Source organism: Methanobrevibacter sp. (genome assembly GCF_015062935.1).
Taxonomy (GTDB): domain Archaea; phylum Methanobacteriota; class Methanobacteria; order Methanobacteriales; family Methanobacteriaceae; genus Methanocatella.
In genome coordinates this window covers 1-55,516 of sequence record NZ_SUTM01000006.1, presented here as the reverse complement: position 1 = coordinate 55,516, position 55,516 = coordinate 1, and the positions used below count along the sequence as shown (strand labels likewise).

Genomic DNA, 55,516 nt, shown 5'->3' with positions numbered 1-55,516 from the left:
GATTTTTCAATGAATACCATTCCAACATATCATTCAGAACACCGCAAGATGAAAGGGATTCAGTACTTGAAGCCATCTGGAATATTTTCATACCCCTTTCAACAGGAGGGATAACCATTGATGAATCACATCTTGAAACACTTCCTGAAGATAGAATCAATGTCCTTTCAATCCACCAGTCAAAGGGATTGGAATTTCCGTTGGTAATTGTGGATGTCGGCTCAAGATTCAAAACAAACGACATAAAGACCCAAAGGCTGAGATTTCCAAAATCAATCAAGGATGAAACCACAATCGAAGATACTATAAGACAGTACAGTTCATTGGGTGAAAGTGAACGCAGTGAAAAGGACCGTTCATTTGACGATTTGACACGTCTTTATTTTGTAGCATTTTCAAGGGCTGAAAGTGTCCTGTTACTGGTTGGCCTCAATTCAGCCATTGAAGGATACACCAAGAAAAATCAGCACTTCAACATACCTAATATAGCTCTTGGATGGAGTAGAGACGAGGAATTTGTAGGTTTTAAGGAGATATACCTAATTTAGGGGAGTGATAAGATGAAATTGCCTTCAAGATCAAAATCATACATGATACCTGAATACAGCTTAACAGGGGATTTGTTGTCCTACATCACATGCGGCCTTCAATACAGATACCAGAACAAAGGCGCTCTTCCACCTTCAAAACCTGTTCAAAGGTGGTTTGGTGAATTCATACACGGAGTCATGGAGGAATCCTATAACGAATGGAAATACAACAAAAAAGACTTTCCATGGGACTGGAAAGAGGACATCAGACCCATTGAAGATTTAATCGATTTAAGATTGCAAGTAAGAGGACTGTATCCCCATGACGAAGAGTTATTCTTCAGCATCAATCAGCCCGGAAAAGACCTGACCATAGATGATTTGAATGAACATGACCATAAAAAACTGGCCAGCGCAAGGGCTGAAGAAGCGATAAACATATGGGGGAAAGATCTGTTCCCTTTAATTAAGGAATCCGAACATTTAATCAAGGGAGTTCGTCCAATGCCCAACTACGAGAAAAACATCAGCAGGTCCAATTATTACGGAATAAACGGTGTTGTTGATGTGCTTACATCAACTAAAATCAATTCAATAAACGAACAGAGCAACTTATATAACTTTAACAACAAGATAGTGAATTTTATTAAAAAGCATCTGGTAAGAGAAAATGACAATGAGGATTATGAAGTCATCATTGACTATAAAGGAATGAAAAGACCTCCTGTGAAAGTCCTCAATCCTTTAAGTGAAGACAAATGGGAAAATCATAAACAGCAGATTCTGACCTATTCCTGGCTTCGAGCCAAACAGGAAGATGCTGCAAACATTTCAGCAGGAATCATTCTTTACCTTAACGAACTTGTTCCATCAAAAGAGGACTTGGCATTAATCAAGGAAGAAATTAGAAACAACTTGACAGACATTCCCGAAGGAATAGAATTTGATGATGATGTTCAGCTGATTGAAGAATGGGAAGAAGATGAAAAAGCTCCTACTCTGTCTGAGGAATTTAAAATGGCAAGGTCCATAAGATACATAGACATCAATGAAAAAGAATGTGAAAAGGCACTTAAAAAGTTTGACAGTGTTGTTGAAGATATTGAAAATTCACTTGTTAATGAAATGAAAGGGTGCAGAATACAGGATGCCTGGAAAGCAGAAGCCGATGAGAGGACATGTCTTGCATGCGACTTTAAAACTTTTTGTAAAAATAACAGTGACATAACAAAAGACTTTAAAATTCCCTAAACATATATTATAATTAGGCGATTCTATGACAAATTCTAATTTGGAAAAAAACAAAAAATATTGTGAAATAATTGAAAGCAAAATCAAACTTGATGCAAAACCGGTAGCAATGAAACTCATCAAAACCGAAGATGACCTCATCGAAGGATATGACCTAATCGATGAAAAAATCAGACACTGCGAAATGGTTAGAAAAGCATCATTAGGTGATAAATTCTACTCCACAATAGACCAGCAACAATGTTTAGGGGGAGCAGGAGCTATTGGACTTAGAGACATGCCTGAAAAATTGGCCAACGGTGAAAAATACTTCTCTTTAGGCAGATTCCAAGACTTGGAAACTGCTAAAAAACTTACAGAAAAACTTTCAATCGTTAAAGATTTAAACTGGGCAATGATTTATGCACCTTTAGACGAAGCTGATTTTGAAGCTGACGTGGTTCAGATTATTACAGAACCTGTCGGAGGAATGAAACTCGCACAAAGTATCGTTTACAAAACCGGTGAAAAAATCGCACCATCATTTGCAGGTATCCAGTCATTATGCGGTGATGCATTTGCAAACCCATATCTTTCAGAAGGAGTAAACTTTACATTAGGTTGTGACGGTTCCAGAAAAGCGGCTGACATTAAAGACAATGAAATGACTGTAGGAATTAGTAAAGCTAAACTTGATGAAGTTATTTCAGGACTTGAATCAATCTAAAAGGTTTAAATAATCATCATAATGATTAATATTCAATAACTCTTTTTTATTTTTTTCTTTTATTCCATAAAACGTATATCCGTCAGCGAAGATTTTTCTCAAAATCGGATTTAAATTATCATCCTCATTTTCAAGATATTTCATCAGATTTAATCTAGGTGCTACAAACGGCATTCCCAAACCTTCTGCAGTATCCAATAAACCTGTTTTTCGTCTTCTTAAAATAGAAATTGTATTGAACGGATCTTCACTGTTCTGACTTACTTCAATCAGTTTATTGAAAGTTTCACTGGAAACCGTAGGCTGGTCTGCAGTTATGCACAAGGCAAAATCAGAATCAGTATTTGACAAACCATTAAAAAGTGATGTTGATAAACCTACATCAACAGGATTATTCTCAATGAATTTAACTTCATCTTTATAATTTTCAAAGATAACTTCTTTTATTTCACTAGAATAGTGGCCGAGTACCACAATACATTCATCTATATTCAAGGATAATGCATTGTCAATTGTGGTCTCAATAACTGTTTTATTTTTAAACGGTAAAATCAGCTTATTTGTTAAATCTAAATTTCTAGCCATCTGGTCTTTTCTCATACGAGAATTCTTTCCGGCCGCCGTAATAATAGTTGAGATTGTCATAAAAAAAGAAAAGAAATATATTCCTTTATTTTGGAATATATCTGGTTATTTGTGCATAAATACCCATACCAGTACCTGAACCTTCAGTCCACATGGTGATTTTAACAGGGTAATCATGATTATTTGTTACAGTAATATCACTTGCAGGGTTGTAACCGAAGAGAACTGCATTTTCAGTATTGTCCATACCAACAGGTAATGAAAATCCTTCTGCAAGAACAGCTGCCCTTAAAGCTCTTGCTGATGGACATACTCCATGAGCTGCACTTCCACCAGGAGCTTCTGAGTCACTAGCTGATTCAAAGTAGACATAGTCTTTACCTGAACTGGTTGAATTAGGTGGAATAATGGTACCGTTCCATGCCTCTACAAATTGTCTTGCATTAACTTCCCTGATAGAATCACCATATTCCGGGTGAGAACCTAAGGAAGTTCCGTAGACTTCACCATTATCTTCAGTATAATTACCAGAATACAATAAAATTGGAGACCCAGTAGGATATTCTGCAGCATAGTCAACTACATCCTGACCAAAGACATATGGAACCTCAGATGAACTAATGTCAGATCTGCCATCTGAAAATCCAACCATACCTTTTTCCAAGGTAAAAGTTGAACCTACATCCGCATCATAGTTATACCAGCTAACTATTGTATTGTTATCATAATAATCATTACTATAATTTAAATTCTTAATCTGGTCTGTAGGAACAGATTGAACAACTTTATCTCCTTCAATAACATCTACACCAGATTCGGTTTTACATAACAGTTTATATGGAGCACTGTAACCCCATACATAATTATCTGGTCCTTTCACAGCTAACTTATCCCCCTCATAAGTTATATAACCCGGACCGTCAATACCTTTAGCATTTCCATATGAATCAATACCCTCGCCGGAAACTAATGAAAAATCAAATGGAACCTTACCTGTAGAAAGTGCCATGAATATTCCCTGCAAATCAAAAGCCATTAACTGATGAGCTAAAAATCCAGCATTGCTTATTAATGGAACTTCAATAGTTTTATTATGTCCTAAAATTGATTGTCCATCAAATATTGACTGACCAACAGTCACATTATATGTTTCTGCAACGCTTTGACCGGTATATGGACTACTGTTTACTGCTGAAAATGCGAACAACAATATGCATGCAAATATTAACACTAAAAATATTACCAGTGATGTTCGTCTCCATTGTCTCATTTATTACACCTAAATATTAATAACATAATATAATATATTTACACTATTATAAAAACATTGGTATTAATTGGACAATTTTTCAGAAATCAGTTTAATTCTTTCTTGAATATCAATTATGGTATCTTGACCATTTCCACCAATCAGTATTGCATCCTCATGAGAATATTCGGCCACAAGTTCTATAATCTCATCCAAAGAGTTAACAGTAATGATATTTCCCATGTAACCTAATGAGTTGAGCCTGTAAATTGCCATGTCAAGAGTGTCATCCAATCCCGGGAACAATACAATGACCTCAGGATTGTATTCAACAGCCACATCCAAAATATCAAGCCTGTGAATCTCATTGTGCCTAGGAGTACCTATAAACACTGCATAAAAATTCTTTTCCTTCAATACTGAAGCCAAAGCATCGGAATTGTCAGTCTTTCCAACATAGACGTAAGCATCATTTATTTTATAGACATCCAATCTGCCTTCAACGGCTTTGAAATTAGCCAAAGTATCCCTAATAATATCTTTAGGAACTTTCAATTCACGTGCAATGGCAGTTGCAAGACCTGCATTGAGCAGATTAAATTTTCCAAACAATTGCAGTTCATCCTGATATTCAAAATATGGAATAGTTTTACTGGCAGATTCCTTAAAATCAGAATTGAAATCCTGATTAAAAGCTGTAAAAATCAAAGTATCTGAAAAGAACCTGACAAGAGAATTCTTATAGTTTGCTATTGTTTTGTGAACATCCATATGGTCATTACCGATGTTGGTTAATCCGATCATGTCAAAATCAAAACAATACTTGCAAAAGTCCAAAGTCATGTCACAGACTTCAACAAGCAGAATATCATAATCTCCCTCACTAGCTTCGAGAATTAAATCATAATAACCTGAAAATCCTCCACCGCCGTTTCCACCGACTAAAACTTTCTTGCTGGCATTTTCCAAAATACTTTTAATCATGTGAACAGTAGTTGTCTTACCGTTTGTTCCGGTAATTCCAATTGTGAAGATTTTCTTATGATTGTCTATAACATCACTTAACAACTCTCCATTTTGCAGTAATTTAGTTGCAAAAGGCCCTCCGTACATGCTGGGACTTATTGCAATTGCATCACACTGTTCAATAGCATAAGGATTGGTGAAACCCAAATCAAGAGTAATATTTTCTCCTACAATGGAAACTGTTTGCTCATCATCCAATAAATTCATAGACAACATTGGCAAATCCAAACCATTCAAATCAACATCAATATTTAAATCTGTTGCATAAACTTCCCAACCATGCTTTAAAAGGGAATTAACTGCTTTTTTTCCTTCTACTCCCAAACCTATAACTGCCGCTTTCATAAAAAACTAATCCTAAAAAATATTTATCATAATTACATAGTATTTTAAAAGTATTAAATATTTTGCAAAATTATTTTAAGTCGTTAGAATAATATTAAAAGCAAAGGTGATTTAATGTTTGAAGATGAAAAAGATGACAAGATTTACAATTTAATAATTTCCAACGGTTTTGACCAAAAAAACGAATATGGCCAATTTACACAAAAACTATTTGAAAAAGTGGATTTTTTATGGAAAGAATCAATTTCAGGTTCATATGAACACGCCAGTGCAGAGTTCTATTCAAAAGTAGACAGAATAATTTTACTTGCAGGACTTTACAATGAAAATAAAGATTTATTCAACAGTTTACTGAATGCAAGTGAAAAATATGATATACCAATTGTTTTGGTAAGGCCACTCGGACTTGAGGAAGTGCCTGAAATATTAGAACAAAAAGCTGCAACAATAGTAGGATGGAACGCAAACTGCATTATTGATTCCATTAAAGATGCAGATGTATTGATATAAAAAAAATAATTAAAAATGATATTTAAAATACCACTTTTGAAATACCATTTTCTTTTTCAACTTTAATTAAATTATCAGCTGCATTTTCCAGCTGACTTTCATGAGTTACAATAATCATTTGAGGCAGGACAGATATGTCTTTCAAAAGATTAATAAGCTCATGTTTTCTAGAACTATCCAAGTGAATAGTTGGTTCATCCAATAGGATGGTATCCAATTCACCTTTGGACATTGCTTGAGTGATACCGAGTCTTAGAGCAAGTGCAATAGCTATTTTTTCACCACCACTAACCATACTCATAGATGATTCCCCTTCAGGACCATAAACGGTAACATCATATTCATCATCCAATGTAAGATCAGAATAATTAAAGTTGAATTCATTGAAGAATTCTTTAGTATATTTTTGGATTAAAGGTTTTGAAATACTTCTTAAATCTTTTTGTATACCGTTCTTACTGTACAGGTTTCTGATATGACTTAACAGATTAATATAATCTGAAACATCATTGTATTCCTGTTGGAACTTATCAGCAGTTTCAATTCTTTCTCTTAAATCTTTTAGATAAGAAATTGATTCACGAGCTCTTCCTTTGAGTTCTGAAAGTTGATTGTTGAAAGAGTTTTGCTGTCTTTCATACATTTCAAAACGATAGACAATATGCTCATATTTTTCCTTATCATAGACAGAAGCCGCAATTTTGTTTTTGGTAATGTCTATTTGATTGATGCTGACGCCAATATCTTCCTTGACTGAATCAATTTGTGTCATTAAAGATTGTTTATTTTTGACAAAACCTTTAAGTTGATTATATTCCTCATTTTTCTGTTTTAAATCAGCAATACGGTCTTTAAGCTCAGCGGCACTGATGTCTCCACTTAAATGAGGATCTTGTTCTATTGCCAATTTGATATTTTTAACATGATTGTCAATTTCATTTTTGACCTGTTTTAATTTATATTGAGCTTCAGTTTCATCACCTAAAACTTCTAATGCACCATTAGCTTTATTGTATGCATCATAAGAAGCCTTATAAACTTCTCTTTCAGATTTGACATTAGCTATAACAAGAATCAATTCACCAAGTTTATTGCTGATAAATTCTTTGGATTCCAAGTCTTCATCAATTTTATTTAATTTAGAAACTTCTTTTTGAAGATGATTGAATTTTTGTTTGTATTCAATGATTTCTTTAGATAAATCAGTGATTTTAACAAGCTTTTCTTCAAGACTTTTCTTATTTCTTTCAAGTAATTTTACATCCTCTTCATTTTGTGCAATTAATTTCCTGTTGTCTGCAATACTGGTTTCATATTGTTGGATTAACTGCAGTTTCTTTTTGGAATCAATATCAGATTGACAGACAGGACATTTGTTGTCAACACCTTCCAAATCTTCTAGCGGTTTTTGTGAAGACTTGATGTTCTGTTTGAAAATAACGATATCCTCATTTTTGGAAATTATGTCATTTGACAAACCGTCAATTTTTTGTTTAATCTCATCAATGAAATTGTTTGTAGCTTTTTCAAGATGATTGAAATCATCAATTTCAGCCAGATCATCCTGAGACATTCCGCAATTATCCAATTTATCTTTAGACCTTGAGAAAAAGTCTCCTATATTGTTTCTTTCTTTTTCAATTGACCTTAATAATTCTTTTTTGTCTTTTTCAAGTTTTGCCATTGCGGCCAGTTCTTTTTCATACTTGACTTTCTTATTATCCAACTTAGTGATTTCTTCTTCAGAGGATATGAATTTATTATACTCTGCTTTTTTATCTGCAACAATTGCTTTTTGTTGAGATATTGAATTCAACTTATCGGATATTTGATTTTCTTCAGCTTTTAAGTTCTGAATGTTTACAACTGATTTTTCAAAGTCAAGATAAACGTCAAGTTTGGAAACATACTTCTCAAGTCTTGAAATGTTCTCTTCAGCATCTCTAATTTTATCAAGATTGTCTTGAAGGGAACGTTTGCTTTCCTCTAATTTTGACAGATTTGCCTGTTCAACTTCCAGGTTGTGAATTTGAGTATCGTGGATTTCCTTTTCTCTTTCCATGTCCCTTTTACTTTCGGATATTTCCTTTAATGATGCAGCTACATCCTCAAGTTGGCTTTCAAGTTCATGGCCTTTATCTCTTAGGGAATCCAATTCGGCTTTTTTAATATCATACTCATCTTTTAAATCTTTTGAGTTGTACAGTTTACCTTTAAGTTCTGAAAGCTGATTTTCATAGTCGTTAATGAACGGCAATAAATTCTTCCATGACTTTTCAAGTGAATCTATACCTAAGAGTTTTGCAATCAGCTGCTTTTTCTCAGCAGGTGTTTTGTCAACAAGCTCGGCAATTTCACCTTGCCTTATATAAATTGCATTTAGGAACAAGTCAGAGTCAATGTCTAAAATCTGGCGAATTTCTTCACTGACTTCCTTATCACCAGTACAGATATGGACAAATCCACCTTCATTTGATGTTTTGGTATAGATTGAAGATTTCAAATTAGATTTCTTTTCACGAACAATTTTATAATCTTTACCGTTGGATGTGAATTCGAGTTCAACAGACATGAAATTTGCATTATTCCTAACAAGGTCATCAATTCTTTTTGCAGTGTGCTGTTTGAATAATGCGAAACTGATTGCTTCTAAAATGGTTGATTTACCTGCACCATTTTCACCAACAATGACAGTGATTCCTTTATCAAACCCAATTATTGTGTTTTGATGTGATTTGAAATTTGTTAATTTTAATTTTTTGAAAATCATTGTTGAACCTCCTTGCTAAAGGTTACCTGAACATCTTTTGGTTCTTCCTCAGAGGGTTTTTCTTCAACTTCCTCAATTGGGGATTCTTCTTTTTCAATTTTCTCAGTGACAAATTCTACATCGTCATCAACTGAATTATAATTGTCCTGGAAAAACTGGTCAATCAATTCCTGAGCATCTTCAAGATTATCTTTTGATAAGTAGTCATATAAATCAAGAGCTAACTTATCCACATCACTATTTCCATAGCCTTCCAATTGCTTAACAATCAATTCCTTCGGACCTACACGTTCGCTGTTGGTGATAATGACATCAATAGGTTCTTCACCAGCCATGTTGAATGTAGGTCTTATCATCAGTGACAGGTCTCCGAGTTCCTCGTTAATCATCTCATAAACAATACCTGTATCTGATTCAACATTATTTATTGTTAAATTCAAGATAGGCTGCTTATCAAAATCTTTAATAGTTTCTTTTATTCCAGCAATTCCGCTTTCCAAATTATTGTAATCAAGGGACCTTTCAATGAATGTACGTGAAATGTCAACTTTAACTCTTTTGACAGTTGGTTTTTGACCGTCTAAATCGACAACGACAAAACCTTTTCCATTTTCTTGATAATCTCTGAGTTCATCGGTTTTCCAGACTTCACTAGATCCCGGATAAACTAATTTTCCATTACCAAAGTCATCACATACATATTTATGAATATGTCCCATTGCATAATAATTGAAATTATCTGGAATGTCACCAAGCTCTAGTTCATATTGATAACCAAAGTATTTATCAATTCCTTGGTGCAAGACTAAAATAGATTTTTCATGACTGGCTGCCTTTTTAGACAATTCCACTAATTTGGATTTTAAAACCTTGGACTGTGATGATGGATAATAAGGCAATCCTGCAATAAAAACATCATCATGCAAGTAATTGGTATTAATAGGGCTGATTACTTTTAATCCTAATTTTTTGAAAATTACTTGAGGTGGAATTGAACCTCTGCGAACCACGGAATCATGATTTCCGGCAATTGCATACATTGGAATTCCTGCGCCTTTTAATTTAAGCAGTCCTTTCTGGAATTCTAAAAGTGCCATTGGAGATGGTTTTGCGGTTTCAAATAAGTCTCCGCTATGTATTACCAAGTCTACATCTTCTTCTATTATTTTGTCTATAACCTTTCCAAATACTTCATAAAAGTCTTTTTCACGCTCAATTAAACCAAATTGGCGATAACCTAAATGAGTATCTGCTAAATGTGCAAATTTCATTATATTACCTTTTTTAATTTTTTGTATATAACCAATTTAAACACTATCACAGCATTTAAGTAAATAATTCTATATTTTATGTAATATTTAATATTTTGCTAAGAGAGCATTTGATAAGAAATCAAAAGTGATTCCAAATGTTAACCGGATACAATTTAAAAAGAAAAAACATTTGAAATAATATCCGGTAAAGAATCAAATTCAGAATCAATTCTAAAAAATATTATTCTTGAAATAATATCCATACTCCCCATAATAATTCAAACATTAGAAAATTCATTTCACTTTGTAAAATTGTATTTAAAGTGAAAAAAATCTTCCAAATCAGATTTAATTAATATTATGAAGAATATGGTATATAAAATTGTTTAAAAATCCTACAACAATATTTTAAAGTCATTGCAATATTGATTTGGATTAATAATCATAGCCCATGTCCAAAGTTTCCTGAACAGCCTCATCCAGCTCTTTTGCCTGCCTTTCTTTAATGTCTTTAAAATGAGAGACAATGTCCATATCATCACCATGGCGACGTCCTTTAAACTCATCAATTTTCACCAAAGTAGGCACTTTGCTCATCAAGCCTAAAACGATAGCTTCACCGACATTTAAAGAAGGAAGCTGATTGACAAGATCCTGTGACAGGCTTTCACTTGCAGATTGAACATGCCTTTGGTCTTCAGGTTCCACCAACCTTAAAATAATCATGTTATTCATTTGTGACAATGCATCATGGTCAACTGTTTTCGGAGATTGGCTGACAAGACATAATCCTAAACCGAATTTACGTCCTTCACGGGCAACTCTCTGAATCCATCTTTTGGAGTCGGATTCCCTTTTGTTCGGAGCTAAAATATGAGCTTCCTCTAAAATGAAAAATACTGAGTTATCAAGTAATGCCTTTTTATCATCACTATGTGCGGCATTTTTGGACCTTTGAAGTGAATTTCTCAATATATGACTTACAAGAACGCTTGCTACAAATTCGTCAACCTGACTCAAATCAAGGACATTAACATAACCTGCCTTGATATTTGAGAGGATATTGCTTGCATTCTTGTCAAAAAGTTTGGAATATCTGTCCATTGAATCGTCAATCTTGTTCATAACATCAACAATCTGCTTGTCTGAACCTTCCTCCAAGGACTTTTCATACAGAATATCATACATTATCTGCAGGAAGTTATTTGAAGAGGCTCTTCCATCACTGAGCATTGTTTTAGCTTCCTTAAAAGCTCTTCTAAAATGTCTTTCCTGGATATAACCATTTGAAGGAATGTTGACCAGACGTTTAATTTCATGAAATTCCATATAGTGAGGGTTGATTTTGGGATTGATTACATTAACATTGCCGTTTGGAAATGTTGCATTCTTATACTCGCCGTGCATATCAAATACAAATACAGGCACACTATATGAGAGCAACTGATCTATCAAAACGGATACTGTATTGGACTTTCCAGCACCAGTCATTGCAAGAATCGCCAAATGCCTTGATAAAATAGGATTTGCATCAACATTAACCTCCACATCACTCTGATTTACAAGAGTACCTAACTTAAGAGGATTTCTAACTTTGAATATTTCCTTTAAAATGTCCTTGTCCGCCAGTCTTATTTCAGTTCCCGGAAGCACAGGAGTTCTAGGGAGCTTTAAGTTATCATTGACATCACCGAGAATTTTAACTTTCCCTCTGATGTAGTTTTCATCAACACCAATTTTTGAAATTTTTTGAATAGCCTTGAAATCATTAATGTCCACGTTTAAAGCATCATTTCCTCTGATTAAGTTTTCAATCATGCCCAAAACTTGTTTTCCATCATATTCTATTGTAACATATTCTCCCACTTTAGGCATTTTGTCTGAAATAAAAGTTACTTCTGTTAGTGAAGTTTCCCCAACGCAAATTCCAACTACCATGACATCACTTCCCTATTTGTTGTCTCATAAATTTTAGCTATTTTCAGCAATTCTCTAATATTCATATCTGTAATTACAACATCATTGTGTGCCTTATTCAATAAATACGGATAACCCTGAACTGATAAGACATTGATTTTTTCTATAATCCTAAATACTTCCTGATTGGATGCCCTGTATGGCAATTCCACTTTTAATACATTTTTATTGTCCTGCAGCCTCACATAAAATATGGTAAATGTCAATGACTTGAAAAAATCATTGAAATAAGGAAAAGCCGCTTTTTCATATACTTTAAAATCATTTTTAATTAATGAAATTCCCTGCTTTTGAGTGTTCTTATCCAAAAATGCAATATCCGGAATATTCCAATGGAACAATGAATTATCGGATGATGTTTTTGAAATAGAAATTATCTTTTTTCTATACTGCAGAATCTCTTTTAAAAGAATGATTTTTTCAATTGATGCAAGATGAAGGTTATATTCCTCGATTTTATTTGAATTTTCACTTCTTGGCAATTCCATCAGTTTAAGCGAATCTCTAATTTCTGGAAATGACAAACCGTAACGGTTTATTTGAAGTCTTCTTTCAAACTCATTTTTTAGAGATTCATCAAGATTGTTTCTAAGCTTGTTTGGCAATTTTGCACCTCTTGGAAATGCATTCTGAAGGTCTCCGAGGATGGACCCGTCGAACATATAATAATCAACATTATATTCCTTAAGGGCTCTTAAAGCACATTTCAGCTCATATATTGCCATGTAATTTCCCAAAAGTTCATCTAAAAATGAAACATGACCTATATCAAAAATGTCTGAGTCATCTATCTTTTTTATTTCGCCATCATAAATTATGGATTCAGCACCGACAGCACAGAAATTGGTTGTTAGAAATTTCTTTTTGTTGAAACTTCCGTCTCCTGCTGCAATAATAAAATCATCAGAACTTTCTTTGATATCCCTATCAAACCACCTTCCCTGCAATAAATCTTCAGGATTGGTTTCTGATTCAATATCATGGATAAATCCTCTTTTAGCGATGGCCTTTTCATACAGTGAATTTAACATAATATCTACCTAACTCTAATTATGTTAAAGGGGTTATAAAAAAATTTAGAGAGAGCAGTTGATAACTACTCCATTGAAGCCTTTTTAATAGCTCCGGTCAATTCTTGAATTTTAGCTAAAACATCATCGGTATCTTCCACAACAGTACCGGTTACTATGATGTCACCACCTGCTTTTGCGGCTGTGTAAGCTGCTTTTGCATCACGGATTCCACCACCAACAACAATTATCATGTTTTCAGTAGCTTTTTTAGTGTATGCAATCATTTCTGGAGGTATAGGCTTATCTGCACCGGAACCTGCTTCAAGATAGAAGAATTTAAATCCGAACATTTCATGTGCCATAGCATATACTGCAGGGATTTTCGGTTTATTGCGAGGTACGAGTTTTGCATCTCCAACCCACCCGACGGTTCCGCCAGGTTCTGCAACCATGTATGCCATGGATAAAATCTCACTGCCTGATGCTTTAACAGTAGGTGCAGCAATGGACTGTGCACCATTAATCCAGTATTGATTAGTGGAGTTAATGTAACTCATGAAGAAAATAGCATCTGCATATTTACTTACACTGCTTGTATTTCCAGGGAAAATAATAATTGGAACTGCAATGTTTTCTGACAATATTTTACAGGTATTATCAACATCGTCACCGTTGACAGTAGAACCTCCAATCATAATTCCATCAGTTCCACCTTCAATAGCCTGAGTAGCGATTTCTAAGGCTTCCTCTGGTGTCTGTTCATCAGGATCAATTAATGTAAAATGAATTTTTCTTGTTTTTAATATATCGCGAATATACTTCTCAACGTCTTTCATAAAATAAAATTTGTTAAAAATGATATATTAAATTAATTGTTAAAAAAAAGAGTAAATTAAAATTAAATTCAAATTTTTAAAAGAGTTTATAAATAAACTCTAAAAAAAATTCGCTTTTGAAAATTATAAAAAAGAATGAATCTATGCTCTAGGTTCTTTAGCTTTGTATCTTAAACCTTTGTAACCGCATTTTCTGCAAGTAGTTGCACCAGCAGGGTTACGAGCATTACATTTTAAGCAGATTTTTACATTGAACATTCTGTTTTCTGCTACTTCAAATCTTGCCATTAATAACTCCTCCTATAATCATGAAAATTTAGTAATAATAAAATTGTTATGAATTAAAATCGATTTTTCGCTCTTCATAACTATTAATTAATTATTTTAATTTAATAGTATTTAAATGTTTAGTAAAAATAGGTAAAATTAACAGAATATGGCCTGATTAAAATAATAAAAAATTAATTCAATGATTTTAAAAATTAAAATTTTAAAAATTTAATCAGTGCTCTTCTAAAAATTCATTTTGAACTTTTACAACTTCAGCACTAGTATCAACTTCACTGTAAGCTTCAAGCAGATCATGATTCAGCTCTAAAAAGGTGTGACCCCATTTAAAACCGTTCATCAAATCACGTGCTTCATCCTTGAAGCGGGTAATGTATAGTGTTGCTGAAATAGCCTCGACGGTTGACAATATGCAAGGTTTTCCATAATTTACAGGGTTTGTGGCTATTAAAAAAGGAAGTGATCTGTGATATTTTGAAAGTGAAAAGAATTTTTTAGAACTTGACACCTCATTCCAGGAGCAGTCAAGTCCCACAATTCCTCTTCTATGAACATATCTATAGTCTTCATAGGATACAGCTTTTTCTGCATATGGATTTAAAACTATGGCTCCTGAAGGTATTCGGTTTATATCATAAACTAACCTGCATTTGCCCATCTTTTCCATTTTGATAGAAGTGCATTTTTTTCTATCGCATTCATTTGCATGAAAAACTGTAATTTTCATATTTTAACCCTGCAAAGCTGAAGTATTTCCTGCTTTAACCTGATGAACTAACTCCATTTGCTGAGCAAATTCATCTTCTGAAAGACCGAATTCATCATAGATTTTTGGAACATTCTTACTTTCTTTTAGGGATATGCTCTTTAGCAACGGCTCAATATAATCTTTATATGCTGGGGAAAACATCTGATTAGACGCATCCACATCGGATTTTCCATCAAATATTGCATAAATCAGATATCCTTGTTTTTCACCTTGGTGTTGGCAAATAATAATATTCATTGTATTATTAGTGTTGTTTCCCTGAATTGCTTGGTTAAAGTAAATATTCCAATCGACTCCGTTGAATGATCTTTTTTCAGGGTTTGCAACTCCTTGAAGATAGTAAATGTCCATCAATGCAGTTGAATTGTCTACAGTTGAAATATTGTATGTGATTTTGTGCTGTTTATCCTCATAAGAATGCATGAATTTTTCAGTTCCATTTTCTAAGCTTACATTTCCAACAAAACTTCCTTCCATAAAGTCAGTTTTAAATGGAGTGGTTTGCATATTTCCGTTATTGTCTCCGTTCAACATTCCAGTGGCAAAAGCATATCCTACAACTGCAATAATTGCAACAATTACCACTAAAATGATTATTGTATATTTATCATCCATTACGAAAACTCCATAATTTTTTCATTTAATAATTTATCAAAAGTCTTTAATAAACTTTTATTTTGATTAAAAAAGTATTTTAATTAATAAAAACAAAAGTTTTGTATATTATAAAATTAATAAGGTTCAAACTTATGAATAAAAAAAGACAATATGAAATAGTGTTATTAATCTTGGTCATAATTGTTTTAGTTAATTTGGCGTTCATATTCATAGCAACTGAAAATCAACGAAATAGCGTTTATAATATTACTGAAATTGGAAATAATACTGATGGTGCTGTTTACAAGATTGTAGCCGGAAATTCACAGTCAAAAGATACCGTAGGAATCATATTGGGCGTCCATCCAAGAGAACATGAAATTCATGAGGCAGTCAATAAAACCATTTACAACATTACTTCACAAAACGGTGACAAAAACCTCACCAAGAAGTATGTTATCTATTACATCAAGGCAAATGACAATTTGACTTCCCGTGATGATACAAGGTCTGCCGGAGAATCCCTGGCCCACAAGTATGTTGTTCCAAATATTGAAAAGGACAATCCGTTTATTGTTGTTGATGTTCATGAAATCGATCCGATATACGAATATTCCAACTTCCTGTTTAGCCTTTCCAACAGGTCAGATGCAATAAACAGATATATCGATAAGATTTCTGCAGACATTGGCATTGTTGACTTTAACTTTACCGAAGGAACAAGTCCTGAAAAGGTAACCCAGCCCATAGCCAACAAGGGAATCAATACAATTTTGGTTGAAACATCAATTACAAACAGCCTAAGTGAAAAACAGAATACTGCAGATAAATTAATTAAATGTTTAGATGAATTAAATCCTTAATGTGTGATTAAAATGCAAAAAGTTCGAGGAATACTAATTGGTAGAATGCAGCCAGTTCATAATGGACACATGCAAGTGATCAATAAGATTTTAGATGAAGTCGATGAAATCATTATTGGAATTGGAAGTGCACAGTTAAGTCATGAGCAGAAAGACCCGTTTACTGCTGGTGAAAGAATTGTCATGATGAGCCAGGCATTGGCCGAAGCCGGAGTGGATCCCAGCAGATATTATATCATCCCGATGCAGGACATTAATTTTAATGCAATCTGGCCGTCCCATGTCAAAATGATGACTCCTCCATTTTCAATCGTTTATTCAGGCAATCCTCTGGTCAAACAGTTATTTGAAGAGGAAGGGTTTGAAGTCAGACAACCTCCGCTTTATGACAGATTACATCTGTCCGGTACAGAAGTCAGGAAAAGAATTCTTGAAGATGGAGATTGGCAGGAACTTGTTCCTAAAGCTACATGTGATGTTATTGAAGAAATAAACGGTATTCGAAGAATCAAAAATTTATCAGTTAAGGAAGTTAGTGAAATATAACAATAGTTATTTATATTAATATATCCTATAATTATATTGGAGATGAAACTATGGTTGTAAGAGTTATAGAAGCAAAAGAAGATAAAGTTACAACAGCTGATTTAATCGCTGAGTTGAAAAAATCAAACAAAGTCGATTATTCCGGAGCTATCTTTACCTTTGAAGGAATAGTTCGTGGAAAAGAAGAAAATATGAACTTGAAAAAGTTAATATTAACAACACCTGACAAAGAAAAAACCAAAAACGAAATAGAAAAGATTGTAGAAAACGCAAAAATAAAATATAACGTTCATGAAATATCCGTTGTTCACTACATAGGTGAATTTTACACAGGAGACATGCTGTTTTTAGTTGCAGTACTTGGAGCTCACCGTGGAGAAACCCTTGACGCATTAAAAGAAGTCATTGAAACTGTGAAATATGATGTTGAATTTAAAAAAGAAGAAATTTCCGAAGAAGGCACAAAAACAATTCTTGCCGGAGGATAAACTTTAATCTTAAGTTAAATATTAAGAATCATTAATTTTACTAGGAATTTAGGAATTAAATCCTAATCCTAACTTATTTTTGAATTTTTCCAAAAAAAAAATAACTAATTTTAAAAAATAATGAAATACTGAAAAAGGATTGAGATAATCCTTATTCAAAAAATATGTTTAAAGAAAAAAAAGGAAAGTAATTATTTACCTATAATTACTTCAGTAGATTTAATAACAGCAGTTACGTCATCGCCTTCAGCTAAACCTAATTTTTCAGCAGACTCTTTAGTAATAACTGCAGTAATAGTATTAGGTTCAGTTACTTCAATTTTAATGTTAGCCATAACAGTTCCTTTTTCAATACCAGTGATTTTACCTTGTAATTGATTTCTAGCACTAAGTTGCATCCAAGATCCCTCCATCTATTTACCAATAATAACTTCAGTAGATTTAATAACAGCGGTTACATCATCGCCTTCAGCTAAACCTAATTTTTCAGCAGACTCTTTAGTAATAATAGCTGTAATAGTATTAGGTTCAGTTACTTCAATTTTAATGTTAGCCATAACAGTTCCTTTTTCGACATTTGTAATTTTTCCTTGTAATTGATTTCTTGCACTGAGTTGCATTTTATTATCTCCTATAAAATTTATTTCGAATTACATATTGAAGTATGATTTTCACATCAGTATGTATTTCACAATGTAATGTTGTATCGAATTACTTATAAATGTTTCGATTTTTCATCTAAAAATAAATTTTAAATCGATTACTGAAAATACTTCATATCGACAATAATTTTAAAAAATATTTTAAATAAAATCAATATAATTAATTTATTTAATAAATAAAAATATTGAAACTAATTTTTTAAAATAATATAGATTTATAATTCTAAAATATAATATTTAATAAATTTAAAGTATCTATTTAAAATTCTATCGAAATTCAATAAGAGTTCCTATAGAAAATATCTTCCGTCAAAAAAAAAATCATTTACTTTTAAAAAACCTGCAAAAAATAAGAACAATATTAATATTATAAAAACGAAAATGATTATTATGAATATCGAATTAGAATCAATTGGTACAATCCATACTGAATTCAAAGAAATTGAAGGAATGCCAATTCAGCCAACAGGAGCAAAAGGAATTAAAGGAACAATCGAAATTAAAGATAAATTTGTTGACGGTCTTAAGGACCTCGACGGTTTTTCCCATATCCACCTAATTTATTTACTCCACAAAGTTGATGGATATATGCTTGAAGTAAAACCATTCATGGACAATAACACTCACGGTGTTTTTGCAACAAGATCCCCGAAAAGACCAAACAGAATTGGAATGAGTGTTGTAAAAGTCACAGACGTTAAAGATAATATTGTATACATTGAAAATGTGGACATTTTAGACGGAACACCACTTTTAGACATCAAACCGTATGTTCCTCAATTGTATGAAGACACCATTGACAAGCTAAAAATCGGTTGGTTTGAAACAAAACACCAGAAAGCCAAATCACAAAAATCAGACGACAGGTTTAAATAGCCTGTTAAAAAATTATTTTTAAAAAAAAAATTAAAAAAAGTAGCTATAATTTGTTTATAGCTGCTGTAATTAATTGAATGGTTGATTCAATATCATCCATACTACATACACTTACAGGAGTATGTATATAACGAGTAGGAACAGATAAAACACCAGTTGGGATTCCTTCACGGGTTAAGTGAATTGCAGTTCCGTCGGTTGTTCCACCGTCACTTACTTCCAGTTGGTATGGAATATCGTTTTCATCACCGGCTTCAATAAGCATGTCCTTAACTGATTGCTGTGTTAGAATTCCTCTACCGCTAGCATCTGCCAAGATAATAGCCGGACCTTTACCCATCACAACAGGCGCTTCATCAGGTTTGATTCCAGGATGGTCACCGGACAATGTCACATCAAGTGCAATTGCAAGGTCAGGGTTTAATTTGAATGCGGAAGTTTTTGCACCTTTAAGACCCACTTCTTCCTGAACAGTACCTACACCATAAACAGTTGCTCTGGTTTCAACTCTTTTTAGAACTTCCATCATTACATAACAGCCAACACGATTGTCTAAAGCCTTACCCATGATTCTGTTGTTAGGATATTCTTCGAATAAAGCATTGAAGGTCATTTTGTCTCCGACTCTGACCATTTTTTCTGCTTCTTCCTTGTCTTTTGCTCCAATATCAATGAACATGTCTTTAGCTTTAACAACCTTGTTTCTTTCTTCAGGGGTTGTTACATGAGGTGGTTTTGAACCTATAACACCAACAACATCTTCCCCAACAGAAGAATGAATTGTTACTGTCTGATTCATTAACATCTGATCATTAATTCCACCGATTGTTGAAAAGTTAATAAATCCATTATCATCAATGTATCTGACCATGAGACCTATTTCGTCCATGTGGGAAGCAAGCATTACTGTAGGTGCTTTCTTTTCACCTTTTTTGGTAGCAATTAAGTTTCCCATGCTGTCAGTTTCGATTTTATCAGCTACATCTTCTAATTCACGTGTAATAATTTTAGCTATTTCTTCTTCTGAACCAGAAACTCCTGGTGCTAAAGATAGCTCTCTCATTAATTCCATCGTATCACCAAATAATTTTTTGTTTTAATTTAATATTAAATTATCCCCATTAATAAAAATTTATGTTATTAGGTAAAAATTTAAATGCTTTGAAAACAATTATTAAATCAAGGTGAGAGTATGTCAAATGTAGAAAAAATATATTTTAGTCCATCTTCCACTACAAAAAAAGTAGTTGAAGAAATTTCAAACAATTTTAATGAAAAAAAGGAGATTTTTGACTTATTAAATTTCAACTCTGAAAAAGTGTTTGCAAGTGATGACATTGCAATTGTAGGTATGCCTGTTTTTGCCGGAAGAATTCCAAAAACAGCCAGAAAAAGACTTGAAAAAATCAAGGGAGACAATACACCTGCAATAGCTGTTGTAAACTATGGAAATGCACATGTTAGTGATGCACTTTTAGAATTAGTTGATTTGCTTAAAGAAAATAACTTCAATGTAATTGCAGCTGCCTCTACAGTCAGTCATCATTCAATTTTCAGCGGCGTGGCTCAGGGAAGGCCTGATTCATCAGATATAGAAAAAATCAATGAATTTGCCCAAAAATGTATCGAAAAAATAGAATCCGGCGAAAGCTTAACCTCTGAAATTCCTGGAAACAGACCTTATACCGATTATAAACAGCTTCCATTTGTCGTAAGCTGTGACGATATGGCCTGTGCATTCTGTTATGACTGTGTGTCAATTTGTCCTGAAAATGCCATTCCGGATGATGATCCTGTAGATACTGATTTGGATTTATGTTCCAGATGTACTGCATGTATTCACATTTGCCCTGAAGATGCAAGAATGTTTACAGGAGATGCATTTGAAGCTAAAAAACCAGAATTTGAAAAAGCAAACAGTGAAAGAAAAGATCCTGAATTCTATTTATAGTTTCATTCTCTTTTTGGCCACAGCTCTGACATATTCATTATCGTCTGAAATGGATATGTCTTTTAAAACTTTTTTACTTACTATTTTTTTACATGCCGCTTCACGAACTCTCCATGAGTCGTCATTTTGAGCTATTTTTGTCAGTTCCTTTTGGTCCTTAATTAATGAAACTGCCCTTACTGAAATATTTTCAGATATTCCCTGCCCATATATCTTAATTAAACATTTTTCTACTTTAATCTTATTTAGAGCCTTAAGTGAAAATTCTTCATCTTCATTAGCTAAAACTATTCTGATTAAGGTTTCCAAATCGTTAATGTTATCCAATGTGGATTTTCTAACAGAACTCAATTTGGCATTTTTCAGTATGTCAATGAAATTGTTTTCATCCGTAATGTGTTCCATTGCCTGGGCGGCAACTTCCTCATGAGTTGTATTAATTGCAATGAATTTGAAATCCTTTTCATCACTCAGCGCAGGATTTGACAGTGCATGATTTCTTACAAACTGGTCATCGTCATTCAATGCTATGTTGAGCAATTCCTGAGGGTTTGTAATGTTTTTAACAGCAATTTGTCTTACAAACCTGTCATCATCATTTTTAATTATCTTTAGCAGAACTTCCTCATCACTGATTTTTTTGGCAGCTTCGCTTCTTACAATTTTATCAGTGTCATTTAAAGCAATTTGAGTCAGCAATTCTTCATCATCCAATTTGTTTACAATATCCAAACGAACGTCAGATTTTTCAGAGTCCAGTGCAATATTTTTCAGTAATCCTACATTGTCAATTTTTGAAAATATAAGTGACCTTATTTTTGCATTATCCTCGTTTATTGCGATTTTTGCAAGGTTTTCCTCATTTCTGATTTTTTTAACGGCAGCTATCTTTACTCCTTCATCCTTGTCTTGCATAACTACCTTTTGAAGAATATCTTCACTTACAAATGATTCCTTGTTTATGGCATTTTTTCTAATTGATGAATCCCCTGCCTTAAAAACCAGATCGTATAATATTTCAGGACTTTCTATTTTTTCAAGTGACAGTCTTCTGTAATTTTTATCTATTGCATTAATTGCTATGTCTTCGAGAGTTTCCTCATCAACTATCTTTTCAAATATTTCATCAACGTTCTTGTTTTTCTTTGTGTTTTTAACAATTTCAGAAATGGATTTGTTGTTTTCGCCTAGCCTTTCATAGGCAAAGCTTCTTACGTCATAAAATTTAGAGTTTTCAGCAGCATCCCAAAGAAGTTTTTCATCTTTTATCTTGTTTGCTGCAATTAATCTGATGGCTCTGTCCTTAACATTTTTTGCAATATCAAGTGCAACATACTGGTCTGTGATGTTGTCTGCGGCAATGGCACGCTGATTTCTGTCTTTACTGTTTATAGCTATTTCTTTTAAAGCTAACTGTTCTTCATCTATTTCACTGTCATCCGGCATGACGGCTTTCTGTTTTTTTGGTTCTTTGCTTTTGAATCTGTCTAAAAATCCCATTTTAATTTACATCCTCATACATTTTCTCTAGAAAACTTGCTAATGATACAATATCCTGACGATTATGTTCTATAATAGGAACTATAGGGCCGATGTTTTCATGGTCAAGATAATCCCTATAATATCCAGGAATGAATTGTCCCGGAACATCACCTTCCCTTTCGATTCCAAAAAGTTCCCTTTCAATTGTTTGAAGCTGACAGTTCGGCAGCTGGTTACCCCATAAATTTTTGGCAAAATACATTAAATCCAGGTGCGGCAGTCTTAGATTAACATTTATCCTGTTTGACAGACACCTGTTTCGTATATAAGGCACATCAAAGCTTTTTCCGTTGAAAGTCACATGAACAGAGTCTTCATCCAGATGTGACATGTAAGCTTCAATGACTGCAGGTTCTTCATAGATTTGCCTTAAGAAATATTGTGATGAAATTATTTTATCTTTTTTAATTTCTGCAACGCCTATAAGAATTATTGGAACATTTGAAAGGCCTAAAGTTTCGATATCCATGAATTTGAAATTTTCCTTATCTGTCAGACTTATGGACTTGATTATATTGTCCCTGCATTTTTTGCTGTAGCGGTTATTGTCCAACAGTTCTATTATTTCCCCATATGACAAATCCTCAATCTGCTGGCAAAATTTATTTGCACGGTCTGCATAGCGGTCATGAGTTTTCAAGGATTCTATTGTGTCATATCCTTTGTCCTTAAGATTCTGTTCTGTTTTAAGGCCGATTTTTGGAAGCAGTTTTAGATTGGAATTGATCTGGTCTTTAAAATAGTTGTCTTGAAGGTTGAAGTCTATCTTTTCCTTTTGGGTGATTTTTAAGGTATCCCCATATGATGTTGATATAACCTTTGAGTTTTCAATGTCTTCAAGTTTTTTGCCGTCCCATTTTCTCAGCAGTTGCTGTTTATAATCTTCAAAATAGGAAGGTGACAATTTTCTTGCAGCTTTTTTAGCTTCCTCAGATGGGTTTGATGAGGAAATTGAGTTTGAAAAAACTTTTCTTAGATAATTTTCATGTTCATCGTATCCAGTCATTCAGTTTTATTTTTATTAATCAAATTATATATAACTTTTTTATAAAGTTAAATTGAATTTTTATAAAATACAAATAAACTTATATAGTATAAAAACATATATTAATTTGGCTACAATGTAGCTGAGAGATAGATTAAACAGCCAAATTTTAAAATTCATTTCTCTAAAAGCTTGTAAAAACAAGTTGTTAGGTAGCAAAAATAAAAGCTACCTAACTATTCAATTTACTCTTTTTGAAAAACTTCGATATTTAGAAAAATTTATAAGATTTTCAAACAAACTTATTATTAGAAAGATTAAGGTTTGAACATGAAATTAAAACTAGCAATAATTTATGGAATTTTAATATGGGCATTAACCTATATCCTATCAACATTGGTAAACCCTCTTTTTTCAGACAACTTACCTAACATGAATATTTCAGTTCCTATCATCATAATAATCGTTACAGGATTCTTTGGAATATTATACATTAGAAATATCAATTCAAATGAAGTTGTGGAAGGATTTTTGGCAGGAGTTATTTTCATTGTAGTTGATTTCATACTAGATTATGCTTTTTTTATATACCCACATAAACAAAACTTAATTTTTGTAGATTACACATTACACCTTACATCAATGTTAATATTAACATTACTAATTACAACATTTTTAGGATATTTAGCTCAAATGAATATTGATTTAAAATAGGAGATTGAAAATGATACCAAAATCACACCCTCGTTACGAATCCTTACTTCTAAGAGATAAAATAGCAAAAGCCTTTGAAAAAGGATATTTGGCAGACACCGCCATGATTGCGCATGGAAGAGGAGAGGCTTTTGATTACATAATTGGTGAACAGACAGTTTACCCTGCAAAAAGGGCAATGTATGTTGCCGTTGCAGCATTACTTTTATCAAATAATCCAGTCATATCAGTAAATGGAAATGCAACAGCTTTGGCTATCGATGAAATAATTGAATTGGCGAAAGCTATTAATGCAAAAATAGAAATAAATCTATTTTACAGAACAGATGAAAGAGTAAGACTACTTACCAAATTATACAAAGATCATGGATATCCGGAAATTTTAGGTTCACTGGATGATGACATCGAATATCTGAATGATATTCCAAATAATCGTGCATCCGCCAGCAAGACCGGAATTTACACAGCAGACACTATATTGATTCCTCTTGAAGATGGAGATCGTGCCGAAATACTCAAAAAAAGTGGAAAAAACATACTTACAATCGACTTGAATCCGCTTTCTAGAACTTCAAAAATGTCTGATGTTTCAATAATGGACAATATTGTCCGTGCAATTCCATTCATGACAAAAATAGCACAAGATTTGAAAACACAAAATAGAGATGTTTTAGTCGAAATGGTAAACGAATTTGATAATAATGAAAATCTTAAAGAGTCAATAGAACATATTAAAAGAGGATTGTAAATGCAAATAATGGGAATATCAGGCCTACCGGGCTCAGGAAAAGCTTTAGTTTCTGAAATTGCAAGTGAAAAAGGTGCGATTATAATAAGCATGGGTGACATTATCCGTGAAGAAGCTAAAAAAAGAGGAGAAAGTACAAAAGAAACCGCCGTCAATTTAAGAAAGGAATTCGGCGACGATATTGTTTCAGAGTTGACAATTAAAAAAATCAAAAAACTAATAGACGAAGATGAAAACAGTTTTATCTTAATTGAAGGAATAAGAAGCCCCCGTGAAGTTGAAATGTTTAAGGAAAACTTCGATGATTTCTTTATACTTTCAATATTTGCAAACGATAAGCTACGCTTTGAAAGATTAAAAATCAGAAACAGGGAAGATGACTCCCAGGATTATGAAGGCTTCCACAAAAGAGATAAAACCGAACTTGGCTTTGGTATTGGAGAAGTCATTTCACAGTCTGACAGAATCATCATTAACGAAAGCGATATAGAAAGCTATGCTGAAAAAATCAATGAATTTTTCGAAGAAATGGGTTTATAGCCTCATTTTTCTTCCAAAACGGCATCTTCAATAATATAAACACCACTGTCACGATGCCACTCTTTTTTATCTTTTAAAATCTTAACTTTCTTTTTAAAAATAGGTCCGTCAATAGCCAATGTTTCTGCCTCACCGCCTTCAAAGGCTATATCGACATAGTATTTTTCATTCAATTTTACAAGCTCATCAATAGCTTCATCATCAATTACTCTTCCAAGCCATGATTCGTCCAATCCCCAGGCGGCAACTCCGCTGATGATAATTTTAAAACCTAATGACACAATTTCTCTCATGTATTCCAGTTCATCAACATGCCAATATGGGGAAATGATTTCAAGTCCCACTTCACTTCCAAGCTTTTCGATTCTGGATTTCTGATATTGGGAGTAAAGTGCACCTGTGTATATACATTCCACGCCCAAACCTTTAAGGTTTTCAAATGCATGCCTTAAATCTTCAAGTTCCTCTTCCTTAATTCCATCAGTTTCAACAGACATTATTGGAATATCAAGCGCTTCTGCAAGCAAATCAGTTACATGAATATTCGGCACGTGAAACATGTATGATTCCGAATTTCGAGATTTCATGGAAAGAAGATATTTGACATCTTCTTTCTCCTTTAGGGCATAGTACAGTGCCATTGTACTATCCTTACCTCCAGAAAACAATACACAAGCTTTCATAAGATATTACCTTTTACGTTTTTCGCGCATAAACCTTCTAAATCTTCTGGAGAAAACTCCGAATGAATCATAATAGATTCCAAGCAAAGCAACTACTACACCTACTGCCCCTGTAATCAAAACAAAATGAGTGCTAGGAAGCATTGAAGTGTTAGTGTCATTAATAGTGCTTTGAACCGGCCCTTCCATTTTGCTAGGAACTACACCATAATCAAGCAGGATTTTTTGGAAATCTTCTATGGATGATGATGATACAACCAGTTCTGCATGAACTTGAGCATAAGAAATGGATCCACCATAAACTAATTTATACCAATCAGAGAATGATTTTAAAGCATCGTAAGAAGAATAGTTATCTTCAAGTTCGATTTGAAGTTTTCCGTCTTTGGTTACATTATAGTTTTTGAAATGGGAATCAATATTTTTTAAAACATAATTGAAATATTCTACTTCCTTATCATTCAGTTTCCAAAGAGGAATCGTAATGGCCGTTTCCTTAAGTGAAACAAAACCTTCAGTTTTTGACAAATTGTCGTTTAACTCGTTCATGTTTATAGAAGATGACAAATCAAGATACATTGTTTCTTCATTTCCAGGTACGTTCTTTTCAACGGTACTCATCATTTGTGGCAGTTCTTCATATATGGGCTCCAAAAAGAATGCACCGCCAATGGCACCAATTAAAAATGCAACTACAAGCACTAAAACAATTTCACGTTTAGGCATATAGTTTCTAATCATACCTATGGAAAAAACGAATATCATCATTATAATAAACAAAACGATATATATTAATGCAATTACAATATCCATAAATTCACACGCCATTTATCTACTATAATTTAAATATTGAAATTAAGTAGTTAAATAACTTTGTATATCGATTATGTCATATTGCATACAATATCATATTCTCTTCACCTACAGGCCATTCAACCACCATGGAATTTTTTCCCTCGTCAAGCTTAAGGGCAGTTGTTTTCAGTTTGGATTTAACATTAATTTTTATTACCTTATACTTGTTGTTGTTCAGCTTGATTTTTGATGAAATCTGATTATTTGAAATATCAATCTTTACAGGCTTTTTTACGTCAATCGTTATTGTCTGCCTTGATCCTTCGCCTTCGCCATAAACTTTCTTGATAGATTGGGCTATAGCTGATATATCGGATTTTGTATTTAAAGAATCGCTTACATCGAATGTGTTTGACATCACCTCATTTAAAAGGGGCATCGTAAAGGCAACCAGAATTATTAATGACACCGCCAATATCAGCATGTATTCAAGTGAAACCTGGGCTCTATCCTCCTTAATCATCAAATCACCAAAACAAAATTCTTTGTAATCAACATCATCAAATCCCCGTAACTTAATGCAATAAGCAGACCAAATAAAATTGCCGGAGTGAAAGGAAATGAAATTTTTATGCACACTGAATCTGAAATAAATTTTTGAAGGCACATTACCTTTAGGAGGCTTACATCATCTGAAGTCAGTCCCCCTGCACTTTTAGATTTAAAGTAATATCTGAAATCATCATTTTTACTTTTATAAACCTTTAAATTCCCGTCCGATTCATCAATGAGTTCTCTTATATGATTATCATTGAAACCGTATTTGTTTACAATCATTCCTTCCTCGAGGTCTTTTATTTTGACTGTTTTGTTGAGTGTTGATTTTATCAAAGTCCTTAAGGATTGATAGTTGAAGACATTTACCAGCAGGTCAACGTTTCTCCTGACCAGATTATTCTTAAAGATTAAATGGGTTGTGAATATGACCAGAAACGGAAATGACACCAGAATGCTGTTGACTATGACTGTGAATGCAAAGGGATAAATTGACAGTAACGGAAAAATATTGAAAATCTCCCCATTTAACCCTAATGGTATAACTGTAGCAATTGAAGTAAATAATTTTACATCACCACCACCCCACATATGCAATTGCCATAACATATAAGCTATTACATAAGTCATAACCATCGAAATAAATGAAGCTAAAATGAATTTAACATTACCTGTCAGAAATGTCAATGCCAAATTCGATGCAAGACCGAAAAATATCAGCAGATGGTTTAACCTGTCCGGAACAAAACCCTTACGAACATCATAAATTGACGCCAGAATAGAAAATAAAATCGTTACGATAATTTGAATAAAAAATACTGCACTATAATTCATAGTTATAGATTAAACTAACTAGAATATTAATTAGATAGAAATTAATCTCGTTAAATTGCTTTAAAAATATAAAATTGTGTAAAAATAGAAAAAAATTAATTTTTAGAAAACTCATAAATAGCTTCTAAAAATGATTTGAATAATGGATGAGGCCTATTTGGTCTGGATTTAAATTCCGGATGGAACTGACAACCAATAGCCCATGGATGATTTGGGAATTCAACAATTTCAACTAAAAAGTCATCAGGACTTGTACCTGAAATTATTAAACCTTTATCCTGCAAATCCTGTCTGAAATCATTGTTGAATTCATATCTGTGTCTATGACGTTCTTCGATTTCAGTTTCACCATATGCATCAAAAGTTTTAGTTCCTTCAATGATGCTGCAGTCATATGAACCCAAACGCATGGTTCCACCCATGTTTTTGATTTTCTTTTGCTCTTCCATCATATCAATAACAGGGAATTCCAAATTGTCATCAAATTCAGAACTGTTTGCATTAGGATAACCGTTTCTACGAGCAAATTGAGTCACCATGGACTGCATTCCAAGACAAATTCCGAATAAAGGCACATTGTTTTCAATTGCATAATCTACAGCATCCAATTTGCCTTCGAAACCACGTTCTCCGAAACCGCCAGGAATCAGTATACCGTCAAATTCGCTTAATGCTTTTTGGTCAAGCTCTTCAACGTCAGAACTCAAATATCTGATGTTGGCTTTAACGCCTATGCTTGCAGCTGCATGAAGCAATGATTCACGGATACTTATGTAGGAATCTTCAAGCTCCACATATTTTCCGACGATACCTATAGTGACTTCAGGGTCAGTTATTCTGAGTGATTTGACTATTTCCCTCCATTCATCAAGCTTGGATGAATCAGGATCAACATCTAAACCAATTCTATTGACGATTAACTCACCAATATTTTTATCTTCTAAAACTAAAGGCACTTCATAGATTGTGCCTGCATCAGGAGTATTTACTACTGCATTAACGTCCACGTCACAGAAATGAGCTACTTTTCCAAGCAGTGCATCATCAATGTGGACCTGTGATCTGCATACAATAACATCAGGATTTATTCCGACACTTCTTAATTCCTTAGTTGAATGTTGGGTTGGTTTTGTTTTGAATTCTCCAGCTGCATTTAGGTAGGGAATAAATGTAACATGGACGAACATGACGTTTTCACGTCCTTCTTCATTTCTAAGTTGCCTTAAAGCTTCGAGGAAAGGTTGACTTTCAATATCTCCAACAGTACCACCAAGTTCAACCAAAACAACATCATAATCTGCGCTTTCAGAGTTGGCCCTGATCATTTCTTTTATACGGTTGGTAATGTGCGGAATAACCTGTACACATTCACCTAAGTATCCGCCTTCTCTTTCTTTAGCGATTACAGATTCATAAACTTTACCAGTTGTAATGTTAGCCATTCCATCAAGTTCAACATCTAAAAATCTTTCATAGTGACCAAGATCCAAATCGGTTTCCATTCCATCATGAGTCACGAATACTTCACCATGTTGATATGGATTGAGTGTTCCAGAATCCCAGTTTAAATACGGGTCTATTTTAATAGCTGAAACTTTTAAACCGTAAGATCTTAAAATCCTACCCATAGATGCAGAAGTAATACCCTTACCTATGGAACTAACTACCCCACCAGTTATAATAATATACTTTGTCAGAAAAATCCTCTCCATCAAATTAATACAATTATAATTTTAGTTTATACTAATATATAAAAATTCTAGTCCCTTTATAAATGACCTTACCTATTGTGTTTCCAGTGATATAATTTATTTGAAATGTCCCTGTCGGTTTCATTGAACTGATACTGACCGTTATCACCATAGCTTGCAAAATGGGTTGACTTTACAAATCCACTGCAGGAATCTCCCGGACCGTCAGTCGGATAACCTCTTCTGCACACCATTCCGTAGGAAGCTCCATAAGGACTTGTGGACCAGTATGTGCAGTTAAGACAAATTTCATCACCATTATCAATCATGGAATCATAATCAGGTTCATCAACTTCATAATCATCATAGCTGGAACTGCTTCCGCTGAGTGCGTCATCCTTACTAACTGACCTTGAACAGCTATAGCAAAAAAATGAACCTGACAAATCACTCAATTCCTCACCGCAGCTTGGACATTTCGGAGTTATGACCTCATCATCTCTAAACATTCCCCTGCCACATTCACGGCACATATAACCTCCGCCTACCTCAGTTAATGTGCTGCCACAATTAGGACATAATTTTACCATATCATCACTCTCCAACCGCACGTTTAATGAATTCTTTTATATGTTCATCACAGAATTCCCAGGTATGCTCACCTGGAGATTCCATAAATTCCGCATTAACATTTCTTGACTTTAAAAACTCATGAAACTCAACATTTTTACCATATAAAAAGTCATCCACCCCGCATGCCATGAAAATATCCGGAACATCATCGCATGTTTCGAGTAGGGCTTTGGGATCCATATCCGAACCTTTCAATTCATTCAAGTTTCCAAAAACTGATTCATAAAAATCCCTTGACCTCAATACATTATCATCATCATTCAAATAAACTATATCGTCAGTTATCAGTGCAGCTGAAATCATTCCTATTTTTGAGAAGTTTTCACTGTATTTCAAACCGTTTCTGATTGCTCCATAACCTCCCATTGAAAAGCCCGCAATGAATGTGTCCTCCCTTTTGTGGGATAAAGGGAATATGTTTCTTGTAATATCCAATAGTTCCTGGCCGACATATTCTCCGTAATATGCATGTGCCTTTGGATTATCCACATAGAAGCTGTTCTCGCCGCATGGTATTACAATAGCTATTCCGTTGTCCTCTGCAAATTTCTGAATGGAAGTGTTTGCCAGGAATATGTCATCGCTGCCGTAGAGGCCATGAAGCAGATACAATGTTTTGTAGGGCTGCGGAACTATCTCTTCCCTATCCTGCAGGAAATGAATATTGTCCGCAGGCAAAATTACACTGATTGAAGTACGTCTCTGTAAGCTTTTACACTTAATGTCTCCTCTAAACAAAACCATATTAACACCCAAGTCCATTAATCTGTCAGATTAAAACAAATCTTTCAAGTCCTCCTTTTCGAATTCGTGAATATTTCTAAAAACAATTTCGCTCATCAAACCACCCTGTATTCTGTCCATTTATTTGAGAAGTACCTGTAGATATAGATTGCGGCTCTTACATACCAGTCTATAAACATTGCAATCCATGTTCCGAATACTCCAATTCCCATCCAGTCGGCTATAACATAAGACAATGCAATCCTGCAGGTAAACATAACAATTAAACTGATGTACATTACAGTTTTTGAATCTCCCGCTCCTCTGAATGTTGCAGGCACTGTGAAAGATAACGGCCAGATGATTATTGCAAAAATACCGTGCCAGATTATCATTTCAGTTGCCATCTGTGCAGTTTGAGAAGACAGGTTGTAAATTCCCAAAACAAGAGGCAAAATTGCAAAAATAACCAGATTGATTACGACATGTGAAACTATCACGATTATCAGACATTTTTTGTTGTAATACCTTGCCTGTTCATAATCATTTGCTCCAACACATCTTGAAATAATGGCAGTTAAGCCTAAATTAATTGCAAAACCCGGCAGAACTGAAAATATTCCTATTGCATAACCAACGGAATTTGCAGCGATTGCCATAGTTCCGAATGTTGAAACCAGACTTAAAATCAATACTCTTCCAAGCTGAAACAGGCCGTTTTCAATACCATATGGAATACCGACCTGCAAAACTTTCCTTAAAATTTTTGTATCAAATCTATGTTTTAAAGTCCTTTTAATATGCAGTTTATAGTTTTCATCCAAAACAAAATAAAGAACAGCGAGTGCCGCAAGAACCCTTGAAATTACAGTTGGAATTGCCACACCCCTAACATCCCATCCAAGATAGTAAATGCAAAATGCATTGCCTATGACATTTAGAACATCACAAACAAGCATGATTTTCATTGGAAGAAATGCGTCGTTTGTTGTTCTAAAAATTGCTGCTCCCGCATTGTAAATAGCTATAAACGGAATTGATATGGCTACAATATAGAGATACATATCTGCATTATGCCATACGTCAGCCTCAATTTGACCGAACAGCAAACCTATTAGAAACTGTCTTAAAATAATGACGGCAATCATCAATATTGTTGATAAAATAGTGGAAAACCAGACAAGCTGTGTGGCTGAATTCTGTGCTTTTTCGACTTGTTTATCACCTAAATATTGTCCCGCTACAACAGCTCCTCCCGTTGCAAGAGCTGAAAAAGAAAAAATAAGAAGTTGCATTAAAAAATCGACTAAGGAAACTCCTGAAATTGCAGCCTCACCCAATGATGCAACCATGATTGAATCAGCTAGTCCAACAAAAAATTCTAAAGCATACTCCACCAATAGCGGAATGAATAAGTAGAGCAATGCCTTATTTGAATATAAATAACCTTCAGGAGTTTTAAAGATATTCATAATATTATCTTATGAAGTTAGTAGCTATTTTTGGTTCTTCTTCAGGAACCAGTCCTTCTTTTTTACCTGCTTCAATACATTTCAGGAAAAATGCCATGTTTCTTCCAAGCTGTCTCATTGTTGCAAGACCTTCCAAGTCCTGCATGACCTCTTCGGGGGTGTTTCCATGGACCATATTCCAGTAAAATGATGAAACAATAGGCATTTGGCTAATTCCCAAATATTTATTTAACTGATCGTAAGTTGCAGTTGTTCCACCTCTTCTTGCAGAGCAAACAACTGAAGCAGGTTTGTGTTTGAATGCTTCAAGACCAGTACCCTGGGAATTTGAATAAAATGCCCTGTCTAAAAATGAAGTTACAGCACCAGTTGCACCTGCATAGTAAACAGGTGATCCGAATATGAATCCGTCAGCATCATAAGCCTTTTTAACAAATTCATTTACGACATCATTGTCAAATGTGCATTCTCCTTTTTCCTGACATTTCATGCATGCAGTACATCCGATAATCGGTTTTGTTCTTATCCAAAAGATTTCGGTTTCAATGTCTGCTTCATTTAATGTTTTTTCCACTTCAGATAGTGCAGTATATGTACATCCTTCCTTATGTGGACTTCCGTTAACTAACAATACTTTCATCTAAAACTCTCCTGAAATTAATCTTTGAATCAAGAAATGGCCTTTCTTGGTTTCAAGTGAACCTTTTTTAACTCCTTCTTCATCAAATGATTCGCAATCGTCACCTTCGCGTGCTGAATCATATATTACTAAAGGCACATCGTCCCTTGTATGGGTTCCAACACTTATTGGAGTTGGATGGTCAGGCAATATTGCCGCTCTGAAGTCCTGACCCTGCAGGCTTTCAATGATTGGTCCAACGATGAATTCATCAATTCTTTCAATAGCTTTGACTTTCTCTTCAACGTTTTGAGCATGGCCTGCTTCATCAGGTGCCTCGATATGAATTAATAATAAGTCTGTTTCTTTCAATGCTTCGATTCCATATTTTCCTTTTGCTTCATAGTCAGTATCAAAATATCCTGTAGCTCCAGGAACATTAACTATATTCATTCCTGCAAAGTTACCTATTCCTTTAAGTAGGTCAACACCGGTTATGACTGAAGCGGTGATTCCGTAGGTTTCCTCAAAGTTAGGTAAGCTTGGTGTGACTCCCTGTCCCCATAGCCATACCATATTTGCAGGAATTTCTCTTTTCTGGTTGACTTCATGGTCTTTGAGGTATTCTCTGGATTCGAACATTATCTGTTGGATTTCATGAGCCAGTTCACAGTCACCAAATAAGTTATCTACCAATTTTTCACCGGCAATGTCATGAGGAGGCATTGTTTTGATGCTGGACAATACTTCTGCATCTTCAACGCTGTCGCATGAATATATAAACAAGTGTCTGTAGCTTACACCAGTATAGAATTTACCTTTGAAATCAGGGTATTTTTCAGTGAAATACTCGTTTAGGCCTTTCATAAGTTCATCAGCTTCTTCTGTTGAGATGTGACCTGCATTGAAGTCATCCATTTCTCCATCTTCACTGAATATGGTGTTGCATCTGAATATTACGTCTTCAGGTGTTGTTGGTATTCCTTCACTGCCTGCTTCAAGCGGTCCACGGCCAGTATAGTAATCAGCAGGATTGTATCCGAAAATACTCATATTGGCCACATCAGAACCTGGAGTGTATTGCTGTGGAACATTATTTGTAAATCCTCCAAATCCTCCTTTAGCCATTTTATCAATATTTGGGGTTTTTGCCACCATAAGAGGAGTTTTACCGTCTAATTCATCAACAGGATAATCACTAGACCCATCAGGGATAAAAATTACATATTTCATATTATCAAAAAAAGTAAAAAAAAAATTAATTAGTTTTTATTTTTTAAAATACTAATTAAGTCAGTCAACATCGCAGAAGCAGTTTCAATAGATCCTGCTCCAAGTCCCATTACAGTTACATCTCCGGCTAAATCTGTGTTGATTGTAGCCATATTCAAGGTTCCGCTTACATCATAGGAACTTCCTTTTTTAACCAAACGTGGTGATACCCTTAAATTATTTGGAGATACTTCTGCAATAAGTTTTATTAAATAATCATCTTTTTTAGCAAGTTCAATTGCCTTTGAATTGATATTGGAAATACCATGAACTTCAACATCACTGTATGTGGCGTCAATTCCTAAAATGGAATTTGCAAGAATAACAGTTTTGCATGCTGCATCAATACCTTCAACATCCTGTGTAGGATTTGTTTCAGCTATTCCAAGTTCCTGTGATTCCCTAAGGGTACTTTCATAATCAGTACCTTCGGAAGTCATTCTTGAGAGGATATAATTTGTAGTACCGTTTAGAATACCGATGATTGAGTTGATTGAGCATGAGGATAAGGTTTCCTTAGCGAAGTTGATTATTGGCATGGATCCTCCAACACTTGCTTCATATTTGAATTCCACACCTGCTTTTTCAGCGGCGCCTACAACTTCTTTGAATTTAAGTGCTAAATGACCTTTATTTGAAGTTACTACATCTTTTCCTTGGTCGAAAGCCTTCATAGTTAGTGAAAATGCTGGTTCTGCATCAACAATATTGGTAGGAGTTGCTTCTATAAGACAATCATATTCAACAGCATCTAAAACGTCTTCACCACATTTATCGCTTCCGAATTCAGGATAAGCAGATAATTTTCCTTCTTTTTCTTTTGTTTGTACTAATAATTTTTCATCTAATCCGTCGGCTGATATTGCAGATGTAGATGAATCGGCAGCTGCAACAATTTTAACAGCTACACCTGTTTTTTCTTTAATTAAATCCTTTTTCATGGAAATTGCATTGGCTACACCTTGACCTACTGCACCGAATCCCATGATAATGACTTTACATTCATCCATAATAATCCCTTAAACTTCATTAATCATAAGTAGCTGTTTTTCATCAGCAATTTCTTTAATCTTGTCAAATACAGTTTGTTTAATACCATAATCTGTTTCAATATTAATTAATGCAGTGGATTCTTTCTCACCATCCAGTTTAATATCAAAACCAACAATAACGACACCTTTTAATGCGTTTATTCTATCCATGGTGTCCCTTAAATCCTGGTCCACAATGTGACCGTATAATATGGTACTGATCATTTCTTTTTTAACGACACCATCCATTTCAACAATAGAGAATCCTAATTCTTCAAATCTTTCAATGACATTGAAGAGATTTTCACGTTCACCTTCAATTGTGATATGAACCGGAACCAAACCCTGTTCATTTTTCAGTTCCCTTTTATGGATAACAGTGACTAAATTTGCACCAAGAGCACCAATAGGTTCCAATACAGAAACCAATTGTCCTGGAATATCTAAAAGTTCTAAAACTAAGTTCATTCTCATTTAAATCACTCTTTAATGTGTCCAATCTGCTTTTTTAACTACTAAATTTCCATCTTTATCTATACGAGCATTCCTTAATATTTTTTCTGGATTTTTTTCGTGAGATTCATCGTCACGTGTTAAATTTAAGTTATCTGTGATGTACCAGGTTTCATCTGAATCTGGAATGTCTTCTAAAATTTTTGAAAATTTTTCTATAATGTCTTCAGCATCTTTTTCGATTGTCATTAAAATAAACTCCTTAATAATAAATAATATATTTATTATGTTTTTTTATATTAATAAAGTTAAAGATTAATTTAAAAAATATATCCGACAATAACTGTTTAATTTTAAAAATAAATCTTAATAAATCTTAAAAAAACTGATTACGAATATTGAATAAACAAAACAATTATTAAAAATAATAGATAAAATCATTATTATGTCTGAAATTAAAAGCTTGAACAACCTCGCCTTGAAGAAGGCGAGGTTGTTCAAATTAATTATTATCTGTAATATTTCTGAATTGACTTTACATATCTTCGGGTGAACAATAACTGTATCAGACTTCCAACGAAGTTTGCTATTACAATACCCAAGTATACTCCGTTTTCACCCATCCAGAGCAGAATCCAGATGAATATTAAAGTTAAAACTATCTGTTTGAAAAATGTAAAACCCAGACTTAAATCCCCTCTTCCGAAACTTTGCAGAATACATCCTGAAATAATACTCCAACTTGCAAATACAACATAAGGACATAATAATACAGTTACGGCAGCAATTTCATCATTGAGTCCTGCCCCACCAAAAAGCATTGCAAGATACGGTGCCAATACCGCAAGGATTACAGCCATTGCAATGCATCCTATAAAACCAATCTTTTGAACATAATTGAATGTCTCACCAATCATATCTCCTTTTCTTGCTCCGAACAGTGCTCCGAATACGCTGATTGCACCGGTTCCAAAACCAACAGGAAGCATTACTCCAATACTTATCAGCCTCCAGACGGTAGTATAAACTGCAACAGCGTCAGTTGTTGCTACCATTACCAATATCACATTGATTACCATGGAAAAAAGTGACATTAAAATCTGTTCCATACTTGCAGGAACTCCTACAGAAATGATATCCCTATAGATTTGCTTATCTGTTGAATAGCTTCTAACGTCAATAGTGTTGTCATCCTTAACGTATGACCAGTAGAGATACATCAAAAGACCAATGAAGTTTGCAAGCACGGTAGCTATAGCTGCACCTGCAACACCCATATTCAAATTATATATGAAAATAGGGTCCAGAATAATGTTTAGGGCAGCCGCAACACCAATAGGTAATGTTGCTTTAACACCTTTGTTTTCTGATCTGAATATTCCGCAGTAGATATTCTGAATGATGATTGTAAATCCACCGGATATCACCCAGACCCCGTATTCATGGGCCAAACCCAATACGTTAGCTCCGCCGATTGCAATTAACAGCGGATCCAGGAATAATACGATCAATCCCGGAATTACAATACTTACTATTATACTTAAGATTACACCGTGTGTTGCGCTGTTTCCAGCATTTTTCATATCACCTGCACCTATAAAACGTGCAATTGATGAGTTGACACCTGCAGACAATCCTATTCCAAGCCCGATGATAATAATGAACAGCGGTGTTACGATACCTATTGCTGCAAGAGCATCTGAACCGAGTCCTGAAACCCACATTGCATCTGCAAGATTGTTAATCATTGTTAAAAATAAAGATAGAATCATTGGAATGCTTAATCCGATGATACTCTTTTTAGGATTTGTAATTAATTGCTCTACTTCCATAGAGCACCCTCTCTAAAATTAATAATAATACCTCCGAATAATATAAAAATAGTATATAAAGTGCTGCAAAAGAGTATAATTCTTTGTGAGTCATTTAATACCGAAACGACTGTATTTATATAAAGAATACACTTGTATAAAATAAGCCATAATAACTTAAATGAAAAGAAGTATATAAATGTTTCTAAATTTAAAAATAAGGACATATATAAAGAAAAAAAATTATAAGATGTAATTGATATTTTACAAAAATCTAAAAATTATTCCAAATATTTTGAAATATCTGTATCTTTTATGATTTTTTTACGTAAAACTTTATCAATTCCAGTACCATATTGAGCTGCCTTTTTAGGCCTGTAAGCTATTTCATAGTCAAGGCCCTCTTCAAATGCAAGTTTTCTCAATATGCTTTTTCTCATGTCATCATGCATTGAGACTATTTTTTTGTTGTCCGGAATGTTTAAAGCCAGTTCCACCAGTTTTTTATCTAAAAATGGCAGTCTTATTTCTACTGAATTTAACATGGCACATGCATCATCACGTTCAAGATTGACATGATACATATTGGATATGTCTTCACGAATATCATAGTTCAATGTGTCATTTACAAAACTTTTAAGATAACGCTTATATCCTCCAAAGAGCTCATCAGCACCCTGACCTGAAATTGCTACATTAATATTGTCTTTGGCCGCCATTTTTGTTGCAAAATATGTTGTAAGGCCTACTCCGACCTTCATCAGGTTATCGTCACCTATTGCATTTACGACACTAGGCAGTGCTTCACGTATCATTTCTTCTGTTAGTGTGCAGATTTCCAAATCCATATTCAGGAATTTTGATGCATATATTGCAGCTTCAACATCCTTTGAGCCTTCAACACCTACAGCATACAATTTGATTTTTAAAGGTACATTTTCGGATATTTCCTTTAAAAGCAGCGCAAGATATGAACTGTCAAGGCCTCCTGAAAATATTACTCCAACTTCCCTTAAATCGGCAACTCTTGTAACAAGACTTAACCTTAACATCTTGTCTATTTTAGCTACGTCCCCTTCAAAGATTTTTTCATAAATCGCCTGGGCAGGAGCTATATCCTCCCAGTTATAAAGTATATGTTCGGGTTTTAGGGTGTCAATGTCACTAAATCCGACTTCTTTCAGTGCATTTCTGGAAGATGCAAATCCGTTTAAACCATCCTTTTGTGCGTAAAATAGTGGCTTTACACCTAAGGGATCTCTGACAACTGCCAGGTTTTCACCATCCCATACTGCAAAGGCATAATCTCCGTCAAGTAATCTTACTGCAGCAGAGCATGCCTTGAGAAGATCAAGTTTTTTAGCATAAAAATCAATTAAATATAATATTGCTTCAGCATCAGATGTGATTTCGGCTTCAACACCTACCTTGGATAAGAAATTTCTGATAGTCTGGAAATTGTATAATGAGCCGTTTAAAACGAGAATGAGATTATCATCGGATACAGGCTGCACTTTAGATATATGTTCATTTTTATCATAGACTGAAAGCATATTGTGCCCAAGGGCCAGATCATAATCATTATCATCACAAAACTCATCCAAATCAATGTTTTCATAAACTTTATCCAGATAAATTCCTGATGCATCAGGACCTCTGTTTTTAGATGCTTTCAACATTTTTATGATGTCTTGTGCTTTAACATTACCCTGTAAACCAACTATAGAACTCATTATATCAAAATCTCCTAACTTATAATTAAATATTGAAAAATAGATTTATAAATTTAGCTATTTCATAGGGTTAAATCCGAATACTTTACCGGCAAGCTTAAATGCCAACGGATTAACCGCCTGACTTACAATGAAGTACGCTACAACCCATCTGACTGGCCATAAATAAATCAGCATGTCAACAGGCAGCTGTCCTATAGGAACTCCGAATATCAAAGGCATAATGAAACTCATTATTAAACTTATGAAAAATGCCAATGGATTCCACAGTCCTGTTTTCATTCCTAATTTAAATCCAAAGATTTTACCTGCCAGTTTAAGTCCTAAAGGATGAACAATCAGATTAACTAAAAAGTAAGCTACAACCCATCTGACCGGCCACATCAGAAAACAGATTTCAACAGGCATTCCCATAGGGGTTGCAAAAATCAACGGCATTATAATACTCATTATTAGACTAATAAAAAAAGCGATAGGATTCCATAATTTCATATTTCAAACTCCAATACTATATACTATTTTTTACATTATATAGTTTGGTACAAAAAGAAAAAAAAGTTTGATGGGAAACTAATCTTTTGCCCATCTTTTTAATTTTGGAAATACTTCTTTCATCATAAAAGAAGCCTGTTTTTTGTCCATTTCCGGGTGAACTTCTACCATTTTTTCAATGCAAAAATTCATCATTTCATCCATGGAAATGTCAGATGTGAATTCTCCATCTTTAAAGCAGTATATGCAATAGTCTTCGTTTTTAGTGCCATCGGCATTGGTTCCAAAGAGCTGATTATCTGACAAAGGCATTGCACAGGATTGACAGAATTTTTGATTTTCAAAATCATTCATTATATCACCTCTTAATATATTTTGACATTGCAGTATTTAAATCAATGCATAGAGCATTTGAAGAGTAATGTCTAAAGTGAAACATCCGTTCTTGTAAAGTAAATGTATGAAATCACTAATCCAATTACAAAAGTGGCTAAAATAATGCTATACGATACACTAATGCTTGTTGCATATTCGGTTATCTCCCCTGATGCGATTAAATATGGGCATGTCCAGGGAACGAATGGAGCCCATTTTTGGCCATATACCATCAAATTGACCAATGACAGGCCTGCACCTCCAATCATCGCAGGAACCATGTTTGTTATCAGCAGTGAAATGAATACAAATGGAGAGAATGTTAAAAATAACAGTACATTTGCATAGAGAAGCTGAGTGAAACTGTCTAAAAACAGATTTACACTGAATCCTTCAAGACCTGCTGCAAAACCAAATATGAGTGTTGAAAGACTTGTCACCACTGTTAGAATAACAATCCAAACCAGAAACATGACATATTTGCTTATCAGAAACTTTCCTCTTGACACAGGGATAGTCAGCATTGTCTTTAGGGTATGCTCATTGTATTCCCTGCCAAACAGATATGATATGATTATTGCAAATATCATGACTGCAAACATCGCCGACATGTACATATTGACATTAGTGAATAATGCTTCAAAAGTTTGCCCTTCATCAAATGAAGTTACAGCAATAAACATGAGCAATGGCGGAAGAATGGCTCCTATTATGCTTAACAAAAATATTTTGGATCTTTTAAGTTTTAAAAATTCCATATTTATAAAAGTCAACATCTAATCTCCCCTTTAATTATTAGAAACGAATCTTGTGAAAAACTCTTCCAGATTCTCTTCACACAGATTTACCTTTTTCACATCAATTCCTGCTTTGACAAATATTGCATTGAACTTATCTCTCATGTTCAAATGACTATACAAACGAATTATATTTCCATTGACTGTGAAATCAATATTTTCTCTAAGTTCCAGCTTTTTGAAAATATTTACTGCCAAATCAATGTCTGATACTTCAAACTCTACAAATTTATCCAGTCTATTGAATAACTCATCCCTGGACATCTCCTCTATCAGAACGCCATTGTCCATGAAACCTATGACATCGGCAAGATTTTCTATTTCACTCAAGATATGAGATGAAATTAGAATAGTTATTCCAAATTCATGGGACAATCTTTTAAGCAATGCACGAATTTCCTTAATTCCAAATGGATCAAGGCCATTGATGGGTTCATCCAGTATCAATAGCTCAGGACTGTGCATAATTGCTGCTGCAATTCCCAAACGCTGTTTCATGCCTAATGAAAAATCCTTGAATTTTTTTGATTTTGCTTGGCTTAAATTAACCATTTCAAGTACTGAACTGATATTGAACGGATTATAATCTCCCCTCAGTTTAGCAATGATTTCCAAATTTTCATAAGCCGTTAAATTTTCATAAAATCCAGGAGTTTCAATGATTGAACCTATTTTTGGATAAATTTCATTGGAATGTTTTTTAGGATTTTTTCCAAAGAGAAATATTTCCCCTTCACTTGGATATGTAAGATTTAAAAGCATGCACATTGTTGTGGTCTTTCCAGCACCGTTTTTACCTAAAAGTCCATAGATTTTTCCTCTTTCAACATGCATATTAACTGAATTTACGACTTTATTTTTGAAATATATTTTTGACAAATTGTTTGTTTTGATGACGTAGTCTACCATGTTAAAATCCCCTATAAAAAATTAAAAAAAATAAATGAGAATAAAAAGTTTAATTCCCATTAAAAGAAACTGTTTCGGCCATTGATTTCAATACTTCCAAATTATTTCCAGATATAACAATGACCTCACCGTTGTTCTGATTTTTCATATAAATTGAATAATCGGAATTTTTAATATTTGAATCCAAATCACTTGAAACGTTAACTGTTTCATTACCTGCAGACGAATTACCAGAAACACTTACACCATCAGATGTGATGGATACATTCTCACCATCTGCACTTGAAACTTTAAAACCATTGCTTGATAATGAAATTGAATTATCATCAGCAGACACATTCAAACCATCAGATGAAAAGATACTGCCCGCAATGTTAAAAAATCCATCAATGTTATTTGAAATATCAAAATCATTTGAATTTTGACCGTTTTTTAAAGCAACATACTTATCGGTTTCTTCAACTTTAGATCCATCCTTTTCCAAGTCTTTTATAAAACCATTTACCTGATTTTTATCAGCTGTAGAATCCTTAAAGTAAATTATTGAATTCACGTCGCTGGAATCAATGCCTGAATTTTCAAATATTAATAATTTCATGTTATTTGTGGTAACGTTTACACTATCTGTGAAATTAGTTCCGGAAGCAACTTTTACTTCAAAATCGCCATTACTGAAATTATTTACCAAATCAACTGCGCTTGCAGCTGAAATTATCATACAAATAGCCAAAAAAGCTATGAAAATACATAATATTTTTGAATTCATTTTCAAATTATCTCCCCCATAATTTTAATGAAAAAATAGAATGTTTAAAACATTCTACTTAATAGCTTCCCTATAGATTGATCCGCAGACCCTATTGTAAAATACGCTAGTGTAAGATGTTATGAATAACCCTTCAAGTATTCCAATGAATGCAGCTACGACTATTGCCTGATTGAAAGCTCTTGCAAACAATAAAGTGAGGAAACTCAATATGAATCCCGCTGCAACATTGACGACCATGAACACTATGAGTGTGAATATGATTATTCCAATATATTTTCCCCAGCCGAGATTTGAAATATTGTCAGTAATCTCTCTTAAGTCAAATGCTTTTTTAAGACTGTCATTTGCCACCATATTGTTTACTGCCATTATCTGGAGGAAAAATGCGGCTATGGCAAGTATTGCTGAAATCAATATAACTACACCCAATACCGGTGAATCGCCGCCGAACACTATTCCAAGCACAAATACGGCAAATGGAATGATATAATATGCGACTGTTACCAGAAGCATCTTGATTCCGTTGACAAAGATTTTTGCTATATCATTGAATCCCGGAAGATCCTCTTTTTTATCTATTGCAAATTTTACAACATCATAAAGATATCCCATTACGAACAGTGCTATTATAAAGCTAACGATGCTTAAAGCTATCACGATATAAATGTCATTGGTTGGCACCTGTGTAACATTAAGAGACAGGGCTGTGCTGTTGGTTCTTTCGATTTCCCTTACAAAAACTCTGGTAATATCCATGCTTTTAGTGCTTATGAACAGAGATATTACGTTTAGAACTGCAAATATTGCTCCGAAACTTAAAAGCTTTTTAGGGTCAGTGAAGGGGTATTTCAATCCTTCACTAACACAGTCTGTTATGCTTGCCATCAAATCACCTTAAATCTGCATGGTATATAATAATCCTATGGATCTTGAATTGAATATGCTTAAGTATGGTCCAACAAGGAAAATGGTAACTAACCAGTTAAGGATAATTCCTAAAGCAAATACTCCACCTGCATCAACGCCTAATGCAAATCCTGAAAGGCCGAATACTGTAAAGATTAATCCGATTATTGCAGTTACGACAATTGCAATTACCAGAGTAATGATTATCAATCCAACGTATGTTAAAATGCATTCAAACCATCCGATTTCACTAATTACCTCTTTGAGCTCTTTTATATCGAAGGCTTTTGAGAATGCTCCATCATGGTATGCCATGTGACATAATCCCATTTGTTCCATCAGGAATGCTACAACAGCAACGATGAGTGTTATTAAACATCCGATAATCATGATTGCAGCTGATAATCCGCCACCTACATTTCCTGCAATAACTGCAAATATTATGAATATTACTACAGGAACAATCACATATGCCACCTGAACAATGACAACTTTTATTCCATCAACGAACATGTAAATAAGGTCATCAAATCCTGGAAGAGGATCTCTTCCATTGATTATTCCGTGTACTGCCTGATTGATAACTCTATAATTGTAACCGGTAATTAGGAAAGCCGGTAGCAACAAGAAACTGAATACTGAAAGTACTCCCAGTATCACCAAGGTTTTCCAGTCTTTTGCTGAATATTCCAATGCATCTTTATATATGTCTAAAATCATTTTATCACCTAATAGTAATCATCATCGAATATGAATATATCTTCCATAACAAAGTATTGTTCTCGATCTCCTTTAAATAACATTTTATTAAAGACCTGGGTTATTTCGTATGCTAAAAATAAAGATGGATTGTACCTGCCGTTTTCCAGTGCGTTAATGGTTTGCCGGGTCACTCCAACTTTATCCCCCAGTTCTTTTTGGCTCATTTTGAGCTCCTGTCTTAAATATTTAATCATGGTTCTCATAGTAATCCACAAATTAATTCATTTTTGCAAAAAGTATTTAAGTACTTAAGCAATTATGTTAAAATATAATTACTTATGTTAATGTTACATTACATAGTATATATACTTTACTATTTTATATTAATTCATTTAAAATCATTTAAAACTAATAAAAATAATTTATATTTATTTAATTATATAAAATCAAATTTTAAATTTAAATTCAACCTATTAAAAAAATATATATTAATTAATTATAATTTAAAATAAGAATATTTGTTTTTTATTGATAAATTTATAAACGAAACCTTTATATATTAGGTAATACATCTTTAACATATGTAACATTTGATTAACACATTTGATGTTACAGGCACAGTTCCAGGCAGCAGAAATTATTTTTAACGAACCATATTATGCAACCTTATTTCCTCTAACATCTGCCTGGAACCAAATTATTTTCAAAACTTATTTTCACAGAGAAATTGCACTCAAAATACTTAATGTTAATGTCAACTAAATAAAAAAGAGAAAAACAAACTTCAATTTAATGAATAGATTTTAACATTAACGCCAATGATTTTAAAAAATAAGTCGGACTTGACATCGGCATATATATCAAAAAGTTTTTCAAAAGCAATTCAAAACCTGAAATAGCCGACGTTAATGTGGAACTTAAAAGAACGGGACAATCGAATAGACAGTGATTAAAACTACCACAGTCAATATTACAATAGCTCCAAGCGGAACCTTTTTCCATGCAAGAGCGGCTGCGACAACCGCACCTATCAAACCGATATACCACAACTGATTGTCAACTGTCAGAACTCCAGGACAAATCAATGCGGCAAGGGCAGTGTATGGAATCAGATTCAGGAATTTCTCAACCTTAGGTGAAAAATTGAGCCTGTCTATGAACAATGCAGGTATCAGCCTTGGAATGAAAGTTACAAGAGCACATCCCAATATGACAAGGTTAATGTAATCCATCATGCATCACCTGAGAGAACATATTCATCATCGACAATATACATTCCGACTGCAGCACCTATCAGAGTTGAAACAATCAAAGACCAGTTTCCAATCAACTGACTCAATATAATATTCAAAACTGCAGTTATTAAAACTAAAAGAGCAATCTGCCTTGATTTTTTAATTGCAGGAACCAGAATTGCTACAAACAGAGCATAAAGGGAAATGTTGAAACTGTTTGTTACGATAACAGGAAGCAGATCCAAAACAACAACTCCTATCGCAGCACCTATAATCCATGAAAGCCATGATATGAGTGCTATTCCAAGATATATCCAGATTGATGAGTCTTCACTTAATGAAAACATCGCAAAGGATTCATCGACAGTAACATGTGCCGCCAGAATATTCAATCCGAGATTGGATTCTTCAACCTGATTTAAAACGCAGGTGGACATTACGAAATACCTTAAGTTAACTACAAAATTGGTTAGGATTACCGCCATTACGCTTGCACTGCTTAAAACCATTGAGGCGGCAATGATTTGACCTGCTCCCGCATAAACCAGAACAGACATTGAAACCGTTTGCAAAGGTGTGAAACCTGCCTTTATGGCAATAGCAGCATATCCAATCCCCATCGGAACATATCCAAAAGTGATTGGAATACCCTTTTTAACTCCATCGATAATTTTAGCCTTACGAGAAATAGTAATGTCTCCTTTTAAAAAAAATAGTGAAAATTAGTTATTTAACTTAATAAATGACTAATTTGGTCTGTTGTAATAATTCCTAAAACTTTCATGTCCTCATCAACAACAGGAAGAGAGGATATGTCATAATCGCTCATCATACGAGCTACATTTTCAATCGAATCATCAGCAAAACAATACTTAACGGTTGTTGTCATGATATCATTCAGATGATTTGTATTCATGGCTATTGACTTGGACAAGTCCCAGCTGGTTACAATACCTATCAGCTTATAGTCATCAGTGACAACAGGAATGTGAGTAACCTGTTTTTCAAGCATCAGCTGAGCCGCTTCACTGACATCGGCATTTTCCTTTATGGTAACGACAACTTCCTTCATCAAATCACTTACAACATTGTTTGCCAGGAATTTTGATAGAATAAAGTTCAGCTGCCCGGTTTCAAGTAAAAATGCGTCATGACCATAGTTGGACTTTATTTCTGAAAATGTCGCTTCAATATTGTTCGCATGAAGTGATGTCAATATTTCAGTACTCTGTTCTGTCGGATACAGCCAGTCGGAGTCAACGGATATCACTTCAACCTTGGCCTTGATATCCTTAAATCCGTCAATCAGTGAATTGTTAACTGACAAATCGAATAAATCCACAGCTTTTGTAATGAATAAATAACTGTTAGCGTCAAAACGTTTTACGAATGATTCACCCTGATGCTTCAGGTAACTTTCAACCTGAAAATCAATTGAAAAGTCATAGCTTATCTCATCCTTGTCCTGCAAATCACGGCCGAATTTAATGTCCATTGATTCATCACTTAAATAGGTAATGTGGGCAATCATTCTTGCAAGGGAAAGGCCGTTTTTAGGTTTTAAGCCTGTTTCATAATAATTTCCATTGTTCCAGTCAGGATCTGAAAATATTGCCTGGCGACCTACCTCATTGAATGCAATTTGTTGAGGGGATGACATGGCCGCTGTAGCCATTGGAACAGCCTTTTTAGTCATTTCAGGGTAAGTGACAAGCCATTGAAGGACCTGCATTCCGCCCATGGACCCTCCAATAATGGCATATAACTGATCAATTTCAAGTGAGTCTATTAATTTCTTTTGGACTTTAACCATGTCCTTAATTGTGATTACTGGAAAATCAATACCGTATTCCTTTCCGGTTTTTGGATTGATTGAACTTGGACCTGTAGTTCCTTTACAGCCGCCCAGAACATTTGAACATATGATGAAATATTTTTCTGTATCAATAGCCTTTCCTGGACCTATTACTATTTCCCACCATCCCGGTTTTCTGTCACCTTCGTGCCATCCTGCAGCATGTGCGTCTCCAGTCAGAGCATGACAGATTAAAATGGCATTGGATTTTTCTTTGTTAAGTTCACCATAAGTTTCATAAGCAACAGTAACATTATTGAGAGTTTTACCACTGTCTAATTGGATTGGTTCTTTAATATCCAAATATTTTGTCTCAACAATGCCTACAGATTCTTCATTCATTTTAAACACCGATATTCAATTTTTCCATAGCTATTTTTGCGGCTGCCTGTTCTGCTTCTTTTTTGTTCTTTCCTTTGCCGGTACCCATCTTTTCACCGTTTATGAAGATGGATATGAAAAAGGTCTTGTCGTGAGGAACTCCGAATTCATTTTCTATTTCATATGATATTTCCAGTTCTTCTGCATCGCCGTATTCCTTTATTGCTGATTTGTAGTCAGTGAAGAATACTTTTTTATCGTCAATGTGTGGGAATACATATTTTGATATGTAGTCCTTTGCAAATTCAATGCCCTGGTCTAGAAATATTGCCCCCAAAAAGGATTCGAATATGTCCGCAGTAATGGACAGCACCTCATTGTGGGTCAGATTGAATTCCTCATCAGCAACTTTCAGGTAATTTTGCAAACCAAGTTCATGTGAATAGTAAATCAAAGCATTCTGGCAGACATAATTGGCCCTTAATTTAGTTAATTTACCTTCTTCATAGTTAGGATATTTCCTGTAGAGATAATCTGATACTAATAAGCTTAGAACAGAATCTCCCAAAAACTCCAATCTTTCATAATTATATTCCAAATCATTTTCACAACTATAAGAACCATGCGTAAATGCTATTTCATATAATTGTTCGTTATTACTATCGATTCCAAATTTTTCAAATAAGTTCATGTTAAGCCCAGACTATTATTAATACAATAATAATTATGAAATTGAAGTTATATATAATTATTATATAACAATAGTTATAAATATTACTTATCAAATGCTCTAACTCTTTTTTTATATATGACCAAAATGAAATTAATACTAAAAAGGATTTGGTACTATGATAATAAATTGGCAAGAAGAAATAACAAAAGTAGACCCTGACATAAAATTCAGAGCACAAGGCGGATGGTTAAAAACCGTTGAAGAACTTGACAAAAGCGTTAGAAACGGATATTCCCTTGTTGGAGATTTTGTTCAGGCAGGAAACTTTGAAGCAGAATACAGTGAAGGAATCTATCTTGACTGCAACAAAGAAGGAACAGCAAAAAAACCTCAACAGGACTACAGACTGTTCAGATTCAAAGACGGGAAAGTAAGACTGCTGGATATGGTGATTGATGCAGGTCAGGGATGGGCAACAGACTTATGGGATGCAGTTGAAGATGAATTACAGTAATTCATCTGCATCATCCGAAATCTTTCCCCTTATTTTAAACTTGGAAAAACCGGTAAGTTGAACATTTTCCCTTTCGTCAAGCCATTTAGGCTCCTGAAGGAGAATAATCTTATAATCAAGATTTTGAGGAAAGTTCTTACCCTTCCCGTCAACAATTCCCCTAAACATCACCGTAAACTCACCTGCTCCACCAATATTCATGCTTAAATATTCAGAAGCAATGACATCATCAAAAAAATCTTCTAAATCCATTGCCTCAAATACAGGTGCAACATAACTGACAGCCATCAGTCCCTTTTCATTTTCACGAATCTTAACCATTCTTTGATCAAGCTCAAAAACATCATCCGATTTTTTGGTTATTGTAATCTTGTCTGAAAACATCGAATCAAACATGTTTCACCTAATCGAGATGACAAAACTCACAGCATTCGCATGTAGGAGCAAAATAAGAGTCTTCAGGTTCCACAATGGCTTTTTGTGCAAATAGAGTTATATTGAATTTAGGCATGTATTCCTGACTAATTTCTTTAGTCATAGGTGACAAACCCCTGTAATAAACAGGCCTGTATCCAGTTTGAGAAATATCAAAGTAGAATTTTTCACCTGTTGCAAACTTATTGAAGTATTCTTCTAATTTTAAAGCTTGTTTTGGAGATAAAGAGAAAGTGAATCCCATTGTATCATCACTTCTTTGTTTGATTCCTGCATTGGAAATGTCAACAGCCAATATATCGTCTTTGCCTCTTATAAAAACAACACAGTTTTCTAAATTTACATCATTTTCCATAGCTACATCATTTATGTCTACCATGAATAATCCTCCTAAAAAATATTTAGTCATAACTAAATTATAAAAGTATCTAAAAAAAAGCAGTTAAAATTAATACGTTGATTGAAAATTTACCTAAAAATAGATTTGAGAGAAGATTATTAAATAATCTTCAAAGTTTTTACCAACTTATACTAATCTTTGTCTAGTAGTTGGTTTTTTATTTTGCCAGCTGTATCTTCTTAGTTTTTTGGATTTACCGAATCCGCAAGAAGCACATACTTTTTTGCGTATGTGGTAAGTGTTTCTTCCACATCTTCTGCATCTGATATGGGTCTTTTTATTCTTTTTACCCATTGATGGAGTTCCCTTTGACATTGATACACCTCCTTAATTATCGTTAGAATATGATCAAATAATATTTATGGTGAAATATAAACAATATTGTCTCCTCTTATGAGTACAACACCGAGTCTTCTGGTTACTTCTCCGTCTTGTAACTCTTCTGCATCATTAAGAACTAAGTTCATGTGTAAATCGAAGCTCTTAAGTATTCCTCTAAATTCACGATCTCCTTTAAGTTTTATTAAAACTGGAGAGTCTACAGATTTTCCTAATGCGTCAAGTGGTCTTTGAACATTTTGTCCGCTCATTATATCACCTTATATTATCAAAATTTTAGTTTTTAATTTGAATTAGTACATTCATAATATAATCAAGTTAAGATAAGACAAAACCTAATTAAAACTAATACTATTAATTATAAATAACCTACTATATAAAGGTTACCTTATTTTAGGCAAAAATAGTAAAAAATTAATCTTAATAATAAATAATTAGCTTAACTACTATTTAAATTAGTTATCAAATGCTCTCTAGGACTCAATATTTATCTACCTGATGACATAAGTCTATGCACCCAACCATCATCAGGCCATAACATGAAAATTAATGAAGAAAAATATATCAACCTAATCCTTTATATTCTGTTTAAATGCTCAAACAAACCTAATCTGGGCAAAACAGTCTTATGTACCGTGATGTATTTCATTGATTTTTATTATTACGAGCTTTACAAGACATTCCTTACAAAAGAAACCTACATCAAATCCAAAAAAGGAATAAAACCCAAACACTTCAGACAAATCACCGAAATGCTGATAAACAGAAAACAGCTATTCCTAAGAAAGGAACCCTACTATAACAGAATAATCCACAGATATTATCCTACAGTAATACCCTCCCCAAAATTCAGCCAAAAAGAACTCAATATCATCAATTCATGCATAGAAACATTATCAAACAACAATGCAAAGACAATAACACAATATGCAAGCCACACCAAACCCATAATCAATACAAAGCTTGGCGATGAAATCAACTACTTCGATGATTTTTAACAATAGATTTATTTATTTTAAATACCAAATATTATTTAATAAAAATACTATGGGATAATCATGGCTATAAAAGTTAAAAAAAGAAATTTCCTGAAAAAAAAGAAAATTAAAGAGATTAAAGCAGAATTAGGCGAATACGGAGGATTACTTCAAGGCAAAAAAAATGTTGAGATACTTGAAGCAGAACCTAATTCCTTTATTTTAGTAGACGGTGAACCTTACATTATAATCATTGATGAAAAACCATTCCCTACATTAAAAGCGGCACTTGCAAATGAAATCGATGCAAAAACCGTGACAGTGGATATGGGAGCTATCAGATTTGTCAGCAACGGTGCGGACATCATGAGTCCGGGAATTGTAGATGCATCAGAAGGCGTTGAAGCCGGAGACATAGTTCTCATAATAGATGAAACCCATGGAAAACCACTGGCTATTGGAGTAAGTCTGATTAGCGGTGAAGAAATGGTAGCCAACGATTCCGGAAAAGCTGTCGAAACCAAACATTACGTCGGAGACGACATCTGGAACTTTGAAATATAATGGTGATTTTATGGCAGAGTTAAGATACAGAGCAGGAAACATTAAAGATCCCCAAGTCCATAAAGTAGGAATAATAGCCCTCGGGTCACATCTGGAAAACCACGGCCCTGCACTCCCAATAGATACAGACGCCAAAATCGCAGCTCACATTGCCTTTCAGTCATCCCTTTTAAGCGGTGCCAAATTTTTAGGAATCATATTCCCAGCTTACGAACTGGATACAATAGACCATGGAGTCCATGTTTCACTTGACGTTTTAAAAGAAAATGTTATTTCTACATTGAATGCAGCCAAAAAATTCCTGGATGTTGAAAAGGTCATTATTGTCAATGCTCATGGCGGAAATATACCATTAGTAGCTGAATTATGGGATATTGAAGATAAAACCGGCCTTGCAATAACATTCAACAACAAGGTAATTTCATCAGAAGGACCTCATGGAGGAAGCGGAGAGCTGTCAATGGCCAAAGTATTGGGCATTGTTAATGAAGCTGAAGTTGAAAATCAGGCCAATGTTAAAGAATACGAAGAAGTAGGTCTATACGGATTTACACAAGCCCGAAAAGACGACCCTAATATTGAAGAAGGTGCACGTGACGTTGAAGAAAACGGCGTTTACGTTGATGAAGAATACGGACACAGATTATTCAATCTGGCAATTAACTCTGTATTGCTTGATATTGAAAAATTATTAGACTTTTAAAAAAAAGTAAAAAAAAAAGAATGGATAAATTATTTATCTCCATCATTACCTGTATTAGAATCACTACTACCTCCGCTGCTTGAACTATGTGAGCCAGATTCAGAAGAGGAAGATGTATCAACATCAGGAGAAGTCTCAGTAGTCGTATGAGACGAACTTGATGAAGACTCCTCAGTAGTAGTCTCTACTTGTGGTTCACTTGATTGTGAACTACTTGAACTGTAATCATTGGAATTACTGGAATCATCATATCCGTAAGTCTGGACATTATCATCCGAATCAGTGATTGCTGAAAGGTTATCTAAAACACTTCCAGTGTCATTTTCATTAGGTAAAATTGAAATAGGTCCTGTCATAGCTCCAAAAACACTAGCTAAACAAAAAGCTATGCAAGCTACAATAAATATTACCAGAACAGTAGCAGAACGACTTGACATTTTAACACCTTTTAAAATTTACTAACAATAATATATCGGATTAAATATATAAATATATTGATAAAATGAAAACAATAAAAACTCCTGTGCAAATCGAAATAAATGTTAAAAAATCCCAGTTTATCTGTTCCTTATTTCCAACAAGAAACAAAAAGGAATCCAAGGAAATAATCCAGAAACTGAACCAGCAGTATAGTGATGCAACACATAACTGCACAGCATATATCGTTAGTGACGGAGAAGGGTTTGACGATGACGGTGAACCTGGCGGAACTGCAGGAAAACCTATGATCAATGTCTTGAGAAAAAACGAGCTTCACAACATCACAGCAGTCGTTACAAGATACTTCGGAGGAATCAAGCTTGGTGCCGGAGGACTTGTCAGAGCATATTCAAAATCAGTCATGGAAGCAATAGGTGAAGCTGAAATACTTGAAATCGAGGAATATGAAGTTTACACCATCACATTTGAATATTCTGAAATAAAAACAGCAGACACTGAAGTTAGAAACAACAATCTGGAAGTTATTGATAAAGAGTATTCAGATAAGGTCAGCTATGATATAGTGTCAAAGGATGAAAGGGATATCCCAAAAATATTTGAAAAATACGCTGAAAAAATAAAAACTAGTTTTAAAAATAAGCAATTTTTAGAAAAAATATAAAATGAAGAACTTATTGTTCTTCAAAGTTAGCTGCAGGTACGCCGCAAACTGGGCATACGTAGTCTTCTGGTAATTCGTCTTCTTCTAAAACGAATCCACATACTTTGCAGACAAAAGCCATTTAGAACACCTATTCCACTTTTTCAAACATGTCAGCAGTAGCGCCGCACATAGGACATTTGTAGTCTTCTGGTAATTCATCAAATTCTTCGGTTGTGTATCCACAAAGTTTACATTTAAATTTTGCCATGTTTAACAATCTCCTTAAATTATAAGTTGAATAATAATATTATATTAATTAGTAATATATAAAACTATTTAAATTTTCTCAAACATCGCCTTTGCCATACGGCATTTCGGACATTTAAAAGAAGCGGGCAAATCTTCAAATTTGGTTCCGGCAGGAATGTTCAAACCTTCTTCAATATTATCTTCATCAAAAACATATCCACAAATCTTACATTTATATTGAGCCATAAATTAATCTCCTTTTAATTTAGAATCTGTTTGGAACTTTTAAATGATCAGGAAGAGGTTTAATACGGGCTGGTGTTCCAATAGCCAAATAGAATGGTGGAACTGAATGTATCACAATAGCTCCAGCAGCAACAATAGAACCTTCTCCAACTTCAACATTAGATAAAAATGTTGTGTTACCACCAATAGAAGCTCCACGTCTTACTTTAGGTCCTTGAAGTTCATAATTGATTCTTACAGGATATTTATCATTTGTAAAACAAGCACAAGGTCCGATAAATACATTGTCTTCAATTACTGAATTGGTTGGAATGTAGACGTTAGACTGAATGCTGACATCATTTCCAATGATTACGTCCCCTTCAATGACAGTGTTGGTTCCGATTAATACATCATCACCTATGTTGGTGTTTTCACGAATGACCACATTATGGCCGGTTCTGAAGTTGTCTCCAATAACCACATCATTATAGATTATGGAATTTGACCTGATGGTGTAGTTTTTACCAATTACAGGAGGCCTTGAGTTTGGAGCATATTCAACACCGAACTGAATGTTTTGATCGGCAGGGAACTTCAATTCAGGTTTAGAAATGTCAGGTTTTACAGATTCTCTTTCAATAACTGGTCTTTCATAGATAATTTCATCAATCGCTTCTCTTTGAGGCTGTCTGTAGAAATTATCCTGTCTTTGATAGGCTGGTTCTTGATAAACAGGTCTTTGCGGTTGAGCATATAATCTATCATCATATTTATTGGCCGGCTGAGGCTGTCTTTCCTCTCGGGCATAATATTGCGGATTAGGGTTGTATTGCTCATAAGGTTTTGCTTTATTTTTTGATTGCCTATCATCAAGACTTTGTGAAAATCTAACCATATTATCAAACCTGTATTTAATTAAATTTAATTCGTTAATGATTTAATGTATGTTTCTAATTAGTATATATATTAGACGGTTCATTTTTGAATGGCACTTTCAAAAACTTAAGTGATTTTTAGAAAATCGCATTGTCCTCATCCCAATACCTCAGTTTTAAGTCAAATCT

69 protein-coding genes (1 of these 69 cut by a window edge) are annotated in these 55,516 nt (G+C 34.0%); 17 read left to right on the top strand and 52 right to left on the bottom strand.

The window, feature by feature from the left end:
- The 3 genes in view from E7Z81_RS03930 to E7Z81_RS03920 are tightly spaced (at most 25 nt apart) and all read left to right on the top strand, a layout consistent with a single transcriptional unit that may run on beyond the window.
- A protein-coding gene (locus E7Z81_RS03930) for a DEAD/DEAH box helicase (RefSeq protein ID WP_292744540.1) crosses the window boundary here: on the top strand, positions 1-548 show its end. The gene continues 1,921 nt to the left of window position 1, outside the view; only the last 548 of its 2,469 coding nucleotides appear in the window; its start codon lies off the left edge, out of view; the stop codon is at positions 546-548.
- Between the two features lie 12 nt (positions 549-560).
- Positions 561-1,781, top strand: a complete 1,221-nt coding sequence (locus E7Z81_RS03925; protein WP_292744537.1) for a PD-(D/E)XK nuclease family protein — start codon at positions 561-563, stop codon at positions 1,779-1,781.
- A gap of 25 nt (positions 1,782-1,806) precedes the next feature.
- Positions 1,807-2,487, top strand: coding sequence for a DUF169 domain-containing protein (locus E7Z81_RS03920; protein ID WP_292744534.1), 681 nt, complete (start codon positions 1,807-1,809; stop codon positions 2,485-2,487).
- Here the strand turns inward: E7Z81_RS03920 and E7Z81_RS03915 are convergent.
- The 3 genes from E7Z81_RS03915 to E7Z81_RS03905 all read right to left on the bottom strand — a co-directional run bounded on the left by E7Z81_RS03915 (position 2,479) and on the right by E7Z81_RS03905 (position 5,692).
- Entirely contained in the window at positions 2,479-3,132 is a 654-nt protein-coding gene (locus E7Z81_RS03915; protein ID WP_292744531.1) for an NTP transferase domain-containing protein, read from the bottom strand. The two genes, E7Z81_RS03920 and E7Z81_RS03915, sit on opposite strands and share 9 nt — an antisense overlap.
- Positions 3,133-3,157: 25 nt before the next feature.
- Positions 3,158-4,342, bottom strand: a complete 1,185-nt coding sequence (locus tag E7Z81_RS03910) for a hypothetical protein (RefSeq protein ID WP_292744528.1) — start codon at positions 4,340-4,342, stop codon at positions 3,158-3,160.
- 63 nt (positions 4,343-4,405) lie between these two features.
- Positions 4,406-5,692 carry a Mur ligase family protein gene (locus E7Z81_RS03905; protein WP_292744526.1) on the bottom strand — a complete coding sequence of 429 codons (1,287 nt, stop codon included), beginning with the start codon at positions 5,690-5,692 and terminating at the stop codon, positions 4,406-4,408.
- Positions 5,693-5,806: 114 nt separating this feature from the next.
- Here E7Z81_RS03905 and E7Z81_RS03900 point away from each other — a divergent pair, with 114 nt between their 5' ends.
- The gene (locus E7Z81_RS03900; protein WP_292744523.1) at positions 5,807-6,202 is read left to right on the top strand and encodes a nuclease; all 396 of its coding nucleotides are present in this window, start codon (positions 5,807-5,809) and stop codon (positions 6,200-6,202) included.
- Between the two features lie 22 nt (positions 6,203-6,224).
- On the opposite strand, the gene E7Z81_RS03895 is transcribed toward E7Z81_RS03900, so the two are convergent.
- The 8 genes from E7Z81_RS03895 to E7Z81_RS03860 form a co-directional block, all read right to left on the bottom strand.
- On the bottom strand, positions 6,225-8,972 hold the full coding sequence (locus E7Z81_RS03895) for an SMC family ATPase (RefSeq protein WP_292744519.1): 2,748 nt from the start codon (positions 8,970-8,972) through the stop codon (positions 6,225-6,227).
- A complete protein-coding gene (locus E7Z81_RS03890; RefSeq protein WP_292744516.1) occupies positions 8,969-10,243 on the bottom strand; it encodes a DNA repair exonuclease in 1,275 nt (424 codons plus the stop codon). Before E7Z81_RS03890 ends, E7Z81_RS03895 begins: the two co-directional genes overlap by 4 nt.
- Positions 10,244-10,660: 417 nt before the next feature.
- Entirely contained in the window at positions 10,661-12,163 is a 1,503-nt protein-coding gene (locus E7Z81_RS03885; protein ID WP_292744513.1) for an ATP-binding protein, read from the bottom strand.
- Positions 12,157-13,233 carry a DNA double-strand break repair nuclease NurA gene (locus tag E7Z81_RS03880; RefSeq protein WP_292744510.1) on the bottom strand — a complete coding sequence of 359 codons (1,077 nt, stop codon included), beginning with the start codon at positions 13,231-13,233 and terminating at the stop codon, positions 12,157-12,159. The genes E7Z81_RS03885 and E7Z81_RS03880 overlap by 7 nt, the downstream gene beginning before the upstream one ends.
- 65 nt (positions 13,234-13,298) lie before the next feature.
- Positions 13,299-14,051: a geranylgeranylglyceryl/heptaprenylglyceryl phosphate synthase gene (locus E7Z81_RS03875; RefSeq protein WP_292744507.1), complete on the bottom strand. Its 753-nt coding sequence runs from the start codon at positions 14,049-14,051 to the stop codon at positions 13,299-13,301.
- Between the two features lie 141 nt (positions 14,052-14,192).
- Positions 14,193-14,339, bottom strand: a complete 147-nt coding sequence (locus E7Z81_RS03870) for a 50S ribosomal protein L40e (protein WP_292744504.1) — start codon at positions 14,337-14,339, stop codon at positions 14,193-14,195.
- Positions 14,340-14,553: 214 nt separating this feature from the next.
- Complete coding sequence (locus tag E7Z81_RS03865) at positions 14,554-15,066, bottom strand: DUF367 family protein (protein WP_292744500.1); 513 nt, start codon at positions 15,064-15,066, stop codon at positions 14,554-14,556.
- Positions 15,067-15,069: 3 nt separating this feature from the next.
- Entirely contained in the window at positions 15,070-15,723 is a 654-nt protein-coding gene (locus E7Z81_RS03860) for a hypothetical protein (RefSeq protein ID WP_292744497.1), read from the bottom strand.
- A gap of 134 nt (positions 15,724-15,857) precedes the next feature.
- On the opposite strand from E7Z81_RS03860, the gene E7Z81_RS03855 reads away from it, so the two are divergent.
- Genes E7Z81_RS03855 through E7Z81_RS03845 form a run of 3 tightly spaced genes read left to right on the top strand, consistent with a single transcriptional unit; the run spans position 15,858 to position 17,602 of the window.
- Positions 15,858-16,568, top strand: coding sequence for a hypothetical protein (locus tag E7Z81_RS03855; RefSeq protein WP_292744495.1), 711 nt, complete (start codon positions 15,858-15,860; stop codon positions 16,566-16,568).
- A gap of 12 nt (positions 16,569-16,580) precedes the next feature.
- Entirely contained in the window at positions 16,581-17,114 is a 534-nt protein-coding gene (locus E7Z81_RS03850; RefSeq protein ID WP_292744492.1) for a nicotinamide-nucleotide adenylyltransferase, read from the top strand.
- A gap of 50 nt (positions 17,115-17,164) precedes the next feature.
- Positions 17,165-17,602 (top strand): molybdenum cofactor biosynthesis protein MoaE, encoded by a 438-nt coding sequence (locus tag E7Z81_RS03845; protein WP_292744489.1) that lies wholly within the window; start codon positions 17,165-17,167, stop codon positions 17,600-17,602.
- A 191-nt stretch (positions 17,603-17,793) separates the two neighbouring features.
- Here the strand turns inward: E7Z81_RS03845 and E7Z81_RS03840 are convergent, their stop codons facing one another.
- Both E7Z81_RS03840 and E7Z81_RS03835 read right to left on the bottom strand, forming a co-directional pair.
- Complete coding sequence (locus E7Z81_RS03840) at positions 17,794-18,000, bottom strand: molybdopterin-binding protein (protein ID WP_292744487.1); 207 nt, start codon at positions 17,998-18,000, stop codon at positions 17,794-17,796.
- A 15-nt stretch (positions 18,001-18,015) separates the two neighbouring features.
- Complete coding sequence (locus tag E7Z81_RS03835; protein ID WP_292744484.1) at positions 18,016-18,222, bottom strand: molybdopterin-binding protein; 207 nt, start codon at positions 18,220-18,222, stop codon at positions 18,016-18,018.
- Between the two features lie 432 nt (positions 18,223-18,654).
- Here E7Z81_RS03835 and tsaA point away from each other — a divergent pair, with 432 nt between their 5' ends.
- A complete protein-coding gene (gene tsaA, locus E7Z81_RS03830; RefSeq protein ID WP_292744482.1) occupies positions 18,655-19,140 on the top strand; it encodes a tRNA (N6-threonylcarbamoyladenosine(37)-N6)-methyltransferase TrmO in 486 nt (161 codons plus the stop codon).
- A gap of 43 nt (positions 19,141-19,183) precedes the next feature.
- On the opposite strand, the gene E7Z81_RS03825 is transcribed toward tsaA, so the two are convergent.
- On the bottom strand, positions 19,184-20,212 hold the full coding sequence (locus E7Z81_RS03825) for a M42 family metallopeptidase (protein WP_292744479.1): 1,029 nt from the start codon (positions 20,210-20,212) through the stop codon (positions 19,184-19,186).
- A 120-nt stretch (positions 20,213-20,332) separates the two neighbouring features.
- On the opposite strand from E7Z81_RS03825, the gene E7Z81_RS03820 reads away from it, so the two are divergent.
- Positions 20,333-21,091 (top strand): ferredoxin, encoded by a 759-nt coding sequence (locus E7Z81_RS03820; protein WP_292744476.1) that lies wholly within the window; start codon positions 20,333-20,335, stop codon positions 21,089-21,091.
- Here E7Z81_RS03820 and E7Z81_RS03815 read toward each other — a convergent pair.
- Positions 21,086-22,591, bottom strand: a complete 1,506-nt coding sequence (locus E7Z81_RS03815) for a HEAT repeat domain-containing protein (RefSeq protein ID WP_292744473.1) — start codon at positions 22,589-22,591, stop codon at positions 21,086-21,088. The two genes, E7Z81_RS03820 and E7Z81_RS03815, sit on opposite strands and share 6 nt — an antisense overlap.
- A 1-nt stretch (position 22,592) precedes the next feature.
- Entirely contained in the window at positions 22,593-23,639 is a 1,047-nt protein-coding gene (locus E7Z81_RS03810) for a ribonuclease H-like domain-containing protein (RefSeq protein ID WP_292744471.1), read from the bottom strand.
- A gap of 309 nt (positions 23,640-23,948) precedes the next feature.
- Here E7Z81_RS03810 and E7Z81_RS03805 point away from each other — a divergent pair, with 309 nt between their 5' ends.
- The 3 genes from E7Z81_RS03805 to E7Z81_RS03795 are packed head-to-tail and all read left to right on the top strand — an operon-like array spanning position 23,949 to position 25,620.
- Entirely contained in the window at positions 23,949-24,332 is a 384-nt protein-coding gene (locus E7Z81_RS03805) for a hypothetical protein (RefSeq protein WP_292744468.1), read from the top strand.
- 10 nt (positions 24,333-24,342) lie between these two features.
- Positions 24,343-25,080, top strand: coding sequence for a phosphopantothenate/pantothenate synthetase (locus E7Z81_RS03800; RefSeq protein ID WP_292744464.1), 738 nt, complete (start codon positions 24,343-24,345; stop codon positions 25,078-25,080).
- Positions 25,081-25,620 carry a nucleoside monophosphate kinase gene (locus tag E7Z81_RS03795; protein ID WP_292744462.1) on the top strand — a complete coding sequence of 180 codons (540 nt, stop codon included), beginning with the start codon at positions 25,081-25,083 and terminating at the stop codon, positions 25,618-25,620.
- 2 nt (positions 25,621-25,622) lie between these two features.
- Here E7Z81_RS03795 and E7Z81_RS03790 read toward each other — a convergent pair whose 3' ends face one another.
- The 27 genes from E7Z81_RS03790 to rnc all read right to left on the bottom strand — a co-directional run bounded on the left by E7Z81_RS03790 (position 25,623) and on the right by rnc (position 48,977).
- Entirely contained in the window at positions 25,623-26,303 is a 681-nt protein-coding gene (locus tag E7Z81_RS03790) for a TIGR00289 family protein (RefSeq protein ID WP_292744459.1), read from the bottom strand.
- Positions 26,304-26,309: 6 nt separating this feature from the next.
- Positions 26,310-27,116 carry a hypothetical protein gene (locus E7Z81_RS03785; protein ID WP_292744456.1) on the bottom strand — a complete coding sequence of 269 codons (807 nt, stop codon included), beginning with the start codon at positions 27,114-27,116 and terminating at the stop codon, positions 26,310-26,312.
- A gap of 76 nt (positions 27,117-27,192) precedes the next feature.
- The gene (locus E7Z81_RS03780) at positions 27,193-27,621 is read right to left on the bottom strand and encodes a class III signal peptide-containing protein (protein WP_292744453.1); all 429 of its coding nucleotides are present in this window, start codon (positions 27,619-27,621) and stop codon (positions 27,193-27,195) included.
- Complete coding sequence (locus E7Z81_RS03775) at positions 27,621-28,487, bottom strand: prepilin peptidase (protein WP_292744450.1); 867 nt, start codon at positions 28,485-28,487, stop codon at positions 27,621-27,623. The genes E7Z81_RS03780 and E7Z81_RS03775 overlap by 1 nt, the downstream gene beginning before the upstream one ends.
- 95 nt (positions 28,488-28,582) lie before the next feature.
- The gene (locus E7Z81_RS03770; protein WP_292744447.1) at positions 28,583-30,199 is read right to left on the bottom strand and encodes a CTP synthase; all 1,617 of its coding nucleotides are present in this window, start codon (positions 30,197-30,199) and stop codon (positions 28,583-28,585) included.
- A gap of 68 nt (positions 30,200-30,267) precedes the next feature.
- A complete protein-coding gene (locus E7Z81_RS03765; RefSeq protein WP_292744444.1) occupies positions 30,268-30,768 on the bottom strand; it encodes a zinc-ribbon domain-containing protein in 501 nt (166 codons plus the stop codon).
- A gap of 4 nt (positions 30,769-30,772) precedes the next feature.
- Positions 30,773-31,555 (bottom strand): alpha/beta hydrolase-fold protein, encoded by a 783-nt coding sequence (locus tag E7Z81_RS03760; RefSeq protein ID WP_292744441.1) that lies wholly within the window; start codon positions 31,553-31,555, stop codon positions 30,773-30,775.
- 95 nt (positions 31,556-31,650) lie between these two features.
- On the bottom strand, positions 31,651-33,009 hold the full coding sequence (locus E7Z81_RS03755; RefSeq protein ID WP_367263003.1) for an MATE family efflux transporter: 1,359 nt from the start codon (positions 33,007-33,009) through the stop codon (positions 31,651-31,653).
- 1 nt (position 33,010) lies between these two features.
- The gene (locus E7Z81_RS03750; RefSeq protein WP_292744436.1) at positions 33,011-33,646 is read right to left on the bottom strand and encodes a flavodoxin family protein; all 636 of its coding nucleotides are present in this window, start codon (positions 33,644-33,646) and stop codon (positions 33,011-33,013) included.
- On the bottom strand, positions 33,647-34,858 hold the full coding sequence (locus E7Z81_RS03745; protein ID WP_292744433.1) for a cofactor-independent phosphoglycerate mutase: 1,212 nt from the start codon (positions 34,856-34,858) through the stop codon (positions 33,647-33,649).
- A gap of 29 nt (positions 34,859-34,887) precedes the next feature.
- On the bottom strand, positions 34,888-35,907 hold the full coding sequence (locus E7Z81_RS03740; protein ID WP_292744430.1) for a homoserine dehydrogenase: 1,020 nt from the start codon (positions 35,905-35,907) through the stop codon (positions 34,888-34,890).
- 9 nt (positions 35,908-35,916) lie between these two features.
- Positions 35,917-36,402 (bottom strand): amino acid-binding protein, encoded by a 486-nt coding sequence (locus tag E7Z81_RS03735; protein WP_292744427.1) that lies wholly within the window; start codon positions 36,400-36,402, stop codon positions 35,917-35,919.
- 12 nt (positions 36,403-36,414) lie between these two features.
- Positions 36,415-36,630, bottom strand: a complete 216-nt coding sequence (gene gatC / locus E7Z81_RS03730; protein ID WP_292744424.1) for an Asp-tRNA(Asn) amidotransferase subunit GatC — start codon at positions 36,628-36,630, stop codon at positions 36,415-36,417.
- A 260-nt stretch (positions 36,631-36,890) separates the two neighbouring features.
- Complete coding sequence (locus E7Z81_RS03725) at positions 36,891-38,213, bottom strand: MATE family efflux transporter (RefSeq protein ID WP_292744421.1); 1,323 nt, start codon at positions 38,211-38,213, stop codon at positions 36,891-36,893.
- Between the two features lie 260 nt (positions 38,214-38,473).
- Positions 38,474-39,925 carry an asparagine synthase-related protein gene (locus tag E7Z81_RS03720; protein WP_292744418.1) on the bottom strand — a complete coding sequence of 484 codons (1,452 nt, stop codon included), beginning with the start codon at positions 39,923-39,925 and terminating at the stop codon, positions 38,474-38,476.
- Between the two features lie 57 nt (positions 39,926-39,982).
- Positions 39,983-40,417 (bottom strand): hypothetical protein, encoded by a 435-nt coding sequence (locus tag E7Z81_RS03715; protein ID WP_292744415.1) that lies wholly within the window; start codon positions 40,415-40,417, stop codon positions 39,983-39,985.
- Positions 40,418-40,495: 78 nt separating this feature from the next.
- The gene (locus E7Z81_RS03710; RefSeq protein WP_292744412.1) at positions 40,496-40,771 is read right to left on the bottom strand and encodes a zinc ribbon domain-containing protein; all 276 of its coding nucleotides are present in this window, start codon (positions 40,769-40,771) and stop codon (positions 40,496-40,498) included.
- Positions 40,772-40,842: 71 nt separating this feature from the next.
- Positions 40,843-41,568: an ABC transporter permease gene (locus E7Z81_RS03705; RefSeq protein ID WP_292744409.1), complete on the bottom strand. Its 726-nt coding sequence runs from the start codon at positions 41,566-41,568 to the stop codon at positions 40,843-40,845.
- Positions 41,569-41,580: 12 nt separating this feature from the next.
- The gene (locus tag E7Z81_RS03700; protein WP_292744406.1) at positions 41,581-42,498 is read right to left on the bottom strand and encodes an ABC transporter ATP-binding protein; all 918 of its coding nucleotides are present in this window, start codon (positions 42,496-42,498) and stop codon (positions 41,581-41,583) included.
- 49 nt (positions 42,499-42,547) lie between these two features.
- Positions 42,548-43,270: a hypothetical protein gene (locus tag E7Z81_RS03695; RefSeq protein ID WP_292744403.1), complete on the bottom strand. Its 723-nt coding sequence runs from the start codon at positions 43,268-43,270 to the stop codon at positions 42,548-42,550.
- A 48-nt stretch (positions 43,271-43,318) separates the two neighbouring features.
- Positions 43,319-44,152: a DUF4013 domain-containing protein gene (locus tag E7Z81_RS03690; RefSeq protein ID WP_292744401.1), complete on the bottom strand. Its 834-nt coding sequence runs from the start codon at positions 44,150-44,152 to the stop codon at positions 43,319-43,321.
- Between the two features lie 9 nt (positions 44,153-44,161).
- On the bottom strand, positions 44,162-44,893 hold the full coding sequence (locus tag E7Z81_RS03685) for a DUF4013 domain-containing protein (RefSeq protein WP_292744398.1): 732 nt from the start codon (positions 44,891-44,893) through the stop codon (positions 44,162-44,164).
- A gap of 8 nt (positions 44,894-44,901) precedes the next feature.
- On the bottom strand, positions 44,902-45,138 hold the full coding sequence (locus tag E7Z81_RS03680; protein WP_292744395.1) for a helix-turn-helix transcriptional regulator: 237 nt from the start codon (positions 45,136-45,138) through the stop codon (positions 44,902-44,904).
- A gap of 654 nt (positions 45,139-45,792) precedes the next feature.
- The gene (locus tag E7Z81_RS03675) at positions 45,793-46,107 is read right to left on the bottom strand and encodes an AzlD domain-containing protein (protein WP_292744392.1); all 315 of its coding nucleotides are present in this window, start codon (positions 46,105-46,107) and stop codon (positions 45,793-45,795) included.
- On the bottom strand, positions 46,107-46,751 hold the full coding sequence (locus E7Z81_RS03670) for an AzlC family ABC transporter permease (protein WP_292744659.1): 645 nt from the start codon (positions 46,749-46,751) through the stop codon (positions 46,107-46,109). Before E7Z81_RS03670 ends, E7Z81_RS03675 begins: the two co-directional genes overlap by 1 nt.
- Positions 46,752-46,840: 89 nt before the next feature.
- Entirely contained in the window at positions 46,841-48,307 is a 1,467-nt protein-coding gene (locus E7Z81_RS03665) for a homoserine O-acetyltransferase (protein WP_292744390.1), read from the bottom strand.
- A 1-nt stretch (position 48,308) separates the two neighbouring features.
- Positions 48,309-48,977, bottom strand: a complete 669-nt coding sequence (gene rnc / locus E7Z81_RS03660) for a ribonuclease III (protein WP_292744387.1) — start codon at positions 48,975-48,977, stop codon at positions 48,309-48,311.
- Positions 48,978-49,134: 157 nt separating this feature from the next.
- Here rnc and E7Z81_RS03655 point away from each other — a divergent pair, with 157 nt between their 5' ends.
- Positions 49,135-49,473, top strand: a complete 339-nt coding sequence (locus E7Z81_RS03655) for a hypothetical protein (protein ID WP_292744384.1) — start codon at positions 49,135-49,137, stop codon at positions 49,471-49,473.
- Here the strand turns inward: E7Z81_RS03655 and E7Z81_RS03650 are convergent.
- From E7Z81_RS03650 to E7Z81_RS03635, 4 genes are all read right to left on the bottom strand, one after another.
- A complete protein-coding gene (locus E7Z81_RS03650) occupies positions 49,465-49,869 on the bottom strand; it encodes a hypothetical protein (RefSeq protein WP_292744382.1) in 405 nt (134 codons plus the stop codon). The genes E7Z81_RS03655 and E7Z81_RS03650 overlap by 9 nt on opposite strands.
- A 7-nt stretch (positions 49,870-49,876) precedes the next feature.
- Positions 49,877-50,287, bottom strand: coding sequence for a hypothetical protein (locus E7Z81_RS03645; protein ID WP_292744379.1), 411 nt, complete (start codon positions 50,285-50,287; stop codon positions 49,877-49,879).
- 147 nt (positions 50,288-50,434) lie between these two features.
- Complete coding sequence (locus E7Z81_RS03640) at positions 50,435-50,623, bottom strand: 50S ribosomal protein L37e (RefSeq protein WP_067042784.1); 189 nt, start codon at positions 50,621-50,623, stop codon at positions 50,435-50,437.
- Between the two features lie 44 nt (positions 50,624-50,667).
- Positions 50,668-50,898: an LSm family protein gene (locus E7Z81_RS03635; RefSeq protein WP_116591755.1), complete on the bottom strand. Its 231-nt coding sequence runs from the start codon at positions 50,896-50,898 to the stop codon at positions 50,668-50,670.
- Between the two features lie 288 nt (positions 50,899-51,186).
- Here E7Z81_RS03635 and E7Z81_RS03630 point away from each other — a divergent pair, with 288 nt between their 5' ends.
- Genes E7Z81_RS03630 through arfB form a run of 3 tightly spaced genes read left to right on the top strand, consistent with a single transcriptional unit; the run spans position 51,187 to position 52,891 of the window.
- Positions 51,187-51,645, top strand: a complete 459-nt coding sequence (locus E7Z81_RS03630) for a type II toxin-antitoxin system antitoxin SocA domain-containing protein (protein ID WP_292744376.1) — start codon at positions 51,187-51,189, stop codon at positions 51,643-51,645.
- Between the two features lie 60 nt (positions 51,646-51,705).
- Complete coding sequence (locus E7Z81_RS03625; protein ID WP_292744373.1) at positions 51,706-52,188, top strand: RNA-binding protein; 483 nt, start codon at positions 51,706-51,708, stop codon at positions 52,186-52,188.
- Between the two features lie 10 nt (positions 52,189-52,198).
- The gene (gene arfB, locus E7Z81_RS03620; protein WP_292744369.1) at positions 52,199-52,891 is read left to right on the top strand and encodes a 2-amino-5-formylamino-6-ribosylaminopyrimidin-4(3H)-one 5'-monophosphate deformylase; all 693 of its coding nucleotides are present in this window, start codon (positions 52,199-52,201) and stop codon (positions 52,889-52,891) included.
- A 29-nt stretch (positions 52,892-52,920) separates the two neighbouring features.
- Here arfB and E7Z81_RS03615 read toward each other — a convergent pair whose 3' ends face one another.
- Positions 52,921-53,328 carry a hypothetical protein gene (locus E7Z81_RS03615; protein WP_292744366.1) on the bottom strand — a complete coding sequence of 136 codons (408 nt, stop codon included), beginning with the start codon at positions 53,326-53,328 and terminating at the stop codon, positions 52,921-52,923.
- A gap of 65 nt (positions 53,329-53,393) precedes the next feature.
- Here E7Z81_RS03615 and E7Z81_RS03610 point away from each other — a divergent pair, with 65 nt between their 5' ends.
- Positions 53,394-53,993, top strand: coding sequence for a YigZ family protein (locus tag E7Z81_RS03610; protein WP_292744363.1), 600 nt, complete (start codon positions 53,394-53,396; stop codon positions 53,991-53,993).
- Positions 53,994-54,003: 10 nt separating this feature from the next.
- Here E7Z81_RS03610 and E7Z81_RS03605 read toward each other — a convergent pair whose 3' ends face one another.
- The 4 genes from E7Z81_RS03605 to E7Z81_RS03590 all read right to left on the bottom strand — a co-directional run bounded on the left by E7Z81_RS03605 (position 54,004) and on the right by E7Z81_RS03590 (position 55,050).
- Positions 54,004-54,114 carry a rubredoxin-like domain-containing protein gene (locus E7Z81_RS03605; RefSeq protein WP_292742119.1) on the bottom strand — a complete coding sequence of 37 codons (111 nt, stop codon included), beginning with the start codon at positions 54,112-54,114 and terminating at the stop codon, positions 54,004-54,006.
- Positions 54,115-54,123: 9 nt separating this feature from the next.
- Positions 54,124-54,243, bottom strand: a complete 120-nt coding sequence (locus E7Z81_RS03600) for a rubredoxin-like domain-containing protein (RefSeq protein ID WP_287412284.1) — start codon at positions 54,241-54,243, stop codon at positions 54,124-54,126.
- Between the two features lie 68 nt (positions 54,244-54,311).
- A complete protein-coding gene (locus E7Z81_RS03595; RefSeq protein ID WP_292744357.1) occupies positions 54,312-54,470 on the bottom strand; it encodes a rubredoxin in 159 nt (52 codons plus the stop codon).
- Between the two features lie 19 nt (positions 54,471-54,489).
- Positions 54,490-55,050 carry an acyltransferase gene (locus tag E7Z81_RS03590; protein ID WP_292744657.1) on the bottom strand — a complete coding sequence of 187 codons (561 nt, stop codon included), beginning with the start codon at positions 55,048-55,050 and terminating at the stop codon, positions 54,490-54,492.
- Between the last annotated feature and the right edge of the window lie 466 nt (positions 55,051-55,516).

What these genes read in the sequence shown, in the direction of transcription:
- E7Z81_RS03925 (WP_292744537.1), top strand. Translation starts at nt 561, where the DNA reads ATGAAATTGCCTTCAAGATCAAAATCATACATGATACCTGAATACAGC.
- E7Z81_RS03920 (WP_292744534.1), top strand. Translation starts at nt 1,807, where the DNA reads ATGACAAATTCTAATTTGGAAAAAAACAAAAAATATTGTGAAATAATT.
- E7Z81_RS03915 (WP_292744531.1), bottom strand. Translation starts at nt 3,132, where the DNA reads ATGACAATCTCAACTATTATTACGGCGGCCGGAAAGAATTCTCGTATG.
- E7Z81_RS03910 (WP_292744528.1), bottom strand. Translation starts at nt 4,342, where the DNA reads ATGAGACAATGGAGACGAACATCACTGGTAATATTTTTAGTGTTAATA.
- E7Z81_RS03905 (WP_292744526.1), bottom strand. Translation starts at nt 5,692, where the DNA reads ATGAAAGCGGCAGTTATAGGTTTGGGAGTAGAAGGAAAAAAAGCAGTT.
- E7Z81_RS03900 (WP_292744523.1), top strand. Translation starts at nt 5,807, where the DNA reads ATGTTTGAAGATGAAAAAGATGACAAGATTTACAATTTAATAATTTCC.
- E7Z81_RS03895 (WP_292744519.1), bottom strand. Translation starts at nt 8,972, where the DNA reads ATGATTTTCAAAAAATTAAAATTAACAAATTTCAAATCACATCAAAAC.
- E7Z81_RS03890 (WP_292744516.1), bottom strand. Translation starts at nt 10,243, where the DNA reads ATGAAATTTGCACATTTAGCAGATACTCATTTAGGTTATCGCCAATTT.
- E7Z81_RS03885 (WP_292744513.1), bottom strand. Translation starts at nt 12,163, where the DNA reads ATGGTAGTTGGAATTTGCGTTGGGGAAACTTCACTAACAGAAGTAACT.
- E7Z81_RS03880 (WP_292744510.1), bottom strand. Translation starts at nt 13,233, where the DNA reads ATGTTAAATTCACTGTATGAAAAGGCCATCGCTAAAAGAGGATTTATC.
- E7Z81_RS03875 (WP_292744507.1), bottom strand. Translation starts at nt 14,051, where the DNA reads ATGAAAGACGTTGAGAAGTATATTCGCGATATATTAAAAACAAGAAAA.
- E7Z81_RS03870 (WP_292744504.1), bottom strand. Translation starts at nt 14,339, where the DNA reads ATGGCAAGATTTGAAGTAGCAGAAAACAGAATGTTCAATGTAAAAATC.
- E7Z81_RS03865 (WP_292744500.1), bottom strand. Translation starts at nt 15,066, where the DNA reads ATGAAAATTACAGTTTTTCATGCAAATGAATGCGATAGAAAAAAATGC.
- E7Z81_RS03860 (WP_292744497.1), bottom strand. Translation starts at nt 15,723, where the DNA reads ATGGATGATAAATATACAATAATCATTTTAGTGGTAATTGTTGCAATT.
- E7Z81_RS03855 (WP_292744495.1), top strand. Translation starts at nt 15,858, where the DNA reads ATGAATAAAAAAAGACAATATGAAATAGTGTTATTAATCTTGGTCATA.
- E7Z81_RS03850 (WP_292744492.1), top strand. Translation starts at nt 16,581, where the DNA reads ATGCAAAAAGTTCGAGGAATACTAATTGGTAGAATGCAGCCAGTTCAT.
- E7Z81_RS03845 (WP_292744489.1), top strand. Translation starts at nt 17,165, where the DNA reads ATGGTTGTAAGAGTTATAGAAGCAAAAGAAGATAAAGTTACAACAGCT.
- E7Z81_RS03840 (WP_292744487.1), bottom strand. Translation starts at nt 18,000, where the DNA reads ATGCAACTTAGTGCTAGAAATCAATTACAAGGTAAAATCACTGGTATT.
- E7Z81_RS03835 (WP_292744484.1), bottom strand. Translation starts at nt 18,222, where the DNA reads ATGCAACTCAGTGCAAGAAATCAATTACAAGGAAAAATTACAAATGTC.
- tsaA (WP_292744482.1), top strand. Translation starts at nt 18,655, where the DNA reads ATGAATATCGAATTAGAATCAATTGGTACAATCCATACTGAATTCAAA.
- E7Z81_RS03825 (WP_292744479.1), bottom strand. Translation starts at nt 20,212, where the DNA reads ATGGAATTAATGAGAGAGCTATCTTTAGCACCAGGAGTTTCTGGTTCA.
- E7Z81_RS03820 (WP_292744476.1), top strand. Translation starts at nt 20,333, where the DNA reads ATGTCAAATGTAGAAAAAATATATTTTAGTCCATCTTCCACTACAAAA.
- E7Z81_RS03815 (WP_292744473.1), bottom strand. Translation starts at nt 22,591, where the DNA reads ATGGGATTTTTAGACAGATTCAAAAGCAAAGAACCAAAAAAACAGAAA.
- E7Z81_RS03810 (WP_292744471.1), bottom strand. Translation starts at nt 23,639, where the DNA reads ATGACTGGATACGATGAACATGAAAATTATCTAAGAAAAGTTTTTTCA.
- E7Z81_RS03805 (WP_292744468.1), top strand. Translation starts at nt 23,949, where the DNA reads ATGAAATTAAAACTAGCAATAATTTATGGAATTTTAATATGGGCATTA.
- E7Z81_RS03800 (WP_292744464.1), top strand. Translation starts at nt 24,343, where the DNA reads ATGATACCAAAATCACACCCTCGTTACGAATCCTTACTTCTAAGAGAT.
- E7Z81_RS03795 (WP_292744462.1), top strand. Translation starts at nt 25,081, where the DNA reads ATGCAAATAATGGGAATATCAGGCCTACCGGGCTCAGGAAAAGCTTTA.
- E7Z81_RS03790 (WP_292744459.1), bottom strand. Translation starts at nt 26,303, where the DNA reads ATGAAAGCTTGTGTATTGTTTTCTGGAGGTAAGGATAGTACAATGGCA.
- E7Z81_RS03785 (WP_292744456.1), bottom strand. Translation starts at nt 27,116, where the DNA reads ATGGATATTGTAATTGCATTAATATATATCGTTTTGTTTATTATAATG.
- E7Z81_RS03780 (WP_292744453.1), bottom strand. Translation starts at nt 27,621, where the DNA reads ATGATTAAGGAGGATAGAGCCCAGGTTTCACTTGAATACATGCTGATA.
- E7Z81_RS03775 (WP_292744450.1), bottom strand. Translation starts at nt 28,487, where the DNA reads ATGAATTATAGTGCAGTATTTTTTATTCAAATTATCGTAACGATTTTA.
- E7Z81_RS03770 (WP_292744447.1), bottom strand. Translation starts at nt 30,199, where the DNA reads ATGGAGAGGATTTTTCTGACAAAGTATATTATTATAACTGGTGGGGTA.
- E7Z81_RS03765 (WP_292744444.1), bottom strand. Translation starts at nt 30,768, where the DNA reads ATGGTAAAATTATGTCCTAATTGTGGCAGCACATTAACTGAGGTAGGC.
- E7Z81_RS03760 (WP_292744441.1), bottom strand. Translation starts at nt 31,555, where the DNA reads ATGGTTTTGTTTAGAGGAGACATTAAGTGTAAAAGCTTACAGAGACGT.
- E7Z81_RS03750 (WP_292744436.1), bottom strand. Translation starts at nt 33,646, where the DNA reads ATGAAAGTATTGTTAGTTAACGGAAGTCCACATAAGGAAGGATGTACA.
- E7Z81_RS03745 (WP_292744433.1), bottom strand. Translation starts at nt 34,858, where the DNA reads ATGAAATATGTAATTTTTATCCCTGATGGGTCTAGTGATTATCCTGTT.
- E7Z81_RS03740 (WP_292744430.1), bottom strand. Translation starts at nt 35,907, where the DNA reads ATGGATGAATGTAAAGTCATTATCATGGGATTCGGTGCAGTAGGTCAA.
- E7Z81_RS03735 (WP_292744427.1), bottom strand. Translation starts at nt 36,402, where the DNA reads ATGAGAATGAACTTAGTTTTAGAACTTTTAGATATTCCAGGACAATTG.
- gatC (WP_292744424.1), bottom strand. Translation starts at nt 36,630, where the DNA reads ATGACAATCGAAAAAGATGCTGAAGACATTATAGAAAAATTTTCAAAA.
- E7Z81_RS03725 (WP_292744421.1), bottom strand. Translation starts at nt 38,213, where the DNA reads ATGGAAGTAGAGCAATTAATTACAAATCCTAAAAAGAGTATCATCGGA.
- E7Z81_RS03720 (WP_292744418.1), bottom strand. Translation starts at nt 39,925, where the DNA reads ATGAGTTCTATAGTTGGTTTACAGGGTAATGTTAAAGCACAAGACATC.
- E7Z81_RS03715 (WP_292744415.1), bottom strand. Translation starts at nt 40,417, where the DNA reads ATGAAATTATGGAATCCTATCGCTTTTTTTATTAGTCTAATAATGAGT.
- E7Z81_RS03710 (WP_292744412.1), bottom strand. Translation starts at nt 40,771, where the DNA reads ATGAATGATTTTGAAAATCAAAAATTCTGTCAATCCTGTGCAATGCCT.
- E7Z81_RS03705 (WP_292744409.1), bottom strand. Translation starts at nt 41,568, where the DNA reads ATGTTGACTTTTATAAATATGGAATTTTTAAAACTTAAAAGATCCAAA.
- E7Z81_RS03700 (WP_292744406.1), bottom strand. Translation starts at nt 42,498, where the DNA reads ATGGTAGACTACGTCATCAAAACAAACAATTTGTCAAAAATATATTTC.
- E7Z81_RS03690 (WP_292744401.1), bottom strand. Translation starts at nt 44,152, where the DNA reads ATGGCAAGCATAACAGACTGTGTTAGTGAAGGATTGAAATACCCCTTC.
- E7Z81_RS03685 (WP_292744398.1), bottom strand. Translation starts at nt 44,893, where the DNA reads ATGATTTTAGACATATATAAAGATGCATTGGAATATTCAGCAAAAGAC.
- E7Z81_RS03680 (WP_292744395.1), bottom strand. Translation starts at nt 45,138, where the DNA reads ATGAGAACCATGATTAAATATTTAAGACAGGAGCTCAAAATGAGCCAA.
- E7Z81_RS03675 (WP_292744392.1), bottom strand. Translation starts at nt 46,107, where the DNA reads ATGGATTACATTAACCTTGTCATATTGGGATGTGCTCTTGTAACTTTC.
- E7Z81_RS03665 (WP_292744390.1), bottom strand. Translation starts at nt 48,307, where the DNA reads ATGAATGAAGAATCTGTAGGCATTGTTGAGACAAAATATTTGGATATT.
- rnc (WP_292744387.1), bottom strand. Translation starts at nt 48,977, where the DNA reads ATGAACTTATTTGAAAAATTTGGAATCGATAGTAATAACGAACAATTA.
- E7Z81_RS03655 (WP_292744384.1), top strand. Translation starts at nt 49,135, where the DNA reads ATGATAATAAATTGGCAAGAAGAAATAACAAAAGTAGACCCTGACATA.
- E7Z81_RS03650 (WP_292744382.1), bottom strand. Translation starts at nt 49,869, where the DNA reads ATGTTTGATTCGATGTTTTCAGACAAGATTACAATAACCAAAAAATCG.
- E7Z81_RS03645 (WP_292744379.1), bottom strand. Translation starts at nt 50,287, where the DNA reads ATGGTAGACATAAATGATGTAGCTATGGAAAATGATGTAAATTTAGAA.
- E7Z81_RS03640 (WP_067042784.1), bottom strand. Translation starts at nt 50,623, where the DNA reads ATGTCAAAGGGAACTCCATCAATGGGTAAAAAGAATAAAAAGACCCAT.
- E7Z81_RS03635 (WP_116591755.1), bottom strand. Translation starts at nt 50,898, where the DNA reads ATGAGCGGACAAAATGTTCAAAGACCACTTGACGCATTAGGAAAATCT.
- E7Z81_RS03630 (WP_292744376.1), top strand. Translation starts at nt 51,187, where the DNA reads ATGAAAATTAATGAAGAAAAATATATCAACCTAATCCTTTATATTCTG.
- E7Z81_RS03625 (WP_292744373.1), top strand. Translation starts at nt 51,706, where the DNA reads ATGGCTATAAAAGTTAAAAAAAGAAATTTCCTGAAAAAAAAGAAAATT.
- arfB (WP_292744369.1), top strand. Translation starts at nt 52,199, where the DNA reads ATGGCAGAGTTAAGATACAGAGCAGGAAACATTAAAGATCCCCAAGTC.
- E7Z81_RS03615 (WP_292744366.1), bottom strand. Translation starts at nt 53,328, where the DNA reads ATGTCAAGTCGTTCTGCTACTGTTCTGGTAATATTTATTGTAGCTTGC.
- E7Z81_RS03610 (WP_292744363.1), top strand. Translation starts at nt 53,394, where the DNA reads ATGAAAACAATAAAAACTCCTGTGCAAATCGAAATAAATGTTAAAAAA.
- E7Z81_RS03605 (WP_292742119.1), bottom strand. Translation starts at nt 54,114, where the DNA reads ATGGCTTTTGTCTGCAAAGTATGTGGATTCGTTTTAGAAGAAGACGAA.
- E7Z81_RS03600 (WP_287412284.1), bottom strand. Translation starts at nt 54,243, where the DNA reads ATGGCAAAATTTAAATGTAAACTTTGTGGATACACAACCGAAGAATTT.
- E7Z81_RS03595 (WP_292744357.1), bottom strand. Translation starts at nt 54,470, where the DNA reads ATGGCTCAATATAAATGTAAGATTTGTGGATATGTTTTTGATGAAGAT.